The sequence below is a fragment of the Nostoc sp. 106C genome (genome assembly GCF_002154725.1).
Classification (GTDB): domain Bacteria; phylum Cyanobacteriota; class Cyanobacteriia; order Cyanobacteriales; family Nostocaceae; genus Aulosira.
Genome location: NZ_MTAW01000237.1, coordinates 1 through 44,239, shown reverse-complemented (window position 1 = coordinate 44,239; position 44,239 = coordinate 1). Strand labels below are relative to the sequence as shown.

31 protein-coding genes and 1 tRNA gene are annotated in these 44,239 nt (G+C 41.1%); 15 read left to right on the top strand and 17 right to left on the bottom strand.

Annotation, left to right across the window (positions count from 1 at the left end):
- Nucleotides 1-172: 172 nt before the first annotated feature.
- Nucleotides 173-2,554, top strand: coding sequence for an AAA-like domain-containing protein (locus BV375_RS34985; RefSeq protein ID WP_243714146.1), 2,382 nt, complete (start codon nt 173-175; stop codon nt 2,552-2,554).
- Nucleotides 2,555-3,069: 515 nt separating this feature from the next.
- Here BV375_RS34985 and BV375_RS34975 read toward each other — a convergent pair.
- From BV375_RS34975 to BV375_RS34950, 6 genes are all read right to left on the bottom strand, one after another.
- Nucleotides 3,070-3,141, bottom strand: a tRNA-Lys gene (locus BV375_RS34975).
- A 62-nt stretch (nt 3,142-3,203) separates the two neighbouring features.
- Nucleotides 3,204-5,453 carry a GAF domain-containing protein gene (locus tag BV375_RS34970; RefSeq protein WP_086769159.1) on the bottom strand — a complete coding sequence of 750 codons (2,250 nt, stop codon included), beginning with the start codon at nt 5,451-5,453 and terminating at the stop codon, nt 3,204-3,206.
- Nucleotides 5,454-6,149: 696 nt separating this feature from the next.
- A complete protein-coding gene (locus BV375_RS34965) occupies nt 6,150-6,719 on the bottom strand; it encodes a hypothetical protein (RefSeq protein WP_086769157.1) in 570 nt (189 codons plus the stop codon).
- Nucleotides 6,719-7,963 carry a glycoside hydrolase family 10 protein gene (locus BV375_RS34960; protein ID WP_086769155.1) on the bottom strand — a complete coding sequence of 415 codons (1,245 nt, stop codon included), beginning with the start codon at nt 7,961-7,963 and terminating at the stop codon, nt 6,719-6,721. Before BV375_RS34960 ends, BV375_RS34965 begins: the two co-directional genes overlap by 1 nt.
- Nucleotides 7,964-8,434: 471 nt before the next feature.
- A complete protein-coding gene (glcD, locus tag BV375_RS34955) occupies nt 8,435-9,907 on the bottom strand; it encodes a glycolate oxidase subunit GlcD (RefSeq protein ID WP_086769153.1) in 1,473 nt (490 codons plus the stop codon).
- Between the two features lie 295 nt (nt 9,908-10,202).
- Nucleotides 10,203-11,921, bottom strand: a complete 1,719-nt coding sequence (locus tag BV375_RS34950) for a WG repeat-containing protein (RefSeq protein WP_086769167.1) — start codon at nt 11,919-11,921, stop codon at nt 10,203-10,205.
- A gap of 151 nt (nt 11,922-12,072) precedes the next feature.
- Between BV375_RS34950 and BV375_RS34945 the strand changes: the two genes are divergently transcribed.
- Together BV375_RS34945 and BV375_RS34940 are read left to right on the top strand one after the other, a co-directional pair.
- Nucleotides 12,073-12,801, top strand: a complete 729-nt coding sequence (locus BV375_RS34945; RefSeq protein ID WP_086769151.1) for a Uma2 family endonuclease — start codon at nt 12,073-12,075, stop codon at nt 12,799-12,801.
- A 49-nt stretch (nt 12,802-12,850) separates the two neighbouring features.
- Nucleotides 12,851-14,701, top strand: a complete 1,851-nt coding sequence (locus tag BV375_RS34940) for an adenylate/guanylate cyclase domain-containing protein (RefSeq protein WP_086769149.1) — start codon at nt 12,851-12,853, stop codon at nt 14,699-14,701.
- Between the two features lie 189 nt (nt 14,702-14,890).
- On the opposite strand, the gene miaA is transcribed toward BV375_RS34940, so the two are convergent.
- Complete coding sequence (miaA, locus tag BV375_RS34935) at nt 14,891-15,787, bottom strand: tRNA (adenosine(37)-N6)-dimethylallyltransferase MiaA (RefSeq protein ID WP_086769165.1); 897 nt, start codon at nt 15,785-15,787, stop codon at nt 14,891-14,893.
- A 214-nt stretch (nt 15,788-16,001) separates the two neighbouring features.
- Between miaA and gyrB the strand changes: the two genes are divergently transcribed.
- Nucleotides 16,002-17,939 (top strand): DNA topoisomerase (ATP-hydrolyzing) subunit B, encoded by a 1,938-nt coding sequence (gene gyrB / locus BV375_RS34930; protein WP_086769146.1) that lies wholly within the window; start codon nt 16,002-16,004, stop codon nt 17,937-17,939.
- A gap of 1,804 nt (nt 17,940-19,743) precedes the next feature.
- The gene (gene rpoD / locus BV375_RS34920) at nt 19,744-20,922 is read left to right on the top strand and encodes an RNA polymerase sigma factor RpoD (protein WP_086769143.1); all 1,179 of its coding nucleotides are present in this window, start codon (nt 19,744-19,746) and stop codon (nt 20,920-20,922) included.
- Nucleotides 20,923-21,184: 262 nt separating this feature from the next.
- On the opposite strand, the gene BV375_RS34915 is transcribed toward rpoD, so the two are convergent.
- The 4 genes from BV375_RS34915 to BV375_RS34900 form a co-directional block, all read right to left on the bottom strand.
- Nucleotides 21,185-21,367 carry a chlorophyll a/b-binding protein gene (locus BV375_RS34915; protein WP_086769141.1) on the bottom strand — a complete coding sequence of 61 codons (183 nt, stop codon included), beginning with the start codon at nt 21,365-21,367 and terminating at the stop codon, nt 21,185-21,187.
- 475 nt (nt 21,368-21,842) lie between these two features.
- Nucleotides 21,843-23,735, bottom strand: coding sequence for an EAL domain-containing protein (locus tag BV375_RS34910; protein ID WP_086769139.1), 1,893 nt, complete (start codon nt 23,733-23,735; stop codon nt 21,843-21,845).
- 1,039 nt (nt 23,736-24,774) lie between these two features.
- The gene (locus BV375_RS34905; protein ID WP_086769137.1) at nt 24,775-27,801 is read right to left on the bottom strand and encodes an SMC family ATPase; all 3,027 of its coding nucleotides are present in this window, start codon (nt 27,799-27,801) and stop codon (nt 24,775-24,777) included.
- A 691-nt stretch (nt 27,802-28,492) separates the two neighbouring features.
- Nucleotides 28,493-28,681 carry a hypothetical protein gene (locus tag BV375_RS34900; protein ID WP_086769135.1) on the bottom strand — a complete coding sequence of 63 codons (189 nt, stop codon included), beginning with the start codon at nt 28,679-28,681 and terminating at the stop codon, nt 28,493-28,495.
- Nucleotides 28,682-28,834: 153 nt separating this feature from the next.
- Between BV375_RS34900 and BV375_RS34895 the strand changes: the two genes are divergently transcribed.
- Nucleotides 28,835-31,171, top strand: a complete 2,337-nt coding sequence (locus BV375_RS34895; protein ID WP_086769134.1) for an NACHT domain-containing NTPase — start codon at nt 28,835-28,837, stop codon at nt 31,169-31,171.
- Between the two features lie 141 nt (nt 31,172-31,312).
- Here BV375_RS34895 and BV375_RS34890 read toward each other — a convergent pair whose 3' ends face one another.
- On the bottom strand, nt 31,313-31,546 hold the full coding sequence (locus tag BV375_RS34890; RefSeq protein ID WP_086769132.1) for a hypothetical protein: 234 nt from the start codon (nt 31,544-31,546) through the stop codon (nt 31,313-31,315).
- The gene (locus BV375_RS34885; protein ID WP_086769130.1) at nt 31,530-31,727 is read right to left on the bottom strand and encodes a hypothetical protein; all 198 of its coding nucleotides are present in this window, start codon (nt 31,725-31,727) and stop codon (nt 31,530-31,532) included. Before BV375_RS34885 ends, BV375_RS34890 begins: the two co-directional genes overlap by 17 nt.
- A 380-nt stretch (nt 31,728-32,107) precedes the next feature.
- On the opposite strand from BV375_RS34885, the gene BV375_RS34880 reads away from it, so the two are divergent.
- Together BV375_RS34880 and BV375_RS34875 are read left to right on the top strand one after the other, a co-directional pair.
- Nucleotides 32,108-32,803 carry a conjugal transfer protein TrbI gene (locus BV375_RS34880; protein ID WP_086769128.1) on the top strand — a complete coding sequence of 232 codons (696 nt, stop codon included), beginning with the start codon at nt 32,108-32,110 and terminating at the stop codon, nt 32,801-32,803.
- A 364-nt stretch (nt 32,804-33,167) separates the two neighbouring features.
- Entirely contained in the window at nt 33,168-34,409 is a 1,242-nt protein-coding gene (locus BV375_RS34875) for an S-layer homology domain-containing protein (RefSeq protein ID WP_086769127.1), read from the top strand.
- Nucleotides 34,410-34,431: 22 nt separating this feature from the next.
- Here the strand turns inward: BV375_RS34875 and BV375_RS34870 are convergent, their stop codons facing one another.
- Nucleotides 34,432-35,763 carry a HAMP domain-containing sensor histidine kinase gene (locus tag BV375_RS34870; RefSeq protein WP_086769125.1) on the bottom strand — a complete coding sequence of 444 codons (1,332 nt, stop codon included), beginning with the start codon at nt 35,761-35,763 and terminating at the stop codon, nt 34,432-34,434.
- Between the two features lie 280 nt (nt 35,764-36,043).
- Between BV375_RS34870 and BV375_RS34865 the strand changes: the two genes are divergently transcribed.
- Nucleotides 36,044-36,361 carry a DUF3155 domain-containing protein gene (locus tag BV375_RS34865; protein ID WP_086687885.1) on the top strand — a complete coding sequence of 106 codons (318 nt, stop codon included), beginning with the start codon at nt 36,044-36,046 and terminating at the stop codon, nt 36,359-36,361.
- 428 nt (nt 36,362-36,789) lie between these two features.
- Here the strand turns inward: BV375_RS34865 and BV375_RS34860 are convergent, their stop codons facing one another.
- Together BV375_RS34860 and BV375_RS34855 are read right to left on the bottom strand one after the other, a co-directional pair.
- On the bottom strand, nt 36,790-37,320 hold the full coding sequence (locus BV375_RS34860; RefSeq protein ID WP_086769122.1) for a cofactor assembly of complex C subunit B: 531 nt from the start codon (nt 37,318-37,320) through the stop codon (nt 36,790-36,792).
- Between the two features lie 59 nt (nt 37,321-37,379).
- Nucleotides 37,380-37,727, bottom strand: a complete 348-nt coding sequence (locus BV375_RS34855) for a PadR family transcriptional regulator (protein ID WP_086687887.1) — start codon at nt 37,725-37,727, stop codon at nt 37,380-37,382.
- A gap of 539 nt (nt 37,728-38,266) precedes the next feature.
- Between BV375_RS34855 and BV375_RS34850 the strand changes: the two genes are divergently transcribed.
- The 5 genes from BV375_RS34850 to rpsN all read left to right on the top strand — a co-directional run bounded on the left by BV375_RS34850 (nt 38,267) and on the right by rpsN (nt 42,767).
- A complete protein-coding gene (locus tag BV375_RS34850; protein ID WP_086687888.1) occupies nt 38,267-38,845 on the top strand; it encodes a DUF3611 family protein in 579 nt (192 codons plus the stop codon).
- Between the two features lie 300 nt (nt 38,846-39,145).
- Entirely contained in the window at nt 39,146-40,426 is a 1,281-nt protein-coding gene (gene serS, locus BV375_RS34845) for a serine--tRNA ligase (protein ID WP_086769163.1), read from the top strand.
- A gap of 178 nt (nt 40,427-40,604) precedes the next feature.
- Nucleotides 40,605-41,702 carry an RIP metalloprotease RseP gene (rseP, locus tag BV375_RS34840; RefSeq protein ID WP_086769119.1) on the top strand — a complete coding sequence of 366 codons (1,098 nt, stop codon included), beginning with the start codon at nt 40,605-40,607 and terminating at the stop codon, nt 41,700-41,702.
- Nucleotides 41,678-42,367 carry an endonuclease III gene (gene nth, locus BV375_RS34835; protein WP_086769116.1) on the top strand — a complete coding sequence of 230 codons (690 nt, stop codon included), beginning with the start codon at nt 41,678-41,680 and terminating at the stop codon, nt 42,365-42,367. The genes rseP and nth overlap by 25 nt, the downstream gene beginning before the upstream one ends.
- A 97-nt stretch (nt 42,368-42,464) precedes the next feature.
- Entirely contained in the window at nt 42,465-42,767 is a 303-nt protein-coding gene (rpsN, locus tag BV375_RS34830; protein WP_086769114.1) for a 30S ribosomal protein S14, read from the top strand.
- Nucleotides 42,768-42,963: 196 nt separating this feature from the next.
- Here the strand turns inward: rpsN and BV375_RS34825 are convergent, their stop codons facing one another.
- Nucleotides 42,964-43,293 (bottom strand): hypothetical protein, encoded by a 330-nt coding sequence (locus BV375_RS34825; protein WP_086687932.1) that lies wholly within the window; start codon nt 43,291-43,293, stop codon nt 42,964-42,966.
- A 113-nt stretch (nt 43,294-43,406) separates the two neighbouring features.
- On the opposite strand from BV375_RS34825, the gene aat reads away from it, so the two are divergent.
- Nucleotides 43,407-43,982 (top strand): leucyl/phenylalanyl-tRNA--protein transferase, encoded by a 576-nt coding sequence (gene aat, locus BV375_RS34820; RefSeq protein ID WP_086769112.1) that lies wholly within the window; start codon nt 43,407-43,409, stop codon nt 43,980-43,982.
- The last annotated feature ends 257 nt before the right edge of the window (nt 43,983-44,239 follow it).

Sequence of the window (44,239 nt, the reverse complement as noted above, 5' to 3'; positions counted from 1 at the left end):
TGCTCGCCTCCTCTTTTTGATTGGCTAAAGTCGAGTTCAAGAAGTCGGGGATCTGAGCAACGGGTGTGTTCTCACAAAGTGTAACGCACCGAAAATTTCGGACGGTGCGTTAGCCTACGGCATAACACACGCTACTACTGATATCAGGTTTCGTGTGGGGATTAATCTAATCATGTCTAACCCAACCATTTACACAGTCGGCGGGAAGGTACAGGCTGGTGGTGGGATTTATATTCCCCGCCAAGCTGATGAGGAATTATTGAAGTTATGCAGGGATGCGACTTTCGCCTATGTCCTCACGCCGCGCCAGATGGGCAAGTCGAGTTTGATGGTACGCACGGCGCAAACACTGGCAGATGAGGGAATACAGACGGTAATTGTTGACCTTCAGGAATTGGGGGCGAAGGTTACAGCAGAACAATGGTACTTTGGCTTTTTGGTGAAGCTGGATGACCAACTCATGTTTGTTACCGATGTGGTGAGTTGGTGGCAAGAACACGAACATTTAGGAGTTTCGCAACGGCTGACGCTGTTTTTTCAGCAGGTGTTACTGGCTGAGATCGAAGAACGAGTGGTGATTTTTGTCGATGAAATTGATTCCACCCTCAGCTTAGATTTTACCGATGATTTTTATACAGCGATTCGTTATCTCTACGTTGCCCGTGCGACTAATCCTGAGTTTCAGCGTCTTTCTTTGGTGTTGATGGGGGTAGCAACTCCGGGAGATTTAATCCGCGATGCCAAGCGCACACCATTTAATATTGGACAGCGTGTGGATTTGACTGATTTTACCTTTGAGGAAGCTTTACCCCTGGCTGAGGGATTGAAACTGATAACAGATGAAGCACAACAGTTGCTCAAGTGGGTGCTGAATTGGACAGAGGGACATCCTTATTTAACGCAGCGCCTTTGCCGTGCCATAACTGAGCAAGGTAAAAGCAGTTGGTCAAAAGCCGATGTTGACCGCATGGTGAGTAATACTTTCTTGGGTGCAATGAGCGAGCAAGATAATAACTTGCAGTTTGTGCGGGATATGTTGACTAAACGCTCACCTGACCCCGAGGTTTTAACTACATACCGCGCGATTCGTTTAGGTAAGCATCCGGTTGTGGATGAGGAACAGTCAATAGTTAAATCTCACCTGAAGTTGTCGGGGGTGGTGCGGCGTGAGCAGAATGTTTTAAAGGTGAGAAATCAAATTTATCGGCAAGTATTTGACCAGAAGTGGTTGAATCAACATTTGCCGTTTAACTTGCGGGATAGGTGGGAGCAGCTGAAACCTGCGCTGCCTTATGTGGTGGGGCTGGTAATATTTTCGGGCTTAATGACGGGAGTGGCTGTGTATGTGAATGGGCAACGTTTAATTGCCCAAGATGCCCGCAATAGAGAAGAACAACAGCGCCTAGAAGCAGAAATTCAACGCAATGAGGCAAAACATCAAACGGAAATTGCTCGACAGCAGCAGCAAAGAGCAGAACAGCAACGCCAGGAAGCAGACAAGCAAAAACACGTTGCTCAAAAGATGCAGCAAAGGGCTGAAAAAGGAGAGGCGCAAGCAAAGTCTGCACAACAGCTAGCCGAACAACGTGGAGCAGACTTAACAGTTGCTCTCAATAATGCCAAAGCGGCTAAAAATGCCGAAACCGAACAACGTCAGGTAGCTGAACACCGTAAAAAGCAAGCAGAGCAAAATTTGCGAGAAGCCAACAAGCAGCGAAACATTGCCCAGGCGCAAACTCAGCAAGCAATCGCCGCCAAAACAACTGCTGAGAAACGCCGTGTCAATGCTGAAATTCTTGCCGAGAGTCTTAAATCACAAAACCTGCTGGCATCAAATTTAGAGCTTGATGCTTTAGTAGCAGGCTTGAAATTAGGAAAGCGACTTAAAAAAGCAGATAAAAATGTAGAGCCAGATACTCAAGTTTTGGCAGTAGCTACTCTCCAGCAGATTATTTATGGTGTAAGGGAAAGTAACCGATTAGAAGGGCATATAAGTCCAGTCCAAAGTGTGGCATTCAGCCCAGATGGCAAAACCATTGCCTCTGCTAGTAACGACCACACGGTGAAGTTGTGGAATCTCTCTGGGCAGGAGTTGCTAACCCTCAAGGGTCATAATAGTGATGTCTATAGCGTGGCATTCAGCCCCAACGGCAAAACTATTGCCTCTGCTAGTGGAGACAAAACGGTGAAGTTGTGGAATTTCCAAGGGCAGGAGCTGCTAACCCTTAAAGGCCATAGCAGTTTGGTCTATAATGTGGCATTCAGCCCCGACGGCAAAACCATTGCCACAGCCAGTGTTGACAACATGGTGAAGTTGTGGAATCTCTCTGGGCAGGAGTTGCAAACCCTCAAAGGCCATAGCAGTTGGGTCTGGGGCGTGGTATTCAGCCCCGACGGCAAAACCATTGCGTCTGCCAGTGATGACAACACGGTGAAGTTGTGGAATCTGAATTTGGATGACTTAATGGTGAAAGGTTGCGCTTGGGCGCGGGATTATTTGCAGAATAACCCGAATGGGAAGGGGGAGAGGGTGTGTGATGGGGTGGAGAGGTGAGGGGAAAGGGGGAAAGGGGAAAGGGAAAAGAGGGAAAGGAGTGAGCGCATCTCAAACATCAGTGTAATATGAGCCGCCTGCTTGGTGAGTAATACCGTTTGACTTTAAGATTGATGCACATGGGCAGGCTGGGGGAGCTGGGGAGGCTGGGGGAAGCTGGGGGAGTAATTTGTATCAACAATTTCGTGAAATGGTATTAGTTATGAAGGAGATCTCGTTGGTTATAAACGAGATCCCATTGGTTATGAAGGAGATGCCGTTGGTTGTGAAGGAGATCTCGTTGGTTATGAAGGAGATGCCGTTGGTTATGAAGGAGATCTCCTTGGTTGTGAAGGAGATGCCGTTGGTTATGAAGGAGATCTCCTTGGTTATGAACGTCGTGATTTGAGTGACTACAGCTTGTGAATTTGCAGAATGTGATGAATTATGCGATCGCCTTCTGCGTTGGTAATGCGTTCACTGAAGGTGTTGGCGAAGCGATCGCTATTTTCAGTAGTTGAATAATTCTCAGGAGGTGGGTGACCTGAGATTCGAACTCAGAACCAGCGGATTAAGAGTCCGATGCTCTACCGTTGAGCTAGTCACCCATACGAAGAGTGATTATAACAAATTGCTGGCAGCTTTACTAGTTCAGAGTTAGAGAAATATTTTAGACTCTGGGAAATTTAACGATAAAGGTAGTTTGCCCTGCTACACTTTCTACTTGAATTGAACCACCTAAATGTCTGACCATTTTCTGCACTAATGCTAGTTCCAGTCCAGTCCCGCTATGTTTCCAAGGATCGTTTTTGGCGAGGTGATAAAACGGCTCGAAAATTCTTGCTTGTTGCTGGGCAGGTATTTCTAATCCCGAATTGTGAAAACAAATCTGCACCATATCTGCTATCAATTGCGCTGATACTGTAATTGTTTCACCCGCAGGTGTGTATTTGCAGACATGGCTCAAAAGTTCAGTGACGATTCGCTCTAACTCTGTAATATCTGTTTCTAAAGGTGGTAGTGCAGTCTCAATTTCCAGTTTTAACTGCTGTCTCTGGCAAGCAGTAACTTCGCGAAAAGACTCGACAATCGGAACTAGCCAGGTTTCTAAGTCAATGGCGATTAAAGTTTGAGGATCGAGTAGATCGTCCTGATGTGTGAGTGTCAGCAAGTCGTTAATTAAGTTATTACCTCGTCCACACTCGCTATGGAGAATCTGCAATAGCTGCGGCACTATGTCTTTATCCGATAGTCTCTCTATTGCGATCGCACTTTCGAGAGTTTGGGCTGCAAGGCTGATGCTGGTGATTGGTGTGCGCAGTTCTTGAGCTAAGGCGCGGAGAAATTCGCTCTTGAGGCGTTCGATTGTTTCTAACTCTTTAACTTGGGTTTGGATAGTTTCATGCAGCTTAGATCTGCGAATCGCGATCGCACATTCATCTGCTATCTGCTGCACCAGTCCATTTTCTAATTCATCAAAGGGCTGTTGTCTAGCGCGGATCAGCCAAAGATTCCCAATCACTCCTTGGTCATCGAAAATTGGATAAGCTATCTGGGTGATTACTCGTAATTCTGGTTGCCATCCCTGCATAATTTCTACAGAATGCAGAGGTTGTTTTTGCAACAATCGTTGATAAACTTCGGGGAAGTCTGCAACTCGTTTAGTTAATCCTTGACATAAAGGTGAGCTATTACTGTACTCATAGACAATGGTTGCTAGAGTGCAGTCACTATCATATAGTTCAATGTGGCAGCGATCGCTTTTGAGTAACTGCGCCAATTCTGGAATAACTGCTTCTAGTACCTGATTTGTGTCAAAATTATCGCGGATTTTTTCAGTAATACGTCGCCCTATTGCTTGAAATTCCTGAAGCTTTTGCAACTGGGCTGTATATTGCTGACTTTGCAACTCCATCTCAGCTTTGATCTGTTGTACCTGCTGCTGAAGTTCTGCTTGCTGGGCTGCAATTGTGATTTGGGCTGCTAGGTGCTTGAGGAGGTCAATTTCTGTGTCTTGCCATTGATGGGGTTTACCGCAATGCTGGGCAATCAATAGTCCCCACAACTCCTGCTGCAAGAGAATTGGCACAACTAGATTAGCTCGTACTTGCAAAGAGGCGAGAAAATCTATTTGGCAAGGATGTAACCCGGCTGCATAAATGTCTTCGATAACTTGAATACCGCCCCGTTTATAGCGTTCTCGATTTTTGTTGCTGAAGCAAGGATCGGTAATATTTTTATCCAACAACGGGCCGCTAGCAGCTATGGTTGCTTCTGCAACGATCGCATCATTGCCATTAGCCAAGAAGCGGTAAACCAAAACGCGATCGCTGTCTAATATATTCCGCACTTCTTTGACTATCTGTTGCAGAATTGTCTCTAAATCTTGAGATTGGCAAATTTTTTGGGCGATCGCTTCCACTAGTTGCGCTCTTTGATCTTGAAGCCTCCCACCTCGTTCTACCTGCTTCGCCGGAGTAATATTACTACTAGTCCCAATCAGTCGGTAAATTTTGGAGTTAGCATCCCGTAATGGTGTCAGCGTCGTACTCCACCAAGTGGGAACTCCTTGAAATTGCAAGCATTGTTCGTAGGAAATGGTTTTGCCAAAGCGCACACAATCACTATAGTGCTGCCGTACTCTAACAGCATCCATTGGTGAGAGAATATCTTCCGGTCTTTTGCCTTTGAGTTCATCTGAGCGCATACCTACCCATCGTTCATGGGTAGGGTTAAGCGCCACATAGCGAAAATCCCCATCTTCCAGAACATCAACCACAAAAATAGATGCTTGCCCAGAATCGTAGATGCTAAGTAGAAACTGCTCACTACTAGTTTTGTCCGCATCTTTTCCGAAGAGAAAGTAAGGCGGTGATAGTGGTTTCAGCTCTACAGTTGATTCGGATTGATTAATATTCATGCGAGAGTCCCTGTCTGGTATTACTGACTCATCTAGGCGCTCTCTCTTATTTTTACTGTGGTAAGAATGCTCCTTAGCGCCTAAAGCAAAGGATTGTCAGCCTTTATTTATCGATATTTGTGTCTTTCGCTATTTCTCTTCAGAAATCTCGGAAAGCGCATAATAGTAAGCTTAACAAACCCTGCCTGCGCCTTGAAGCCGAAAATGCATAGGCAGGTTAGTGCAAAGTTACTTGATATTGATTGTTAATAATGCCTTAAGATTTTTGCACACATTTTAGATAGAATCAAGCAGTATCTTCAAGAACTGTGACAATTCTTAATACAATTAGCTGCAAGTGTTGAGAGCAGGCGTGCAGCCAATACAGTTCGGATAAGCACTTTTCATTTCCCTTGTAGTTTGGGCAAAGGGTAAGGGAAAAAGGGTTAAGGGTGAATTTAAACCTTTCCCCTTTTCCCTTTTCCCCTTAACCGAACCGTATTGGGCGTGCAGGGGAAGGAAGAAATAATACCAATTCTCCACAAGGGTGCGGAGATTGATGTAAGCTAACCCGCCTTTAAGTTGCAGAATCTTTAGCCTCAGAAAGACGCGGCGACGCGGAGAAAGGAAGACGCGGAGATGCAATTTTAATGATTATTAGCTTATGTGTCGTCATATTTTAGAAATGCCTAATCTAATAACTGAAAGTGGATGAACTTAATTCAGTAATTTGTAAGCATTAATACCTGTGAGGATTGCAACTACCAGCCAGGCGATCGCCAAACCTATGACCTCGCCTAAAAATACCTGTGTGAGTTGGCGTAAAATTACGCCGATAGCAGAACCGATCGGCATGGCAATTGCCCAACTTACTGCACTAATGAATATCCAGCGCCAAGCTAAAGGAATTGACTGGTAAATTGCTAACCATTGAGCTAGTCCAATTACAAAACCGCCAACTGCGCCATAAAATGCTCCAGAGAGGATTCTGAAAGCCAGCACCTGAGTTGTAGGTACAAACCAACCCAATGCACCAACGCCAATAACTGCGATCGCTGTCCAACCCAAAACAGTGAACAACACCCACTTGAGATAGAAGCTTGTGTGTCTGAGAATGAGACTTTGAGCCAAAGCGATCGCTAATCCACCAATCACAGCTTGTAGCACACCCAAATCGGGCTTCTCACCAATTTCAATGAATAGCAAACTCACCAAAAAACTGCTAAAAGTAGCTACAGTCCATCGCAATGTAAAGCTAAATTCAGTTTTAGCAGGCGCAAATAGCATCAAATTTTCTTTGGTAGTAGGAGTGGTCTTGCAGCTTTGGTATAAAATATCTCTCGAAAAGCCTTGCGCCGCTGTTGGGGTGATTCCGGCGAGATATAACCCCATAAACTTTCCCAGTAAAAAAATGAAATACCAGGAAATTTGCGATCGCGCACTACTTGAACTTGTTCTTTAACTTGAGCGATATCCACAGAATCGCGTAAGGTTCCAGTTGATATTCCAATACCTACAGGGATTTGACTGCGAGCAAATTCCACCGCTGGCTTTTCCAGTTCAGCGATAAAACTACGTTTGTTATCTCGATATACCTGCAAAATCAACTCATCCACCAAACCTTTTTTTACCCAATCTTCCCAATTTTGCAAGTAATATTTGTAGGCAAAAGCTTGAGAGTTAGGAGACAAAGAAATTTTGACATGAGGTTTAACAGCTTTCACAGCTTGATAGATTGCTGCCATAAAATCAGTAATTTTGTCGGCTCGCCAATGCATCCATTCTGGGTTAAAAGGATTTTTTGGCGGACTTTTACCTTGATGTTCTTGCCGATATAGTTCGACGGTAAAAGCATCGTAACCAAACTGCACTGGCATCCCAAAATGATCGTCAAGTTGAATGCCATCCACATCATAATTGCTAACAACTTCCACAATTAGCTCTTGAATAAACTCCTGAACTTGCGGATGCAGCGGATTAAGCCAAGCTTGCTTACTGATATGACTATTGTCGATTTCTTCTGGTGGGATTTCTTTAATAGATTTGATACCTTCTTGCCCAATTGTCAACCAATCCGAGTACCGCCTTGCTAATTCAGAATTAGGTGGTGTCATAAACCCATATTCAAACCAAGGGACAATACTTAAACTTTTAGGTTTAGCAAGTTTAATTAACTTGTCTAAAACATCTCCACCACCATGCATTATTTTGAGCAAAGTTTGCGTATCTGAACCGATAACTCTTTTGGCAACTGCACTATTGTAAAAAGTATGTCCTCTATTCCAAACTACAGGATAAATCGTATTAAAGTTAAGTGCTGATAGTTGGTTGACAGCGCGGTTAATACCCCAAGGGGCAAATAATACACCACTAGCAACATTAGTTAGCCAAACGCCACGAATTTCTGTTGTGGTTGAATGACTGGCTTTTTGGTAATTAACTGAGTGAGAAGGAAGCGAAAATGCTATTAAGCATAATATTAATTCCAAACACAGCCAGTAACAAAAATAACGGCGGGCAAACCGATTCATCTGTGGGCTTGACTTAGTTCTGAAGGAATAGAAGGAATATATATAACTACAAAATAAATTTCAATACTCCGGATCGTGTAGATATATGTTGATTTTTTGTGAGATCCGAAGATGCAATTAGCAAAAATTCAAATCTATCAATTTTTGAGAATATCAAATATAGCTTGATTGTAAAAGAGTATAAATATGCAAAAAAAGCCTGATTTAGCAAGCTTTTATACTATAAAATTCATTAACAAAGTCGGGTGGCTAATGCCCACCAAAACTCGGTTCTGCTGAGCAATATCCAAGGGTAACTTGTACAGAGTACTCACTCCCCTACTTGTGTTTCAAAAATCAAATAGGAACTTTAGAAAATTTATCAGTTAACAAAGCTCGAGTTAGAAAATTAATCCCTAACTCAAACTTAAAACTTTCAAAACTAAGAGTCTCTAACTTCCAACTAAAAAACTGTTCACTGTTAACTGTTAATTAAAATCTTTCAACTCCTTCAAACTGCTTGACACTTGCTGCATTTGCCGCCTCACCACAAGTGCGTGGTGTAGGAAATATCTTCTCCGGATTTGCTAAACCTTTAGGATTAAATACTTGCCTTACCCATTGCATGGTTTCTAAATCAGTTTGGCTAAACATCTCTGGCATATAGCACTTTTTATCTGCACCGATACCATGTTCACCAGAAATGCTACCGCCTACTCTTACACAAAGTTTGAGAATTTCTCCTCCTAATTCTTCAACTCTCTCTAAGGCTCCAGAGATAGAATTATCATAAAGAATTAGTGGGTGAAGATTGCCATCACCCGCATGAAATACATTGGCAACACGATAACCATATTGTTGACTTAATAACTCAATTTCTTGCAACACATAAGGTAATTGAGTTCGAGGAATTACACCATCTTGAACATAATAATCTGGGCTTAAATGTCCAGCAGCAGCAAAAGCAGCTTTGCGCCCTTTCCACAGTTTTAAGCGCGTCTCTGGATCGCTAGCAGAAGTTACACTACGCGCACTATTCTGTTTACAAATTTCGATGACTCGCTGTTTGTTACCTGCAACTTCTACTTCCAAACCGTCGATTTCTATAAGCAAAATTGCTGTAGCATCGCGGGGATAACAATTTGTTGCCACAACATCTTCAACAGCATTGATGCTGAAGTTATCCATCATTTCCATACCACCAGGAATAATTCCCGCACTAATGATATCGGAAACCGCAGATCCAGCAGCTTCAACACTAGTAAAGTCTGCTAACAATACACAAATTGATTCCGCACTTTTGAGAATTTTTAGCGTAATTTCTGTAGCGATACCCAAAGTACCTTCTGAACCCACAAATATACCTGTTAAATCATAACCAGGCATTTCGGGAATTTGTCCTCCCACATCGACAATTTCACCATCAGCAAGTACCAGCTTCAATCCCAAAACATGGTTAGTAGTTACACCATATTTGAGGCAATGTACGCCACCAGAATTTTCCGCGATGTTGCCGCCAATCGAGCAGATAATTTGGCTAGAGGGATCTGGTGCATAGTAAAAGCCAGCACCACTTACCGCTTGTGTCACCCAACTATTAATCACTCCTGGTTGCACAACAGCCCTTTGGTTTTCCAAATCAATGCTGAGTATTTGCCGCATTAATGAAGTCACAATTAAAACTGAATCTTCTCTAGGCAAAGCGCCACCAGATAAACCAGTCCCAGAACCCCGGGCAATGAAGGGAAGAGAGTATTTGTTGCATATCTTCACCACCGCAGCAACTTGTTCTGTAGTTCTGGGTAGTACAACTATCGCAGGACGTTGGCGATAGCCTGTTAAACCATCGCATTCATAAGTAATCAGTTCCTCGCGGCGTTGCACAACGCCATTTTTGCCTAGAACAGCCTCGAATGCATTGATGATGGGTTTCCAGTTACGTTGTTGTTTATCTTGGGTGAGCATATTACCAGAATGATTAAGTGTGTAGACGCACTACGATTTGCCGCAGCTTAGGATGGAGTCTGAATTGTAAAAAATAATTTTGTTAATTAAATCCTATCTGGATCTACTGCCATTCTTGCAATTTAGCAGCTAATCTTGCTGCACGTTCCTCAACCTGTTGTCGTTCGTTGTGCTTGTTCTTCCCTAATCAAATCTTGCACAATTGGTGTTGAGGTATTTTTTACAAGGCGAGCATGGATGCTACAAAGTATTTTACGAAACAAAGCAAAATGCCCGTATTAAAATAAGACAGCGATTAATAAATTATCCCCCCCGTTTTATCAATGTAGTGTTGCTGTCTATCAATAGTGACTAATGCCATTCCCTCAAAAAATAGTTCTGCTGTATCAAACTGGGTAGAAATTACATATTTGCCACTGGTGTCAATATAGCCCCACTTATCGTTGATTTGAACTCGTGCCAGCCCTTGAGCAGTAAACAAACGAGCATCATCAAACTGGGGAGAAATTACATATTTACCACTGGTGTTGATATAGCCCCACTTATCATCTATTTTGGCTGGTGCCAGTCCTTGTTCAGTAAACCAATAAGCAAAATCAAACTGTGGAGGAATGACAAATTTGCCACTGGTGTCGATATAGCCACACTTATCATTTATTTTGACTGGTGCCAGCCCTTGTTCAGTAAACCCACCAGTAGAATCAAACTGGGGAGGAATGACAAATTTGCCACTGGTGTCAATATAGCCCCATTTATTATCTATTTTGACTGGTGCCAGTCCTGGTTCAGTAAACCAATAAGCATCATCAAACTGGGGAGAAATTACATATTTACCACTGGTATCAATATAGCCCCACTTAGCATTTATTTTAATTGCTGCTAGCCCGTTGTCAGTAAACCAATAAGCAAAATCAAACTGGGGCGGAATGACATATTTACCACTGGTATCAATATAGCCCCATTTCTCGTTTATTAGAACTCGTGCCAGTTTTTTAGGAGAAAAACCCCAAGCCAAATCAAACAGAGGAGGAATGATAAATTTGCCACTTGAGTCTATATATCCCCACTTATTATTTATTTTGACTACCGCCAGCCCCTCACAAAACTCCTTCGCATCATCCATCTGGGGAGGAATCACAAGTTTACCACTGGTATTGATATAACCATACTTGTCACCTATTTTGATTGGCCTCAGCGGGACAAAACATTTATTCACTGCTTGTAAAGCTTCATTTGCATCTGCATAACGCTGCCGCCAATCGTACCGCACCATTCTAGTTATAATTTCTGCTAATGCATCACTTACTTGCACATGATTTTGCCATAGTACTTCGCCCTCTTTGTCTTCTAAGAGTAGGTGTGGCAGTATCCCAGTTAATGCTTGAATCACCGTCATCCCCACTCCATAAACATCGCTGCTGGGTTTTGGTTTACCCAACGCCTGTTCACTGGGCATATAACCTTGTGTGCCTATACTAACAGTACGGCTTGTTTGCCCTGTTGCAGTTGCTAAAACCGTTCGTACCTGCTTAACTGCCCCAAAATCAATCAGCATCAGTTTGCCATCTTCTCTGCACCGCATAAGATTTTGAGGCTTGATATCGCGGTGGATAACGTTATTTTGATGAACAAAAGTCAATACTTCTAATATATCCCGCAGCAGTTTGATAGCATCACCTTCACTTAATGGCTTCTCAGAAGTCAGTTCTTTATCTAAATCTTGTCCGTCAATGAATTCTTGAATCAGATATAGTTCACTATTTTCCTCGAAATAAGCCAAAAGTTTGGGAATTTGGTTATGATTTTGTCCCAGGTTGTATAAGGTTTTCGCTTCTATTTCAAACAGTCGTAAGATATCTGGTTCTATAACTTGGGGTTGTAACCGCTTAACAACACATTTCGGTTTGGGTTGTGCAGGGATATCTAAATCTTCTGCTAGGTAGGTTTCACCAAAGCCGCCTTGTCCCAATTGCTCGATAATTTGGTAACGCTGCCGTAAGATTTTGCCAATCATTGAAATCATACTCTTTAAAATCTTATGTAAATATTGGCACAACTGACTTAGCTTTCACCGTCGTAGATACACGGTAGAAAACTAGTGATCGCTCTTTCCCCACTCTAATCAACTAAGCTATAAATAATGCTCTCAAATAGTGGATAAATTCATGGTTGAGCAACTTCTAATCAATGATGATAATTACTACGTGCCAGATGCCAACCAGCTAGTCACCGAAGATGATACGCCTGTGGATAATTTTGCTTCTGAAAAACAACAACGCCTTTTGGTTGGCTCTCTTTATAGTTCTAAACAGCAGCAAACTTTTTTAGCAGCAGCTAATGTAGGCATTTATCACGCCTACAAACAGCCTGCTATTGTACCTGATGTCTTTGTGAGTTTTGATGTTCAAGTCCCTGAAAAGTGGTGGGAAAAACAAAATCGCTGTTATATGCTTTGGGAGTTTGGTAAACCGCCAGAAGTGGTAATTGAAATTGTCTCGAATAAAGAAGGTGATGAATTAGGTAAAAAGCTAAATATTTATGAACAAATGCGAGCCAGTTACTATATCCTATACGATCCTACTCAGCAGTTAGGAGAAAAAATATTGCGTGTTTATGAATTAAGAGGAAGACGCTACTTTGAAACTTCAGAAACCTGGCTTGAACAAGTTGGTTTAGGTGTAACTCTCTGGGAAGGTGAATTTGAAGGTAGACAAGATATGTGGTTACGCTGGTGCTATCAAGATGGTACTGTTTTAGCAACTGGAGATGAACGTGCTGAACAAGAAAGGCAACGTGCTGAACAAGAAAAGCAACGTGCTGAACAAGCTGAACAACGCGCTCAATTATTAGCAGAAAGACTTAGATCTATGGGTATAGATCCGGACAATATCTAGTAAACTTTTACGGGCATGACAGGGAAATAAATAAGACCGGGGTTATGCAATGAATAATGTGATTTCTAGAGTTTGGAGCTTTCTCTTGAGTCTGCTTTTCAAACAAACTGTCCTTGTTCTTCTGCTCTTATTCTCCATTGGGGTGGGTGTAGCTTTGGCAAATATGTCTAGTCTCTCGACTAGCCTCATACAGTCACAAGCACTCATGAATGCGGAATTGGAAGCCAAGTCAATTATTGATGCTTGGAACCTCTATAGCGATGCTGCTGCCGATCGCGCCAAAAAAGTAAAGGGTATTAGCATTACCCATAACTACCTGATCAAAGAAGGTGCCATTCCTCCGCCAGCAACTTATGCGATCGAACTGGGAAAAAACATCAGTAAACAACAGAATGGGATGGCAGTCCGTTTATATAGTGATTACCCCTTTCCTTGGCGAAAAGCTGAAGGTGGACCCAGAGATGATTTTGAGCAAAAGGCACTTACCTACCTGAGACAGCATCCTGAAGAGAAAAATTTTTCTCGTCTTGAAAAAAAAGATGGTCGTAGCTTATGGCGATATGGAGAATCTGTCCGCATGGAGCCTAGCTGTGTTGCTTGCCATAACACTGACCCTAATAGCCCCAAGCGAGACTGGCAGGTGGGAGACGTGCGAGGAGTTTTGGCAATTACTGAGTCTCTAGATAACTTTACAGAACAGACTAACAAGAGCCTGCAAACAACATCTGTAATGTTGGGTGGATTATCTGTATTAGGTCTTTCAGGGTTGACTTTGGTTATCAGTAAGCTGCGTCAATCTACCAGGGAGTTAGAGGTGCGTGTCACAGAACGCACTGCTGATTTGGCTCAAGCTAACACAGACTTAGAAAAACGCAATTCACTGATTCGCCAGGTGTTTGGACGTTACCTTAGTGATGATATCGTAGCCAATTTATTGGAAAGTCCGGAAGGATTGAAACTTGGCGGCGAAAGGCGGAAGATCACGATTCTGACATCTGATTTAAGAGGATTTACAGCTATAGCAGAGCGATCGCAGCCAGAAGAAGTAATTAGTATTCTCAACATCTATCTTGAATACATGGCGGATGTGATTACCCAGTATCAAGGATCTATTAATGAATTTATGGGTGATGGCATTTTGGTTCTGTTTGGTGCACCTACACCAAGAGAAGATGATGCTGCTAAAGCCGTAGCTTGTGCTTGTGCCATGCAATTAGCAATGGGTGCTGTTAATGACAGGCTGAAAAATTTAGGCTTTCCCCAACTAGATATGGGTATTGGTATCAATACCGGACTGGTAATTTTGGGAAACATTGGCTCACAAAAACGCACCAAGTACGGGATTGTCGGTAGTCAGGTAAACCTAACTTATCGCATTGAATCTTATACAACAGGTGGTGAAATTCTGATTTCAGAAGAAACATTAAAAGAAGCTGGGTCAATTGTAAAACTAAGCGGACACAGACAAGTACAACCGAAAGGGGTAAAACAACCAATTACTATATACGAAGTTTACGGAATCAGCGGAGCTTACAATCTCTTTCTACCCAGAGAAGAAGAGGAATTTTTTCCACTTCCGGGAATCATCCCTGTACAATACACATTTTTGGAAGAAAAGCATATTAGTGAAACTATATATCAGGGAAGTATAGTTGAACTTTCAGCTAAGGGTGCTAAGGTACGCAGTGAAAATGCCATCAGAGGTTCTTTACCACCTGTACAGACCAATATCAAGCTCAAATTATTAGTACCAAACATTCCACCAGAACTTCAGGAAGATATCTATGCCAAAGCGTTCGATAAACCAGCAGAAAATGGCAGTTTTTATATCCATTTCACTGCTAAACCTCCAGCTATACAGGCGAGATTAGACGCTTTGTACCAATCCATAAAAGGTTAGTATTGTATAGCTATTCTAGTTGCGTTGGCAGTTTTTTCGCGATCGCGCAGAGTCTCTAATAGAATAAAACTGCCATTATTCAATAGTCATTTATCATTTGTACTTTATTATTAAGGATTGAGTAAATATATAAATATCGGGATTTTTTTTACCTTGGTTTATTGATATTGTTTTTCCAGATAGAATTTATCAAATGTTAATAAAGTCCTCTACTCGCTGTAAAACTTTAGCGAACAAATCAGGAGCATCTGCATCAAACCACTCAATTTGTGGATATCCTCGAAACCAAGTGCGTTGTCGCTTGGCAAATTGTCGCGTATGTAAAACTATTAATTCTTTGGCTTCATCCAAAGTAATTTCCCCAGCCAAACATCGCTTGATTTCTTGATATCCTAAGGTATTTAACAAAGGTAAATCAGCACCGTATTTGTGACAAAGATAATCGACCTCAGCAACTAATCCATCTGCTATCATCTGCTCGGTTCGCTTATGAATGCGTAAGCGTAGCCTTTCAGTATTACAATCTAAACCAATTTGCAAAATTGGATAATTTGGAGGGTTTTCCCCTTGTTGCGCTGAGATAGGCATTCCCGTAACATAATACACTTCTAATGCTCTTAACGTACGCACTGAATCATGGGGATGAATTTTTTGTGCAGCAGCAGGATCAACTTGTTGCAACATAGCGTAAAGTTGATTTTGACTAATTTCTTCGAGTTGCGATCGCAATTCTGGTTGGGGTGCCACTCTTGGAATCTTCATACCTTGAACAATCGAACGTATGTATAAACCAGTACCTCCAACGAGTAATAGGGGAGAACCAGAAACAGAAGCAATTAAAGCTTGCGCTTGTTCTTGGTAATCTGCTACCGTCATCGTGTTTGTGGGAGCGCAGATATCTATTAAATAGTGCGGCACTAATTTTTGTTCCGCTACTGTAGGTTTAGCTGTGCCAATATTAAACTCGCGGTAAACTTGGCGAGAATCTGCACTGAGGATAACAGTACCCAACCGCATAGCTAAAGCCAAACCCAGACCCGATTTACCTGTGGCCGTTGCTCCACAAATTACAACCAATTTAGTCATTTGGCGTTTGTCATTTGTCATTTGTCATTTTCCCCCTTCCCTTGCCCTCATCTCCCCTGCTCCCTGACCAGTCCCAATAGGGTTGCAGTCCCTGTATAAACTTCCCACAAAATTGCCCTACAGACGCCACCAAGGCTTTTGTGTTAGAATTTTGGAGTGATTTGACTATTTTAGCCTTTTGGCGATTTCAACCCCACGCATCAGGAGAATTTTCATGACGAGCAGTTACAGTGCCGATCAGATTCAAGTTCTGGAAGGTCTGGAAGCCGTCCGCAAACGACCAGGTATGTACATCGGTTCTACTGGTCCGAAGGGACTCCATCATTTAGTTTACGAGGTGGTGGATAATTCTGTTGATGAAGCTTTAGCCGGTTACTGTACCCATGTGGAGGTAGATCTCAATGCCGATGGTTCTGTGACTGTAACAGATGATGGCCGGGGTATTCCTACGGATATTCACCCCAAAACCGGAAAATCAGCTTTGGAAACGGTTTTGACTATATTGCACGCCGGGGGCAAGTTTGGTGGCGGTGGGTACAAAGTCTCAGGAGGATTACACGGAGTAGGGATTTCTGTTGTTAACGCCTTATCGGAATTTGTAGAAGTTACAGTTTGGCGAGATAAAAAGGTTCATCTCCAGCGTTATGAACGGGGTATCCCAGTTACCGAGCTACAAGTGAAACCTTACAAAGAATCCAGAACCGGAACTTCAGTCACCTTTAAGCCAGATACTCAAATTTTCACTACTGGCATTGAATTTGATTACATCACTTTATCGGGTCGTTTGCGGGAACTGGCGTATCTGAATGCAGGTGTCAAAATTACTTTTACTGACAACCGCTTAGAACTGCTAAAAAGTGATACACCCAAGGTAGAAACATACGAGTATAAAGGCGGGATCAAAGAGTATATTGCGTACATGAACCGCGAAAAGCAGCCCCTACATGAAGAAATTATTTATGTGCAGGGAGAACGCAGTCATGTCCAAGTAGAAGTGGCTTTGCAGTGGTGTACTGATGCTTATACAGATAATGTTCTAGGTTTTGCCAATAATATTCGTACAGTTGATGGTGGTACGCACTTAGAGGGTTTGAAGGCGGTTCTGACTCGGACATTAAATACGATCGCCCGTAAGCGTAACAAAATTAAAGAGAATGAACCTAATCTCAGTGGTGAACACGTCCGTGAAGGCTTGACAGCAATTATTTCTGTAAAAGTCCCCGATCCGGAGTTTGAAGGACAAACTAAAACTAAACTCGGTAATACGGAAGTACGCGGAATCGTTGATTCTTTGGTTGGTGAAGTTCTTAGCGAATACCTAGAATTTCACCCCAGTGTTGCTGATGCAGTTTTAGATAAAGCAATCCAAGCTTTTAAAGCGGCTGAAGCAGCTCGTCATGCGCGGGAATTAGTGCGCCGCAAGTCGGTACTGGAATCATCACCATTACCAGGAAAATTAGCTGATTGTAGTTCTCGCGATCCGGGCGAATCGGAAATCTTCATCGTTGAAGGGGACTCAGCCGGTGGAAGTGCTAAACAAGGACGCGATCGCCGTACTCAAGCCATCCTTCCTCTACGCGGTAAAATCCTCAATATTGAAAAAACTGACGACTCCAAAATTTATAAAAACAATGAAGTCCAAGCGTTAATTACAGCACTTGGTTTGGGCGTCAAAGGCGAGGAATTCGATGCTTCCCAACTGCGCTATCATCGCATAGTGATTATGACTGACGCTGACGTGGATGGGGCGCATATCCGTACACTATTGTTAACATTCTTCTATCGGTATCAGCGAGCGTTGATTGAACAGGGTTTCATCTATATTGCTTGTCCTCCACTATATAAATTAGAACGGGGACGTAATCATGATTACTGCTATAGCGATCGCGAACTACAACAAAAAATCGCTACATTTCCTAGCAATGCTAACTACAACATCCAACGCTTCAAAGGTTTAGGTGAAATGATGCCAGAACAACTTTGGACAACGACAATGAACCCAGAAACCCGTAAAATGAAGCAAGTGGAAATTGAGGATGCCGCCGAAGCCGATCGTATTTTCACAATTTTAATGGGCGATCGCGTTGCTCCCAGGCGAGAATTTATCGAAACCTATGGTTCTAAACTCAATTTAACGGATCTAGACATTTAAGTAAGCTGATAAATTTCCAGTAGCTTTATCTGCTTACAGAAATTTTGAGGTTAATACACTACATTACAGGGCGCATTTATCGCGCCCTGTAATGTTCTCTAGCCCCTAATCCCTAGTGTTGCGTGGTGAAAATAATTAACGTCAGTTTGGGTTAAGGAGGTGTATTAAACGTTAAATACCTGAAACAGCGCAAGCACGTTGACAGATCATAGAATCAAGCAACGGAGTAATAAGGGTTTCAGGTTATTCCGAACTTAGGTTAATTATCCACTGGAAGAAAGTTGAAAAGCTTCTGCTTTCTTGCACTAGTACAGTACGGCGAAAATAAACCTAACCTCTCAAAAGGGTAGACATCTATAAAAATGGGTAAGTAATTTGAAATTTGGAATTTTGCGTAGCGGTATTATCTTCTCGCTTCCAAGATAGTGTATCGCACCTAGCCAAACAGCAATACAGTTAGACGATGAGAATTGGTTAATAAAATATATAAACATTAATTACAAAGATAATAAACTTCATACCTGGATTTTAAATGCATATAAGTTATCTTTTGTCAAGTTTAGTCTTTCAGTTATAAGTGATTAAGCATTGGTGAGTTTGCTAACTTCACCGGATATTTAAGTTAAGTAAAGTACAAAAACTACAGTTGATGAACACCAGTAAATTATGTCTACGATCTGGAAAAGTATTTGTTATCCTTGAATAGCAAAGCTCAATCTCATCTACTAAGCAACGTATGTTAAGTAACTTGAGAATAAATTGTTAAAAATATAGCTAATAAATTACTATGCTAATGAGTATTAAAATTTACAATTATTTTACTTAAAGGAGATTTTCAAGTCGGTGCCCAACCCACTATTTAAATTCTTTAGCTTGACTAGATAAATAATTAATCGTCTGTAATGTCAAATCCTTTATGAATTGATTAAAATATCGTTGTATACAATAAGAAAAGTTTGTCAAGTTTCATAGGGCTGAAATCGCAACAGTGCGCTAACGTGTGAATAAGACCAAATTAGTTGAATCTAAATTGATCTGCTATCAGGCTGATTCCACTATTACCTTAACTCCTAGTTTAGGTAATAAATGCACACAATGTAGAGTGTCCTAAGGCAAACACCATCATATTTGCTGTATCTACCTAGTGAGAACCTCGCTTTAGCTTCACGAACTGAGTACTTTATGAAGGAAATGTAAAAATACGTGCGCTATTGCTTCTCGCTTGAGTTAATATAAAATGCGCTGTTTCTAAGTAATTAATGTTGTGCATTGTACTTAGAATAGTTCATGAACAGGTGTACTTACCTTTTAATGTAATGACAATGCCACTGCAATTCTAAAAAGTTTCGGCAAAGATTTAAGGGCATAGCTACCATTTTGAAGTTCTTTTTGATAATAGTGGCTTTACTTCCCTTAAGGACTACAAGATTAAGACACAAAAAGAGTGCAATTTCTGTGAAACAGGCTACAATCGGAACAGTCTTTACGGAAAAAATCTACCAACAGTTATGTTTATTTGGCTGTAGTGGTAAATTTTTTTATCAAGACATGTCTTTTTTTAGACAAGTCAGTTAAAGGTAATATGCGAGAACAATACGCATAGCCTTTACTAAGGTGAGTAAGTCAGCTACAAAAGCGGTTTCCACACTTAGTAATAAACTCCTCCAAAGGAGACGCAAAGTTTCCGAAAATATATTAGGCAACCCAGCCAAAAAAATATTTTCGGTATCAAACTAGCTCGTTTCAAAAGAGCAGTAAACACATCTTGAGTAATTGATTCTGCAAGGAGCATGAGGAACGCGGCATGAACCAGGCTAACAACGTACTCGAAAGCATTTATCAGCCTGACCTAGAAATGATAAATCAGCCTGAGCTCGAGTTAGATCCACTCTTAATCGACGATGAAGTCGATGAGGACTTACTGATCAGCGATGAAGGCGAAATTGATGAGTTTTTAGAGCCTCAGTCTGATGAGGACGACGCAAAGTCTGGAAAAGCCGCTAAATCGCGTCGTCGGACACAAAGCAAGAAAAAGCACTATACCGAAGATTCAATTCGCCTTTACTTGCAAGAAATTGGCCGAATTCGTCTGTTGCGGGCAGATGAAGAAATTGAATTGGCGCGAAAAATCGCTGAATTGCTGGAATTAGAAAGAATAAGGGAAAAGCTTTCCGAACAGTTGGAACGCGATCCTAAAGATAGCGAATGGGCAGAAGCTGTGCAATTACCATTGTCAGCGTTTCGCTATAAACTGCACATTGGTCGCAGGGCAAAAGACAAAATGGTGCAATCAAACCTGCGCTTGGTAGTTTCAATTGCCAAGAAATATATGAATCGTGGCTTGTCCTTCCAAGATTTAATTCAGGAAGGTAGTCTTGGCTTGATTCGTGCCGCAGAAAAGTTTGACCATGAAAAAGGTTATAAGTTTTCTACCTACGCTACATGGTGGATTCGTCAAGCAATTACCAGAGCGATCGCAGATCAATCTCGCACTATCCGCCTTCCAGTTCACCTATACGAAACCATCTCTCGGATTAAAAAAACCACCAAGCTACTTTCTCAAGAAATGGGTCGTAAACCCACTGAAGAGGAAATTGCTACTCGGATGGAAATGACGATTGAAAAACTGCGATTTATTGCTAAATCTGCCCAATTGCCAATTTCCTTAGAAACACCCATTGGGAAGGAAGAAGATTCCCGATTGGGCGATTTTATTGAATCCGATGGTGAGACTCCAGAAGACCAAGTTTCCAAAAATCTGTTGCGCGAAGACCTAGAAAAAGTACTTGACAGTCTCAGCCCCCGCGAACGAGATGTACTAAGATTGCGCTACGGTTTAGATGATGGTCGCATGAAAACCCTAGAGGAAATTGGCCAGATTTTTAACGTAACTCGTGAACGCATTCGCCAGATTGAGGCAAAAGCACTCCGCAAGTTACGCCACCCAAATCGTAACAGTGTTCTCAAGGAATATATCCGTTAGTAAATTACTCAGTAGTTATTAGTCATTAGCTCTAGACAAATGACTAATAATCAAAAAAATTACAAAAATAAAGAACCTGGGGATGAAAACATCTCCAGGTTTTTCATTTGTAGCTAATTTTGTATTTTAATACTTAAACCAAATACTAGATAGGTAGTATCGTTTGAAATTAGTGAAACAGCCTGGTGGTAATGATCCAAATTGCCAAGCATTATCAGCGTTAGAGCAAGGTAGCTCGACAACTTCAAATCCAAAGTTGGTATTAAAGAATGCCCCAAAAATGTAAAAAGCCTTTACCAGAAAACAGCTCAATTAAAGCCGCTGCTAAAAAGCCAATCATTGCTAAACGACCGTTCCAAATTTCTGCCTGTGGGGTAAAGCCCCAGCGCCAAGCGTTACGATCTTCAACTACAGGAGCAGTAACTACTTTGGTTGCATTTGTCATGGTTGGCACTCCAAACTGAGTTTACTAAGGGTTATTGCCTTATGTAAACTAATATAACAACTATTATCATAATTGCAACAATTTGTTTGTATTTTTGTTGCCAGGTCTTGACTTAGACAATAGTAACTGATAAATAAAAAAGCCTAAGATATCTATAGAAGTTAATAAAAGATTTAGTTTTTGAAGAAAACTGAGAGTAATAATGCTTACTCATGAGCATTAATACCCTAAGTTCAAGCAAAGGTTGCACTATTGTCTCTAGCTTGAGGTTGGCATAATACTGATTTGTAGCCTGAGAATATCATATTGAAACTATTTGGCAAGTATTTTACCTGTATTAGGAGCGCTACTCAACGCTTCAGGTATTGTGTGTTATGTCTATTAGTTTGAATTCGGCTATCTATGATGACCCAGTATAAAATAGCTAATCTAAAGTGATTTACTACTGCCCAAAGCTACATTTTGTTTTTTTTGACTATGCAAATAAAAAAGAAGTATTAACTCGACAGGATTTTGACTCTCGTAGTAATCCTGTAGTGTCTTCAGCGGATAAAGGGCGGCTGAAAAGATAACCTTGCATGAGTTCACAATCTAGGACTCGTAACAAATTGCGCTGTTCTTCGGTTTCTACTCCTTCGGCAACAACTGCAAGCTTAAGTCCATGTGCTAAGGCAATGATAGCAGTTGTAATGGCTGCATCATGGTTGTCATTAGACAGATCGCGTACAAAAGACCTGTCAATTTTTAAACAGTGAATAGGAAAATTTTTGAGATAACTTAAAGAACAGTATCCTGTACCAAAATCGTCTATAGATATAGAGATACCTAGCTCATATAATTCACTCAAAACTTTCTTAGTAAATTCAACATCTTTCATAGCAATGCTTTCAGTAATTTCTAACTCTAAAAATCGGGGGTCCAATTGAGTTATTGACAATATCTGCGTCACTGTATTTACTAAATTTGGTTGCTGAAATTGTCGTGCTGAAAGGTTAACAGCTACTGAAAGTGAAGGTAAACCTAGAGTATCTTGCCAGTATTTATTTTGAGCACAAGCAGTTTTTAAAACCCATTCGCCAATAGGTAAAATTAATCCGGTTTCTTCAGCAAGAGGTATAAATTTTTCGGGAGGTATGAAACCTAGCTGTAAGTGCCGCCAACGTAACAAAGCCTCTATTTTTGTAATTTCACCTGTGGTGATATTAACTTGTGGTTGGTAATAAACTTCAAATTCTTGCCGTTCTAAAGCATGGTGTAAGCTGTTTTCTAAGATTAATAATTCAGAAGAGCCAGAATTTATGGCTGAGTGATAAAACTGATAGTGGTTGCGTCCTTGAGACTTTACAATATATAGGGCAGCATCAGCATGTTTAATTAGGGTTTCTGTATCTTGCCCGTGTATAGGATAGAGGGCAATACCAATACTAGGGCTGATGTGCAACTGATAATTTTCTATATTAAATACTGGTTTGAAAGCTGCTAAAATGCGTTCTTGTATCTGAGCTACTTCTTCAGCATCGTTTATTTCTGGCAAAATAAGTATGAATTCATCGCCTCCCCAACGAGCAAGGGTGTCACTATTTCGTAGACATTGGGTGAGACGTTGCGCGACATTCTGCAATATTTGATCCCCAATGGCATGACTTAATGTATCATTAATTGTTTTGAAACGATCTAAGTCCAAAAAACATACAGCGAGTTTGCTACCACTTTTTTGCGCCTGTGCTAATGCCTGGGAAAGTCGCTCATTGAATAGTACTCGATTAGGTAGATTGGTTAAAAGGTCGTGCAAGGCTTGATGGCGGATTTTGGCTGCTGCTAACTTGTGGACAGTAACATCCCGAAAACTCCACACTCTACCAACGATTTTGCCCCCAATACGTTGCGGTTGAGAATAACGCTCAAAAACCCTTCCATCCTTAAATGCGATCGCATCATAAATCTGTATGTCCAGGTTTAAGTGTAATTCTCTAATAGTAGCTACATTTTGTCTGGGAGCTTCTAGCTCTTTCATCGCCAGTCTCAGCACTTTTCTGTAGTTACCTGAGGCTATCAGCTGCTCAGGAATACGCCACATCTGGAGAAACTTCTGATTAAAGCCTGCTATGTTACCTTGACTATCTACTACTAAAATTCCATCTGCGGTTGATTCTAAAGTTGCAAATTGCAAAGACAGAGATTTTTCTAGTTCTGTTTGTATCCGCTTGCGTTCGGCAATCTCTTTGTGTAATTCGGCAGTATGTTCTCGAACTACATTATTATTTGCTTTTAAATATGTAAATAAACCAACTATTCTTAGTAGTAGATTAGTTTCAAATATAGTAAACAGCGTATTTTTTATTTGCGTAAATATTCTTGCGGTATGCATCTTGATAACCCAATTTAATTTATAGTAAATAGGCGCTGTTCCTAGTATTTAAGACTTTAAAGTAATTTTATATTTTCACTTTTTTACAACTTTCTGCAATTGATATAATACCAATTTTTTACTAAAAAAATTGGTATTCGTTGGCTCCAATAGCATTTTTTATTTTTAGAGTTCGCTTATATACAATATTTGTTTTTCACAATCCTAATCTGCGTCTAAATATAGATGAGAAAAGATTTAGGGCTAATTAGATCTAATCAATTAAACACAAAATATTGTTTTACCAATTATTAGGCTCAAGCTTGTGGTTTATAGTAATTTTGTACATGGCTAGTTGCATTATAAATTTTTAGGGAATAATTGTAAGTTTCCAAATAACAAAATATCATATTATTCTCCCAAACTTTCATAAATGTGTGAGAAATTAAATTATAAACAAATTTATTTAAATTTAAGATTTTTATATCTAAAATTGTAGGTTTTAAGTTCAATCAACTTAAGATTCAATTATTTTTTATAATTTTTAATATATGCTTAACTTAGATTTATAAATAGAATATTGATATTCTTACAAGCTAGAAGACTAATTTTATTTTTTAATTAAAAGCCAATTTGTAGACTGTTTATGGAAAGCTAAACAATAGGATTTATTACTTAACAGTAATAAATTATAAATAATTAATACAAACTTCAATAATAATTGTGACAGATATACCCACAAAACTCTTATGCAAAAAGCGATTTGCAATCTAAAATGAGAGAATTATCCTAATTCAAAAGAGATAAAATTTCCCTAAGCTATAGCCTTAAATTCTAATACTTAAATATTTACTCATAGTAATTTCGTTGTACATCCTGATTGCTGATGCCGCTTCAAAAAATGTTTACGAAAGATATTCTACCCGCGCAGGTACAGAGAGATGGGGAGGAGCTTTTATCGATGTGTCACATTCTTCGTTGTTTCAAATTGATATTGGCCAATATTCTTAAATCAGGCTTTTGTGCAAAAGACTGCATTTTTTATCGTTCACAAATGACGTTAAATTAACAAATGTAGCTGTGAGCCTTGTTGATTTTTATTAACTTCAATACGGGCTTGGAAAGCTTCCTTGAGGTGGGGCATATGGGTAACTGTGAGGATGCAAGCAAAATCAGAGGCGATCGCATTAATCGCTGCAATCAAGCGATCGCATCCTTCTGCATCTTGAGTACCAAAACCTTCATCGATAATCAACAACTGCAATGCCGCCCCCGCCCGCTGCGCTAATAATTTCGCCAAGGCTAAACGAATGGCAAAGTTAATTCTAAAGGCTTCCCCACCAGAGTAAGTTTCATAGGCTCTTGTTCCTCTAGCATCAGCAATCAATATATCTAGAGTGTCTATCAGCTTGACATTTTTCTTTGTTGATTTACCATTACGTCCAGCTTTTTGGGTAATAAACTGTACGTGTAGCTGATTGGCGCTGAGTCGCGAAAGCAGTTGGTTTGTCTCAGCTTCCAGTTGAGGCAACACGTTTTCAATCATCAGTGCTTGGATACCGTTTTTACCAAATGCCTGCGCTAATTCCTGATAAACGCGATGTTGTTGTTTACAAGCTTGCAACTGCTGTTGCTGTTGTTCGTACTGAATTTGCAATGCTTCCAGTTGCACAGCCAACTGTTCCAAACGCCCTAACTTGGCTATTTGTTCATCTAGCTGTCGTCTGCGGAGTTGAAGTTGCTGCTCTAAAGCTTGAATTTGAGCAGTTGGGTTAGCAGTTTCTTCTAACTGCTCTTTAATACTGTCGATTTGGCTAGCGAGGGTTTGCCGTTCAGCTAATCTCGCAGTTTTGGCAGCCTCTAACTCTTGCGATCGCGCCTGGAGTTGGGGATACTGCTGCTGGGCTGATAACATCTGTTGATAGCGCAACTGCCAAGATTGATTTTGCCTGACAGCCATTCGCAACTGATTGTGTTGCTCTGAACTGTAGCCGAGTTCTGTAATGTAGCGATCGAGGGCGGCAATTTGTTGGGCACAGTCAGAGTCTATTTGCTCTTTTTGGATTCTAGTTTGTAATTGAGCAATAGCTGCTTGTAATTCTGGCTTGCGTGCTACTAGTTGGGTTTGGCGCTTGATTGCGTCTTTAATCTGCCCTTGCTTAATTTCTGCCCACCGCCAGCGCTCAACTTCGCTCCGTGCTAGGGCGTGATCTTGATCATTGTAATTGAGTTGTTGCAGATATTGGTCTAGTTGCCGTAGTTCGGCTTGCTTGTCGGGAGCGTAATCACCTAATTGTAGCGATCGCTCTAAATGTTGTTTTTCCGCAGCAATTTGTTGTAGCTGTTGTTGAACATCGCTAGTAGCTTCCAACTGGGCAGCTAACTGTCCCCTTTGTTCGCGTAAAGTATCATAAGTTGCCAATTGTTGGGATATATCTCGGTATTCCTTCCTAAGAACCTGAATTTCTTTGTCTGAGACAGCCATCTGTTCCCGGACTACCCAAAATTGGCCCTGTGTATCTTTTAACTCTTCTTCAGTTTTTTCCACCACTCGATTCCAGTGATGTTCATCAAGGGGACGTTCACATAATGGACAAAGCGCATTCGGGTTCTGGAGCATTTGCAGTTTTTGCTCTAGTTCTCCTAAGAGTTTTTCATAATCTCGTTGATGCGCTTGTAGTCGTTCGATAAAATGTCGTCTTTCCTGTCCTTTCTCCTGCACTCGTTGCAAATAAACCCGCTTTTTCTCCAATTCTTCAATTTGGATAGCCACATCCATCACTGCTTGTTGCAATTGCGGTTGGCGATGTTGCTGGCGTTGCAGTTGGTTTTCTGTAGTTTCTAGCTGTTCGATACGCGCCACCAAACTAGCATGAAACCGATCGAGTTGGCTTTGTAATATTGTCCGTTGTTGCAACAAGGGAGACACTTGCATTTGCAACTGATCCAGATGCGCCACCCGTTGACGCGCTGCGGCTAATTGTGTCAAACCAGCCTCTACTTCCCCAGATTTGGTAAGAGTTTGCTGAATTTCTCGCTCTTGTTGCTGCAATGCTTCTAATTGTGCTTGGGCTTGTTGCAGTTGTCGTTCAATTTCGTGAATTTGTTTGGTAAGCTGCTGTTGCTTTTGTTGACGATTTTGTTGAGCGCGGGTAAATTCTTCAAATTTGGTAGCAAAAGCTTCTTCTTGAGATTGCAGATTTTGATATTGAAGATATCCTGCTTTTATCTGGGCTTCTTGACTTAATATCTTTTCTAAATCTGAGATTTGATTTTTAATAACTAACTGCTCTTGTTGGAGGCGATCGCAGTCTTGGGTAAGATTTTGGTATTGTTGCCTAACAAAACTCAGTTGTTCTACTTTTGTTTGGCGTTGGTGCTGCACAACTTGCAAACTTTGTAATTGAATAGTCTCAAAAGCTTGCACCTGTTGCAGTTGGTTAAGTTCTGCTTCTAACTCGGCTTTTTGCGCTTGAGTTGTCTCACGTTGTTGAAGCTGAGTTTTGATCGACTCTAAAGAACGTTCCAATTCTTCTGCCCGTGCTTTAAACTGACGGGATGATTCCTTTGCCCGTTCTTCCAAATCATCATACTGATTGAGTTTCAATAACTCTGCTAAAATTTCTTTGCGTTCAGTAGGACGCTTGAGCATGAATTCATCTGCACGACCTTGACGCAGGTAGGCAGAGTTAATAAATGTATCGTAATCGAGCTTGATATGTTCTAGAATCAGATCTTGTGTTGCTCTGACTCCTTTGCCAGTCAGAGGGCGAAAACCAGAGGGTGTTTCGATTTGAAATTCTAAGACACTAGTTCCACTACGTACACGAGTGCGAATTACTCGGTATTTTTGCTGGTTACTTTGGAAAGTGAAATCAACCCGAACTTCTTTAGAGCCTGTATGAATTACATCATCTTCAGCAGCGGCGCGGCTTTCACCCCAAATTGCCCAAGTAATCGCTTCGAGAAGGGAAGATTTACCTGCACCATTGGAACCGCAAATACAAGCTGTATGCAAACCGCGAAAATCTAAAGTTGCTTCACGGTAACTGAGGAAATTTTTAAGAATTAGTTGTACTGGGATCATTGAGGCTATTGCGCCACATTAACTTTTAATGATTAACAGTAAAGATGTACTTCTTGTTAGTTTAGCTATCTACATATCAGTATTCTAGTCTTGAAGACTTCAACTTTACAAAAATTAACAATATAATGAGTCGTTTTTTCTTGTTGGCTGAAGGATTTTTGTCAACCTCAAAGAAAAATGAAACTTTACTCCTGGTGACTGAGAAGAAAGCCTGAGAAGAAGATTGGCTAGTGAGGAAAGAGGAAATTTTTGATTATTAACTTCTTCATCTGTTAAAGAAGCACGGAGGTAAATAGGAATTTTCCTCTCCTAAGTCGTATAGCGAGAACTGTGAAAGCTTTTGACATTTACCACGAGAAATCAAATAAACCTCAGCTTGAGCCGCGTAGGCTTGGATAGGAGAGGGAGTCTAACTGCAAAATCGGATTATCTTAGCTGTCAGGTGAGAATTCGCTAAAGTATTTTCTCTTTACCATAAAAAAATTAAAATTGCCCAGATTAACCCCTAATATTTGCCAAGTTGTCAACTAGATTCATGGGGGATTAGGAGAACTTTCTGCACCAAGCTTTTTTCTCAAGAGTGGGAGCATTTAATTTTGTGATTAATCTTAAAAAATTTCAACCCCCACCAATGATTAAGACAGATGAGGCGCTAATTGCGTAGACGCGCAGCGGCTTGTCGAAGACATTGCTATCTATCCTTTAAACTAGACCGAGGTATTAACATACCTACGTATGTACCTACCGCAAATTTTGTCAGATCCAAAAATTGAGGGCGACTTTTCTCATCGATAATGGCGAGAGTCAAAGAACCAATCACCATAATTAGAGTTACGACAGCGAGTACTTCATCCCTGGAAGGAAATCTTTTGGATAACATTGATCTGCTCCATAAACAGTTGATTCAATAAATCCACTATCTCAACTGTGTATAGGAGATTTCGCTCAAACTTTGGCTGACATACCCTAACATTGCCTGACATAACTGTAATCTTTAGTTAGACTGGCTTTCAGAGGATAGTGAGATTAGCCAATGCAACCGTTACCACGTGACTTTTTGGCTCAGTTGGCTCGCAAGTATGAGCTTTCACCACAGCAGGAAGAAGCTTTTGTAGAGCTATATATTAGGAAAAATCAAAACGAACTAGAGGTTGCAGAGTCGCTTCATATCTCTCACAATGCCTTCCGCGCTCGTATGACTGGGGTTTATAGCAAGTTCAGTATTGGTGGTAAAGGCCCAGGTAAATCTCGTAAACTTCACGATGTTCTGGTTCAGGAGTATCAGAAATCTCATCCTTCGCCAATTACAGCAACTTCCAACGATGACATAGATGTAAACGCTCTAGTGCAAGAGTTACGCGAAAAGATAAAACCTAATATCCAAGAACGCTGCGGCACAATGCGAGTGCTAGATATGACTCAGCCAATAGGGGTAAATGATATTTACACTAACGTCAATATATTGCAGAACATCACTGGACAGCGACGCAAAGAGATTGCCGAATTTCTAAAAGATTGTGCTAATGAGGATTTTGAGCGCTTTGGATTAGGCAAAATTGCTGAACAACGAGTGCTTGGAATAGAAGCAGTTAAGAAACATTCCAAGTTGATGATTTTGGGAAAGCCAGGAGCAGGTAAAACTACATTTTTAAAGTATTTAGCAATTCAGTGTATTGAAGGCAAGTTTCAAGCTGAACGTGTACCGATTTTTGTCACGCTAAAAAACTTTGCGGAAGCTGCAAACCAACCTGGATTACTGCAATACATCAGTAAAGACGTAATAAATTATATTTCTACACAAAGCAGTATTGTAGAGAAACAATTTACTTCGTCTATTCAGTATGTGATAAATCATGGCAAGGCGTTACTTTTACTTGATGGCTTGGATGAGGTTAGAGAAGAAGACAACAGCCGCATCTTAAAGGAAATTCGTGAGTTTTCTGAGCGCTTCCAAAACAATCACTATTTGATGACCTGCCGTATTGCAGCAAGAGAATATACTTTTGAAAAATTTACAGAGGTGGAAGTTGCCGATTTTGATGATGAACAAATTAATAACTTTGCAACTAACTGGTTTAAGGGTAAAGCTGTCACAACAGAGATTTTTATCAAACGCCTTGAAGATAATCATCGTATCAAGCAACTAGCTGCAAGTCCTCTGCTACTAACTCTTCTATGTCTAGCCTTTGAAGAGTCAGGTGATTTCCCAGCTAATCGTTCTGAGTTATATAAAGAAGGAGTAGACGCGCTATTAAAAAAATGGGATGCCAAGCGAGGAATTCAGCGCGAACAGATTTATAAAAAGCTCTCAGTTCAACGCAAAGAAGATTTACTCAGCAAAATTGCCTTAACTAACTTTGAGCGTGGGGATTATTTCTTCAAGCAAACAATAGCAGAACAATATATTACAGATTACATTCGTAACTTACCTGGTGCAAATACTGATGAAGAAGCATTGCAACTCGACAGTGATAAAGTTTTACGTTCTATTGAGCATCATCATGGGTTAGTGGTAGCAAGGGCAAAAGGGATTTATTCATTTTCTCATCTGACCTTTCATGAATATTTCACAGCTAGAGAATTTGTAGTTGTGAGACAGTCATCAGAAGAGGCATTGCAAAATCTTGTTAGCCACATTACCGAGAAGCGTTGGCGAGAAATCTTTTTGCTAGCGGTTGGAATGTCGCCAAGTGCAGATAGGTTATTACTGTTGATGAAAGACAAAATTGATGCGTTCCTAATTGGATCTCAGAGAGCCCAACAGTTTCTTATGTGGGTAAAGGAAAAATCTCTTTCTGTCCAAGTTTCTGACAAAGTACCAGCAGTTAGAGCTTTTTATTTCGGCCTCTCCCTTTCCCTGTCTGTCTCCCGAAACCTGTCCGTTTCCCGAACCCTCGATCTCTTCCTCAACCTCGAACTCTCGCGAACCCTAGACCTCGAACTCTCCCTAGACCTCGAACTCTCCCTAGATCTCTCTAGAAACCTCAACCTCTCTCGCACTCTCTCTGTCGCCAGAACCCTTGACCTTAACTTATCCCTAAACCCAGAACTTGAGCATTCGCTGCAACAGCTTAAACTACAACTACCAGACACAAAAAATGAGGAAAAATATAGGAAATGGTGGTCAGCTAATAGTCAGGCTTGGAGAGAGCAATTAAGAGAGGTGATGATTAAATATCGCAATATTGGTCATGAGTGGCAATTTACTAGTGAGCAACAGGAATTGCTTCAGCAGTATTATTATGCAAATAAGTTATTAGTAGAATGTCTGAATAGTGATTGTTATGTAAGCCGTGAGGTGCGAAAAAATATTGAGGATACGTTGCTATTACCCATCGATGATATTAATAAGCATCAGCAGCAATATTGAATGCATATCTAATATATGACTGAGATTTGAATTTCACAGTTCACTTAATCTTTATACCGTTTACTATCCATTGCTAACGCTTCTAATTTAAGATTCTGCTTCCATTCGCTCTTTATTTAAAAGCTAATTCTCAGGAAGCTTTCAAGAACGTCCTTGACAATAGACATAACCATTTTTAATAGAGATACCAAACATCTGACGCATTATTTTTGCTGCTTCTTTCCTCTCTTCATCTGTCAAGTAATCCTCATCTTTGAAACCTGCGCGATAACGTTGAGGATTACCACCAGCATCCACATAACGCTGTTTGCCTACTTCTAAAATTTCTTGAAACCTCGCATACTTCCGTTTTTGCGCTTCAGTCCAGTTTGCCATAATTACCAGTCCCAACTAGTGGGAAAATATCACCATTTTGCACAATCATAGCAATTAGCAATACTTGACTGCGGGTTTTTATATACCAATTGCTACTCTCTCCATCATAGAACGTATTACCGAGTAGATCCACAATAGTAAGTGTGTTGACAATTAGGTATCGTGATTCACTCGGTTCCATCTGTACTATTCTATAAAATTGATTTGAGTAATTCTAAAGGTAAGAGAAAGCATTTCTTAACTCCTAACAAATAAACATACAATATAAGTAAGAGTTCGCTGCCAGTCCATTCCCTTCTATTTATGCGAACACAAAGTTGAGGAACAATTTCGCTAACCAGAACGTCATAAAATATATAAATACTATTTACAAACCTATATCAACAGCATATTACCTGTATAAATCAGTAGCAAAACCTTAAGGAACAATCGCACATAGTCAGCGTCGTAACAGTACTTTACCTCGGGAATATCCCTATAGATAGTTCTAAAAATAGCCAGAAACAATCTCAGTAAATCTGCGTCATTAAATATCTCTCAGACATAAACGGAAACCCTACTATGACACGCCTTTATCGTTGGAAATCTGGAACTGCTGCACTGATGGCAATGGCAATTACCACAGGTGCAATTACTCCTCTATTCACCTCTGCTCCTGCTAGTGCCCAATACAATATTAACCAACCTCGAACAATTACTATTCCCTATAATGTAACCTTGCCTGTTACCTATGAGAAAGAGAAAGTGATTGTGAACCCAGGGGAAACTTTACCTCTTACTCTGAAAATAAAAAGCGATATTATCGATAGAAACAGGCAGGTATTGATTCCTCGTGGAACTGACGTTGTTGGCAGACTAGAACCTGTAAACCTAGATGGAGGATATTCCAGCGACAGGAATAATAACAATAATAATAAAGGTGTGCGGTTCGTAGCCCAAGAATTAGTATTTGCTTCTGGTAAGCGTCAAACGATTAATGCAAGTTCTCGAACAGTTACACAAACTGAAAGAATTTCAAAGGGAACTGATACTGGACAAGTATTAACAGATGCAGCTATTGGTGCAGGTGCTGCCACCGTAATTTCATTAATTACAGGTGACAAGAAAGTTCAAGCTTTAGAACCTATTATTGGTGCTGCGGCTGGTGCAGGAGCAAGTATACTGTTGCGTAAAAAACAAGCTGATGTCTTCGTCTTACGGCCTGAACAGGATTTAGATATTACTTTAAACTCTAGTTTGGTACTATCCCGCTACTAGACTTAACTCAATTTAAGTCGTGACTTTAATCATCCCCAATCTGCGATCGCCACCTTATTATATGTGTGCGATCGCTTAATTTTTGGCAGACAAACAGTCTTACTTCCTTGCAACTATTTTATTTCTGTGTCGTCTTAATTAATCCCTGGATTTTGGGCATACTAATTTAGAATCAGACTAGATAATAAGTCATGGGTTAATTACATGATTATCTATTATCTTTTTTGTTTTCATAATGTACTGAAATAAATATATGACTTAAGTAATGGTTTATAAAAATGCAGAATAATTGGGAACATCATACTTGATAAATGGTCTAAGTAATTAACAAGAAAAACAAATAATTTGATAGGGATAAAAAACAATGTTTGCTTTAAATCGTTGGCAATCTGGAACAGCTGCATTAATGGCTTTGAGCGTCACAGCAGGTACTGTAGCACCCTTCATGATAGCTGCACCTTCTTTTGCTCAAACTACTTTTTCTGATGTTTCATCTAATTATTGGGCAGCACAATTTATTCAACAGTTGTCACAGCGTGGCGTAATTGCAGGATTTCCTGATGGTAGTTTCCGCCCTGAAGAAGCGGTGACACGCGCTCAATTTGCCGCTATGGTCAACAAAGCTTTTCAAAAATCACCGCAGCGGCAAGCAATCAATTTTACTGATGTCCCAAGCAACTATTGGGCATACAGTGCCATCCAGCAAGCCTATACCATTGGTTTCTTAGCCGGATACCCTGGTAATCGCTTTGAACCAAATCAAGTGATTCCCCGCCAACAGGTTTTGGTTTCTCTCGCTAACGGTTTGGAATATAGCCCAAATAGTACTGTCGAAAGCACTCTGCAATATTTCAATGATGCTTCTAATATTGCTGACTATGCCCGTAGCCCTATTGCTGCTGCCACTGAAAAACAAATTGTGGTCAACTATCCTAATGTGAAGTTCCTCAATCCTACAGCAACCGCCACGCGCGCACAGGTAGCTGCTTTTATCTATCAAGCTTTAGTTAGTTCCAATCAAGCCTCAGCAATTAACTCTCCTTACGTTGTGGCTGTTCAACCTACCACACCCACACCTGTGGCGGTAACAATTCCTCAAGGAACTGCTATCCCTGTGAAGTACGATAAGGCTGAAAAAATTCTTGTCACTAAGGATGAAACAGCACCTTTAACACTAACAGTATCGCAAAATGTGGTTACGCAAGAAGGATCTGTAGTAATTCCTGCTGGTAGCCAAGTGATTGGTCAACTAAAACCTGCTCAAGGTGGTTCTCAATTTGTTGCTCAAAAACTGGTTTTGACCACAGGTCAGGAGTATCAAATTAACGCTACTTCTGAAGTTATTACCAAAAAAGAAACTGTTAACAAAGGTACAAGTACTGGTGCGATTATTCAGAATACTGTATTGGGCGCAGGCGCAGCCGCTGCGGTATCTGCGGTCACAGGCGATCGCGCGATCGCAACAGAAGAAGTATTGGGTGGCGCTGGTATTGGGGCTTTGATTGGGTTGTTCTTTGGTAAGAAGAGTGTTGACCTAATTGCCATCGACCCAAACACAGACTTACAAATGACAATCAATCAAAACTTGTTGGTTTCGCTCAAGTAGTCATTAGTCAAGGGACTCTGGACTAATTATTTACTTCTGGCAACCAAATAATAAACGTTGTTCCCGGTGAATTTGGCGATCCGATTGTGGAATTAATTGCAGGGCTAAAAACTTCAATATTGCCCTGCATTTGCTCTATTAACTGTTTGGCGATCGCTAACCCCAAACCTGTGCCAGGAATCTCTGTTTGCGCTTGTACACCCCGATAATGGCGTTCTCCAATATGTTCTAAATCTTCTGGGGGAATGCCGGGGCCTGTGTCACTAATAGCTATTCCCTGTAAATTATCTTTTTCTTGCCCCACCTGAATCAAAATCTTGCCACCAGCAGGAGTGTATTTCAAGGCATTATCGATAATATTGCTTAATACCTCCCGTAACGCTTTGACGTTAGCGTGAACCAAGGGAAGGTTTCGAGGAATTTTAGTTATTAGTTGCAGATTGCGTTCTTGGGCTATTGCCTTAGCAGATCCTAATAATGGTGCTAATAAATCTGCTAAAGAACAGTCAGCTGCTTTTTCTCCTGTTCCTGGCAATAAAAGGGCTGGCTTTGGTTCTTTTTGGATAGTTGCTTCTACAACTACTTCGTTTTTTGGGAGTGAAAGAGGTGCTAAATCTGCCTCTGTTAACTCAATTACCCGATCGAATTGTTGCAGTAATTCTTGTAGGCGATCGCTTTCTCGAATTATATTGCCAGCCACATCCCGGTTGGGGTCCCCCGAGCGTAACCGTTTCATCAGCAGTTTCCCAAAGGTTCTGATTGCTGTTAGCGGGTTACGAAACTGGTGCAAAAGGTTATCTAGCAAATCACGCTGCTGTTCTTGCAGAATTTGTTGTTGATGCAATTGCTGCTGCAACCAGGCTCGACGCTGATCTAAAATACAGGCGATCGCTAGGGTTTGGGCTATCCTCTGAATCTCGCTTTGTTCGAGTTCATTCCATGCCCTATCTTCCCTACCTGTCACTAATAACCCCATCATCACACCCTCATGGATTAGGGGTAAAACAATTTGGTTTTCACTGAGTAAGTATTCTTCTGATGTCTCTGACTCCTGTGATGAATTGGTAGTTTCTGCCCCGGCTGTCAATAATTTTCCTTGATGCTGGGGTAATGCCAAAACATTCCGCACCTTAAGTTGATTAGGTGTTTTTAGCTCAGCAGTTCCCTCAAGTTGCCCTAATACCGCTGTCTCTGGATATACCACTACAGGAATCAGTTTTGCCTCCCCTGTTGGAGCCTCTACCAATTCTTGTGTTAAGTAGACAACACTTAACGATGCTCCTAGCCCTTGGGTTAACAGTGCTATTTGCTCTCGGCATAGAGCTACAAAATCAGAGCTGGCAGACATTAACATTTTTCAGATTTTGCTCAAGATATAGAATTTGAGGGTAGATTAAAGAAGAGGCTAATTTTTTCCTCGCTCATTTAATAAAGCTTAACTAAATCTTCTTAGTAATGGTCTGCCCCAGGGAATTATACATTCCCTAATTTTGATTTCTCTGCTTTTAAAGATATTATTTTGGATTGTATCAAAAGCTTAAAAACTGTTGATTTTTTGAACTAGAACTTATATAATTACGACGGATTTTGTAGCTATCACTACAATCTATAGCTTGAAAGAGGAGGAAAATAGGTTGGCAAGGAGACGGAAACGGAAAAGTCGTCGTCGCCAAGAAGGGCGTCGAATCCTAGAGCACGTGCCTCAATATAGCATCGAAAGTGGCGAGGAAAAACCTGTTACAGCAGCAAGAAAATTTATTCAAGCTGAAGGAATCGCACCACCTGCATTGCTACTTGTAAAGCGGAACGAACACACCACAGACCGTTATTTCTGGGCAGAAAAGGGACTGTTTGGTGCTCAATACGTAGAAGAAAACCATTTCTTGTTTCCTAGCCTCAGGATCTTAGAAGCTCCTACTGGTCAGGAAACTCTAGCTTTAGCTGCTCGCTGAACTATAAGTGGTTATCTTACGCATTTATGTGGCTTCTGACAATCATTTAACTGGCAAAATTGCTTATGTTATGCGAAAATTTCATTTTTTTACTTTGTCGCTGATTTGCCAGTAGAGCTAGTCCAAGTAATTGGACATTCAACTTATTTTAAACCAAGCTTGTTTGCATGGGTTGATTCATAGTCTCATAATGCAGAAGGAAGTCAGCATAAGGCGAAAAGTGTCTCAAAGCGGGAGCGACGTTGCACGTTCCTTTGGTAGATTGCTCAAGACGCTCTGTCAACAGCTATAGTTTTTTCCCTACGATTTACCTCGTAGGGAAATTCAACATATTCTAGGTTGTATCTTCAGATCCCTAATATCTGTTTCCGGAAAATTTAGACAGAAGTCTGCATCTCATACTCAGGGGTGTGCAAAAAATTCAAAATTTATGCAATGGGTTTTAACTGTAGTGCCCTCTGCAACTCAATGAGTTCATCTCGATGGGCAATTACAGTAATTTTACTTGAGGAGTGTTGCTGATTCGGGGTTGCCTCCAGTTTGAGCGACACTTTCTCGAGTCTTCCAGCTTTTTTCCAATAAAAAATACCACTCACAGGGGAGAGCAGTAGTATCCCCAAAAAAAGGTTACTAAGACTCGGAAAAAGCATTGACAAAACCAGTAATAGACAAACCAAACCAGCAAATGCCAGCAGTGTTAAGAACACAGCTAAAAACCAGCTTGGTTTAACAAACCCTTCAAAAGTCACTTGGTTTTGTGCTCGGTCTACCGCTGCCACTCGATAAGACCGGGAGCGAAAATACTCCTGTAGTTGAGGCATCAAAGTGGCTTCATCTTGCTCAGATATCAGTTGTGCTGTCTGTGTGCGCTCTTTAGTTGAGGCACGAATAAAGAAAAACAGCCCAACCAACAATAACAAGGTTAGTAGCAATGTAGATGGCAGAATAGCAGTATCCATAACTAAAATAGTGACTATTTGATTGGAGGAGACTTATTCATTTCATTATCAATTATTCGTTAATTTGTTCTTTGATTGATGTACTCTAGCCAAAGCTGAGCCAAATCCTGCGATTGAACTTGCCATTCTGGAGAAACTTGGTACATCCGCCTAGGGCGTCCCCGCCCTTCGAGTTTCTTCCAGTACCCATTTATTGCCCTTTGGTCTTCGAGAAATTTGATCGCACTATACAGTACGGTATCCGAAAGCCGATAGGTTGGATATTCCGTCTCCAGTCGCTGGATCAACTCGGTTCCGTAAGATTCACCTTGTAGTAAAACATACAGAATGTAACAAACTGCTAGTTCCTGACAGAGGTAAGTTGGCGGAGGATTCTCAAAGAATTGATATATATCCTCAAGTTTCATGGTTAGTGAATGGCTAAAAAATGCCTTAGGGTGAGATCTACAATGCTTGTAGCCAGTATATAACGATACTTATGCCTAAGTAAGTATATAACGCTACTTAGGCATAATTTACAAAGCGTAGACATCCTAAAGATGTCCCACGCTAGTTGAAGTTGTAGGACGAGTGTGTGAGTTTCAGGGAAACAGAACATGCATCCCTGCCCAAGCTCAAGACGGTGTGGTGAGGAGCGATTTAAGATATTGGCAAAGCCAATGCCTTAGTGTCAAGTGATGCCGAGCTGGTTAGAACTGCTTAAGCATAAGATGCCATCGAAGAAATTTTACAGGTAAAATGCGATTTTGTCTGTAAAAGTTAATAAACACTTTTTTTACAATGATTATCCCAGTGCAAACCTTAGAATATGGGATGCAGGGGAGCAGGGGGAGCAGAGGAAAAATGGCTATTGACTCATGCCCCATGCCCAATGCTCTATGCCCAATGCCCCATATCCTATGCCCAATCTCTTTTGAAGCGCCTAGCATATTATTGGTGATTTAGTATGTCACAAAACCCCGACATCACATCGTCTTCCTCTACTCTTCGAGCAATTGGCCAGAAGTTTCGCCTTATAGGTTGGATTAGTTTTTGGATTCAGTTAGTACTAGGCGTAGTTTCTACTGTGATTCTGTTGTTATTTGCCATCTCCAGCCAAAGACCTGGGAGTGCAGGTAATAATGCGGGAGCGGGATTTGGCATTTTTCTGGCAATTTGTGGACTTGTAGCTTTAGGTGTGGGTATTTATTTGGCTTTCCGTTACACCAGATTAGGCGCTCAACTACTATCTGCTAATCCCAACAACCGACCGCGTAAAAGCGAAACTGTACAAGTATTGCGCTTAGGAGTGATAGTAAATTTGCTAGGAATATTATTGACTCTTTTAGGGGCACAGGCGATCGTTGGGACTCTAGCCGCAAGGGCTATTACCCAAACTCAAATTTTCTTTTCTCCTCAAGGTAACCAACCATTCATTAGTGGCTTAGATATGTTTGTAGTGCAGGCAAATACCAATACTGTAATGGCTCACTTCGGTGGGCTAATTGCCTCACTTTGGCTCCTCAATCGAATTACTAAACCTTAAATCTTTAACCAAAGAAGATGTGACAAGTGCTGGAAGTAACGCCAACAGGTTGCAGACAATTTTTTCAGTGTTCTTGCATGGAATTTTAAAGCCTCATCAGCTTGATAACCTAGAGCATTTGTTAGGGCTGATGCAATATTTCAAAGAATCAAGAACATAAAAAGAAATTTGTTGTATCCTAACATTGGCAAGATTTGCAGAGCGAAATTTTTGTATTGCAATTCCTGTCATGACACGCCAAAATCAGTATATGCTGATGTGTTGGCAGGAAATACTAGGCAAAAGATCAAAGAAAAATCTGTGCTGGATATTAAGCAAATAAGAGAAAATCCCCAATTAGTTCAGGAGCGCTTGAATACTCGTAGTGGTAAATACGATATTCAACCAATATTAGAGTTAGATCAAAAGCAACGAGAATTGGAGGCAACACGCAATCAACTCCAAGCTCGAAGCAATGAAATTGGTAAAATCGTTGGGCAAAAGATTAAATCTGGAATCAATCCTCAGTCCTTTGAAATTCAGTCGTTGCGGGATGAGGGTAACTCCGTCAAAATTCAATTGAGTGAACTGGAGCCACAAGAAAAAGCTCTCAAAGCCGAAATTGAGCAACTGGTGCTGGCACTCCCAAACTTACCTAGCGACTTTACACCCATTGGCAAAAGTGAAGAAGAGAATGTAGAAGTCCGACGGTGGGGTGATGAATATATTCCGCAGAACCAGAATATTCTCCCCCATTGGGAAATTGGCGAAAAGCTGGGTATTTTGAATGTGGCACGAGCTGTCAAAATTGCTCAAAGTCGCTTTGTGAACCTTATCGGTGCTGGTGCGGCGTTGGAGAGGTCTTTAATTCAATTTATGCTGGCGCGTCAAATTGAAGTTGGTTATTTAGAAGTCAGTCCGCCGATTTTGGTAAATAGCGAATCTTTGACAGCAACTGGTCAATTACCCAAGTTTGCTGAAGACAGCTTTAAATGTGCTGATGATGATTTGTGGTTAATTCCGACAGCAGAAGTTCCGGTTACCAACCTCTACCGGGAAGAGATTCTCACTGCCGAAGATTTACCTATTTATCATTGCGCTTACACTCCCTGTTTTCGCCGTGAAGCTGGTAGTTATGGGCGAGATATGCGGGGATTAATTCGCTTGCATCAATTTAATAAAGTAGAATTGGTGAAATTTGTTCATCCTAGCACTTCTTTTGAAGAACTAGAAAAACTCGTGGGGAATGCAGAAGCTATTTTACAAGCGTTGCAATTACCTTACCGAGTCATCAATTTATGTACTGGGGATTTGGGATTTTCTTCTACCAAAACCTATGATTTAGAGGTTTGGCTGCCCTCTTCTGGAAAATATCGGGAGATTTCCAGCTGTTCCAATTTTATAGACTTCCAAGCACGAAGAGCTGACATTCGCTTTAAAGAAGCAGGGAAAAAAGGTACACAGTTTGTACATACCCTAAATGGTTCTGGCTTAGCTGTGGGACGCACAATGGCGGCAATTCTGGAGAATTATCAACAACCGGATGGAACCGTGCGGATACCAGAAGCACTGCAACCTTATTTAGGGCGTGAAGTATTGTAGTCCTTTGAAAGGGAATAGATAACAGGCGTCAGACTTTTACTAATGGCTTATAACCAATGACTAGTGACTATTTACCTCAAGAGGGAAAATATCCTATTCAGGCAAATCAAGGCCAATGCTAGCCAGTGAAGCATTTTAGAATAGAGATAGGTATATAGCTTAATATCTTTTTTGATCTATGTCAGTTTTAGCAGCGATCGCAGTCTTGGCTGTTTTGATCTTGGTACACGAACTAGGACATTTCATTGCAGCACGTTCTCAGGGCATTCATGTTAACCGTTTTTCTTTAGGTTTTGGTCCCATTCTTTGGAAATACCAAGGTCCAGAAACTGAATATGCTATCCGTGCTTTTCCTTTAGGTGGCTTTGTTGGCTTTCCCGATGATGACCCAGATAGCGATATTCCCCCCAATGACCCAAATCTGCTGCGTAACCGTCCCATATTAGACCGGGCGATCGTTATTAGTGCGGGTGTGATTGCAAATTTAATATTTGCTTATTTGCTGCTGGTAGGACAGGTGAGTGTTGTCGGTGTTGGACAAGCCAACCAACCCGGAGTTTTAATCCAACAGTTAGCGCCAGAGGTTAGTTCTGTAGCAGCTAACGCTGGAATTAAGCCAGGAGATGTCATAGTAGGGGCTAATCAAAGACAATTTGGTACTTCTCTGCAAGAAATAGACGCTTTTAGAGATTTAATTAAAACTAGTGCAGGTAAGTCAGTTCAACTAGAAATTGCTCGTGGTGACCAAAAGCTATCTGTAAAAGTGGTTCCGGAGGCCAAATCTAATGGAGGCACTATCGGTATTGGACTTTCTCCCAACGGCAAAGTTGAGCGTCATCGCATTTCTAATCCTATAGAAGCATTGTCAGTTGGTGCTACAGAATTTCAGCGCATTGTAGTAATGACATTTAAAGGTTTTGGGCAATTAATTACCAATTTTGGCGAAACAGCTAGCCAAGTAGCTGGTCCGATTAAAATTGTGGAAATTGGTGCCAATATTGCTCAAAAGGATACAGGCAGTTTGTTCTTCTTTGCGGCACTGATCAGTATTAACCTGGCAATTATCAACATTTTGCCTCTACCAGCTTTGGATGGAGGACAACTAGCTTTTCTGTTGATAGAAGGTTTGCGCGGTAAGCCTTTACCTACCCGGATTCAAGAAAGTGTCATGCAAACTGGTTTGGTGCTACTGTTAGGACTAGGAATTTTTCTGATCGTTAAAGAAACTACTCAGTTAACAATACAGTTGGAGTGGGTACAAAAATTGTTCCAGTGACCATTAGTCGCAAACCGTCATCTAAGAAGCAACGGGCGCTAGAAATTCTAGCTCGCTTGAAGCGTCTTTACCCAGATGCAACTTGCTCTTTGAACTACGCAACACCTGTGCAGCTGCTAGTAGCAACGATACTTTCTGCACAGTGTACAGATGAGCGGGTAAATAAAGTTACACCAGCTTTATTTAGTCAGTTTCCTGATGCTGTGAGTTTGGCAAATGCTGAGTTGGTAGAGTTAGAAGAGCTGGTGCGTTCGACAGGGTTTTATCGTAATAAAGCCAAGAATATTCAAGCCGCTTGTCGGATGATTGTCACCGAGTTTAATTCTGTGGTTCCCAACCAAATGGAGCATCTGTTAAGGCTTCCAGGTGTGGCACGAAAGACGGCTAATGTAGTTTTGGCTCATGCTTATGGTATCAATGCTGGAGTCACAGTTGATACTCATGTTAAGCGCCTCAGCAATCATTTGGGATTAACTACATATACAAACCCTGTCCACATTGAGCAAGACTTAATGAAGTTATTGCCGCAAGCAGATTGGGAAAATTGGTCAATTCGATTGATTTATCACGGGCGTGCCATCTGTAAAGCCCGTTCTCCCTTATGTGTTGCTTGTGAACTGGCAGATTTGTGCCCAGATGCTAATAAGCCAACGGTGGTAGGCTAAGCTATATTAGCAGCTCTAGAATTACTAGGAATGAAGGCTAAACACCTGTCCTAACTGTAGAATGGAAAATGCTGTCTTTTAAGAAATTAGAGAATGTATGGCTAAAAAGAGCATGATTGAGCGTGAGAAAAAACGCGCCAAGTTGGTAGAAAAGTATGCCGAGAAGCGGGAAGCATTGCAACTAGACTTCCAAAACGCCGAATCGCCCCTTGATAAGCTAGAAATTCACCGGAAAATTCAACAACTACCCCGTAACAGCGCACCTAGCCGACGCCGCAACCGTTGCTGGGTAACTGGACGTCCTAGAGGTGTTTATCGTGACTTTGGGCTGTCTCGGAACGTTCTGCGGGAATGGGCGCACGAAGGCCTTTTGCCTGGAGTTGTTAAGTCTAGCTGGTAGTCAATAGTCATTAGTTGTTCGCTAAGGACAAAGCGCAAAGGCTGCTCGGAGGAAACCTCCGCTCAGACGACAGTTCCTTTAAGCGGGGGAACCCCTTCGGGTTCGCCAGTCGCCTGTGGAGGGAAACCCTCCCGCAGCGCTGGTCTCACCGCCACCGGACTGCCTCAACTTTGTAAGAGAGGACAAATGACAAATATTATTGACCGCAACAGCGATCAATTCCCAGACTTTCTAAAAGTAGATCGCTGACAGCGTTAGCGATCGCAAACTCTCCATAAAAGCTTTTGGAAAAATCAAAGGCCTGCATCTCTGTAACAATAGCAATTACCAGAGAACCGAGGTCGTTTTCTCCTTCCATACGTTGGCGCATAAAAATCTGGGCAGCGCGTTGGGCAATTTTTTGATTGACTATTTCTGGGAGAAATTCTGCATCCAGCCACCGCAGCAGGCGTTGTTGCAGCCATTCGCCTTCAAGCTGAGGATTTTTAGATGGTGGTAGGGTGATGGGTGGAATTGGTTCTGTCATCTGTTTGATTTGAAACGCGGAGGAACGCAAAGAGAAATCGTGAGGAACGCAGAGGATGACTGTTAACATCGAATTGCGTTTTCAATAAGGCTTTTTTAATTGTGATCTTCACTATGGAATATGATACCGCTGCTATTATTCAGGGTTATGCTCAAGGCTATTTTCTCATGGCTGACGACAGCGAGAGCTTGGGCTGGTATGGTAGTCGCGATCACACATTAATTCCGTTAGATGAAAAATTTCGCTATCCTAAATCCTTGCGACGTATCCTGAACCAGGAGCGGTTTACAGTTGCAATTAACCGTGATTTTAAAGCAGTAGTGGCTGGGTGTGCCAACCGCGACACAACTTGGATTTCACCAGAATTACAAAAGATTTATTGGTTACTCTACCAGAGAGGTTATGCTCATAGTTTTGAAACTTGGCAAGGTGACGAACTCGCTGGAGGAATTTTAGGGATTGCGATCGGCGGTGCTTTCATTGGCGAATCAATGTTTTACCAGATTCCCGAAGGCTCAAAGGTAGCAATGGTGAAATTGGTAGAGAGATTGCGACAAAAGCAATTTGTGCTGTTTGACGCGCAAATGATGAATCCGCATTTAGAAAGATTTGGTGCTTATCGTGTTAGCGATCAAGAATATCAAGCCCTACTCAATAAAGCATTGCAACGCAACTGTTATTTAGTATAAAAACTAATAACTTCTTTAAAGTACTTTTTCTCTGTTGTGTCAGAATAGTGCTTTAGTTAAATTACTTAGCACACTTAATCTACAAGCTTATTCCAATATTTTTCTATACAAGTATTATTAGAGTCATATGTATATAATCAAATCTGGCATTACTTCTATAGATGCTACCCTTTGAGTTCATCGTGGAAGGTACTCCCCTCTCATACCAATTCACGAAAAGCCTGATACAAATAAAGCGTCAAGAATAAAATCCCAAC

Excerpts from the sequence above, each read along its gene's own strand:
- BV375_RS34985 (WP_243714146.1), top strand. The coding sequence starts at position 173 with ATGTCTAACCCAACCATTTACACAGTCGGCGGGAAGGTACAGGCTGGT.
- BV375_RS34970 (WP_086769159.1), bottom strand. The coding sequence starts at position 5,453 with ATGAATATTAATCAATCCGAATCAACTGTAGAGCTGAAACCACTATCA.
- BV375_RS34965 (WP_086769157.1), bottom strand. The coding sequence starts at position 6,719 with ATGCTATTTGCGCCTGCTAAAACTGAATTTAGCTTTACATTGCGATGG.
- BV375_RS34960 (WP_086769155.1), bottom strand. The coding sequence starts at position 7,963 with ATGAATCGGTTTGCCCGCCGTTATTTTTGTTACTGGCTGTGTTTGGAA.
- glcD (WP_086769153.1), bottom strand. The coding sequence starts at position 9,907 with ATGCTCACCCAAGATAAACAACAACGTAACTGGAAACCCATCATCAAT.
- BV375_RS34950 (WP_086769167.1), bottom strand. The coding sequence starts at position 11,921 with ATGATTGGCAAAATCTTACGGCAGCGTTACCAAATTATCGAGCAATTG.
- BV375_RS34945 (WP_086769151.1), top strand. The coding sequence starts at position 12,073 with ATGGTTGAGCAACTTCTAATCAATGATGATAATTACTACGTGCCAGAT.
- BV375_RS34940 (WP_086769149.1), top strand. The coding sequence starts at position 12,851 with ATGAATAATGTGATTTCTAGAGTTTGGAGCTTTCTCTTGAGTCTGCTT.
- miaA (WP_086769165.1), bottom strand. The coding sequence starts at position 15,787 with ATGACTAAATTGGTTGTAATTTGTGGAGCAACGGCCACAGGTAAATCG.
- gyrB (WP_086769146.1), top strand. The coding sequence starts at position 16,002 with ATGACGAGCAGTTACAGTGCCGATCAGATTCAAGTTCTGGAAGGTCTG.
- rpoD (WP_086769143.1), top strand. The coding sequence starts at position 19,744 with ATGAACCAGGCTAACAACGTACTCGAAAGCATTTATCAGCCTGACCTA.
- BV375_RS34915 (WP_086769141.1), bottom strand. The coding sequence starts at position 21,367 with ATGACAAATGCAACCAAAGTAGTTACTGCTCCTGTAGTTGAAGATCGT.
- BV375_RS34910 (WP_086769139.1), bottom strand. The coding sequence starts at position 23,735 with ATGCATACCGCAAGAATATTTACGCAAATAAAAAATACGCTGTTTACT.
- BV375_RS34905 (WP_086769137.1), bottom strand. The coding sequence starts at position 27,801 with ATGATCCCAGTACAACTAATTCTTAAAAATTTCCTCAGTTACCGTGAA.
- BV375_RS34900 (WP_086769135.1), bottom strand. The coding sequence starts at position 28,681 with ATGTTATCCAAAAGATTTCCTTCCAGGGATGAAGTACTCGCTGTCGTA.
- BV375_RS34895 (WP_086769134.1), top strand. The coding sequence starts at position 28,835 with ATGCAACCGTTACCACGTGACTTTTTGGCTCAGTTGGCTCGCAAGTAT.
- BV375_RS34890 (WP_086769132.1), bottom strand. The coding sequence starts at position 31,546 with ATGGCAAACTGGACTGAAGCGCAAAAACGGAAGTATGCGAGGTTTCAA.
- BV375_RS34885 (WP_086769130.1), bottom strand. The coding sequence starts at position 31,727 with ATGGAACCGAGTGAATCACGATACCTAATTGTCAACACACTTACTATT.
- BV375_RS34880 (WP_086769128.1), top strand. The coding sequence starts at position 32,108 with ATGACACGCCTTTATCGTTGGAAATCTGGAACTGCTGCACTGATGGCA.
- BV375_RS34875 (WP_086769127.1), top strand. The coding sequence starts at position 33,168 with ATGTTTGCTTTAAATCGTTGGCAATCTGGAACAGCTGCATTAATGGCT.
- BV375_RS34870 (WP_086769125.1), bottom strand. The coding sequence starts at position 35,763 with ATGTTAATGTCTGCCAGCTCTGATTTTGTAGCTCTATGCCGAGAGCAA.
- BV375_RS34860 (WP_086769122.1), bottom strand. The coding sequence starts at position 37,320 with ATGGATACTGCTATTCTGCCATCTACATTGCTACTAACCTTGTTATTG.
- BV375_RS34855 (WP_086687887.1), bottom strand. The coding sequence starts at position 37,727 with ATGAAACTTGAGGATATATATCAATTCTTTGAGAATCCTCCGCCAACT.
- BV375_RS34850 (WP_086687888.1), top strand. The coding sequence starts at position 38,267 with ATGTCACAAAACCCCGACATCACATCGTCTTCCTCTACTCTTCGAGCA.
- rseP (WP_086769119.1), top strand. The coding sequence starts at position 40,605 with ATGTCAGTTTTAGCAGCGATCGCAGTCTTGGCTGTTTTGATCTTGGTA.
- rpsN (WP_086769114.1), top strand. The coding sequence starts at position 42,465 with ATGGCTAAAAAGAGCATGATTGAGCGTGAGAAAAAACGCGCCAAGTTG.
- BV375_RS34825 (WP_086687932.1), bottom strand. The coding sequence starts at position 43,293 with ATGACAGAACCAATTCCACCCATCACCCTACCACCATCTAAAAATCCT.
- aat (WP_086769112.1), top strand. The coding sequence starts at position 43,407 with ATGGAATATGATACCGCTGCTATTATTCAGGGTTATGCTCAAGGCTAT.